The following is a 56845-nucleotide window of genomic DNA, read 5'->3' as shown; positions in this document are numbered from 1 at the left end:
CGCGCCCACAAGGCGCAGGCACTGCAGAAACCAGCGGCATGACCAGCCACCCGCGCGGCCCCATGCCCCGCCGCCCCTCCGTCAGGCGTCCCTATCCAGCACCTCACGGAGCGCGGCAACCCCACCCAGGGCCTCTAGCTCATGCCTGGTTAGAGCAGCGGACTCATAATCCGTTGGTGCCGAGTTCGACTCTCGGGGGGCCCACCAATTTGAAAAGCCAGCCTTGCGCTGGCTTTTTCTTTATCTGCTGCGGACGCCAGCATTGGCGCGGATTTGGGCCATATTACGGTGTTCCGCCTACGACCAGCACGGGCATTTTCCGGTGATTTCCACGCCCAAATCTTCTCTTTTCTCCGTTTTAACGGGGCCTAGAGCGTGGCATGAAATCTGAAAAATTTTCTTTTATCACAAGCACTTGCGTGCGTTTTCTAAAAGTAAAAATCGCAGGATTTATCAATAGCTTGCACAGCAAGTTCATACTTCAACTTCTTGAGATAAGATTTCGTTGTATCAGACGAAAAATTTCCGCCTGATATCTCGCGTCCTGCAGAGCGTCATGGGTGCCTGACAATTTCGGGTTGAGGTACTCTGCAATCTTACTCGACCGCGTATCACGCCAAGATGAGCCGGTTGCCCCCATGTAGAGCGCTTTTATATCTAAGGCGGTGAAGCCGAACGGGTTTTGTCCCATGAAGCGATGGAAATAGTAGTTCACGAAAGACCAGTCGAACGGAGCGTTGAATCCGACGAAGACAAGCGTGTCTTCGGGATGAGCAAGAGTCGCCAACCAATTCGCAAACGCTTTCATAGCGGCTTCGGGATCGAGCCCCCGCTGGCGCAGGTCTTCCATCGAAAGTCCGGTCACTTCCAGCGACTTCGGGTCGAACCTGTCGTTGATGGGTTTGATCTCGATGGTGAAGCCGTTACCCGGATCGAAAGCGGAGCAAGCCCCGATCGACAGCAGGCTGTATTCACCCGGTATCGGCCCTGCGGTTTCAACATCGACGGAAACGAATATCTCGCGAGGGCTGGTCATGAGATCAGAGGCTCCGTAGGAACGAGGGTCGGACGATTGCGGATCGCGTTCCAATGCTCGCGAAACGCCCGCCGGCGGTCATCGGCGTTTCCGCTCGCTTTCCAGTGATGACCGGCGAATGTCGCGATGTCGAACGGCAGGTTCGCCCCCTCTCGCGCGGTGACCATGGTCGGGAGTCCACGGCCCAGAGCGTAGCCCAGTTCGAGAAAGCAATTTGGCCGAGCGCCAGTGATGTCGGCAAGAACAACGCTGCTGCGATGGAGCTTGGCGAATATTTCCTGATCGATCCGCGCATGATCATATGTTTGCCGTCCATCGATAACGATCAGACGATAGCCGAGTTCATCTTCCAGCACGGGCTTTGCCACCACGTCGAAGAAATCCTGCACATTCGCGTAATCTTCATGGCCGGGGTTTAGCAGGCGCACGGCGAACGCCTTGGGGCGATCGAGAGATTCGAGCAGGTCGATTACGGCGGCGACCCGATCGGGAATGCTCTGCCGTTTTGGGAAGCCGATGCGGTTGATCCAGTCATGCGCATCCCCGTCATCGGCGATCTGGAACAGGCGGCGCGTTTGAGCACTTGCAAGGCCAAAGGCGTAAAGCCGGCGCGCACCCTTCGTCTCGGCACCAATTGGAAGGTTCAGCGGCACAATCGGTTTTCCGGCATCGTGATAGAGGTTCGCGAGATACAGAACCCCTTCGTCGCCGCCAAGCGCAATCAGCACGTCACCACAACGGGCCTGCGCCTCCATGCGCTTGCTGTTCATGTTCCAATAGGCTGCGCTCTCGATCTTGATCAACTGGGACGCACGAAGCTCGTCCCACAGGTCGACGTATTCGTCGGGTATTTGCTCCTCGGTCTTGTGGTGCTGCACAGCGACAATGAACGGTCCCGGCACATTCTGGGGTCGATGGATGAGACTGTCCTTCACCGTTTTCCAGACAAGCCAGTCGAAGCAGACAGGCAGCCCATCGACGTTTCGCTTGGGTTCGGCATCGACGGGAATGACAAAGTTGGTGCCACGTTTGACGAGCTCCTTGACCAGCAAGGCGATCAGTTCGCGCGCTGACTCAACGTCGGCTGTCGGCGCGATCGTCAGATCGTTGACGACGCTGCCGGAAATGTGGATGCGACGACCGAAGAGCGGAGACCGGATCATTACTTGTCCTCCATGATCGGAGAGGCATAAAGGGCAGATGCGATCGCCGTCAGGTCAGCGAAGCTGAGGGCGCGGTCGGGATACGCCTTGGCGAGCGCCGCAGGATAAAGCCGCGTGCGAATATCCGAGTACGTCCAGGACGGGTGTCGATCTCGCGCGCCAGTCAGTCGCGTCAACTCGGCGAGTTGGGATTGCGCAAGTCCGAGGCCAGCTAGATCCATCTGGAAAAGCTGCAGGCGCTCGGCATCGCTGGGGCGACTGAACGTCTCGATGATGGCAGCCCGCCGGCGCAAGGCCGGGTCGAGGACAGACAGCCGGTTGGTGCAGAGGATCACAACGATCCGCCCACCATACTGCCTGAGATCGTCGATACCCTGGATCAAGGTGTTCACTGCCACCTTATCTTCATGATGGCTGTGATCCTGTGCGCGGGAGGCCGCCAGGCTATCGCCTTCGTCGATAATAAGGATCGCCCTCCGTGTCTTACCAGCCGACTGCGCAACCTTACGGAATGCTTCGGCAATAAGGGTGCTCATTTCACCGACCATGCCATTACCGCGCACTCGGTTCGACAACTTGAACAGCATTGAATCCGAACTGCGCGCCTCGGCGACCAGACGATTGGCAATGCATTCGGCCATGGCCGTCTTACCGGTTCCGACGTCGCCGTGAAAAATCACAAGAGGATATTGCTCGGCAACCAGATCGCACAGTACAAGCTTTCCGCCATGATGTTTTCTGTTCCAGTCACCGAGTGCGCCGACATTCAGCAGGAGACGAAGCTGGTCGTGAACGCGGACATAGCGCTGATCGAAGCCGAGCAGCCTCTTTTCGCGCTTGGCCAGCGTATCGTTCGGAAGCGCAATTTCGCTGTCAAAAATGCTCGGTTGGCTCATGCGGTCCAATCCTTTCTCTGCATCCCGTAGGTGCTGCTGACATAGTTGCGGCTACCAGACGAGCTGAGGCCGGAGTGGCTGGTGTCCGCATGAGAAGTGGTCCAGCCGATCTTGAGCTTGCTCCGCATCGCCTCGCGGGCCGCGCTCGTGTAGGCGTTGGTATAGCTGATCACGATCCGCAGTTCGGCATCGGTCACACGCGGCCATAGCACACCGCCGGGACGGCTGGTGCTGAGCGTTCCCGCGTCGGTATCAACATCGAAGCGAACGGCTTTCAGCTCGACGCCATATTGCAGCAGGGTCACGTCCACCCACGCGAGGTAGCCCGCCTTGGCCAGCACCTCGACATCATGGGCATAATCGGCTGCCTTCTGAGACCTCCATCCGCCGGTGCTGTCGGCGATCATGGCCAAATCTGCCTTCACGCGCCGGACAACGTTTTCGATATCGGTAGTCGTATAGGTAGCCGAAGCCGTTCTCGTCTGGCTCATGTCAGTCCTCCACCTTGAAACCCGGCCCGAAGACCTCTTTCCAGACCGCATCATCATCTTCGACCGATGCGAAGTTCACCGTCTCCCAGGCTTCCTGCGCCGCCGTGACGATCTCCTGCCGCTCAGCCTCCGAAATGCGGCTGGTGACGTTATTAAAGCTGCAGACCGGATCGAGGATCACAACCGGGTCGGAGAAGGAGCCGAGCGGAAGCGTGTTCTCGGGGAAGCTGAGCTGATCCTTGAGACCTGATTGAGCAATGTAGAGCAGGAAGTTGCGGAAGCGCTGCTCGATGCTGCCTTCCTTTCCCTGTGTGGCGAGCACATGCGCCATGATCAATTCAATAGCGAAGGACTTGAGCGGCTTGATCTCTGCGTAGTTGCGCCATTTCTTGGCCATCCGGACTAGTGTGCGGAAATCGCCGTCCTGGTTCTTGCGGTCACGCACGAACTGGATTTGGCACGGTGCACAGGTCTGGATTTTTGAGCCGTCGTGAATGTCGAACTGCCAGCCATAGTCCGGACGGTTCTCGTCCTTGATCACCGGCACGATATCCACACTCAATCCTGTGCCCACAAACGTCACGGTTGCCGCCTTACGCTGGATCTCGAAATCCTCGACCGACTTGTTCGGGTAGATCTTAATGAGCAGTTCGTAGATCGTGGCGCTTAGGCTATCGAGGGTTTCTTTGCTCGCGTCCCGGCCGGAAATGTAAAACACCACATCGACGTCGACGGGATCGTAAGTCGTCTTGCGCAGGATCGTGAACTTGGAGAAGGAGCCGGCCTTCACGACCTTGGTGATCTTGATCTCGGTCTTGTCCTTGACGCTCTTGCGCAATTCCTCGATCAGCCGATCGACCTGTGCGTGATATTCCTTGCGCTTATCCTCCGGAAGGCGGAGCACATTACTATCGTAGTAGCGAAGCTCGGTATTCGTGAGAGCCATGATTGTTCCTACTTGTCTGAGGTGATCAAAACGATGGGCACAGGCCACGTCCGCACCGACGCAAAACGGTTTACAAAAGTGTCTGATGCCCGACCATTACCCCCAGATAGGTGATCCTTAACTAAATTTCAATAGGTTTCAGCTTTAAAAAATTATTGACTATTATAGTTCCAATAAATATTAGCTATTTTTGACTACATCCAACAGAGCCACTTTTCAAGTGCAACACCCAGCAAGTTGAGTACCACGATAAGCAAGCTCACGAAGCCGCAGGCGTCACGGCTGGAGCCACTGGCAGCGCTGGTTGCTGCTGTGGCGGGGGCGGTTCCTGGCCTTCGGGGTAGATCAGGGGCACGGGGGCGGAGTCGAGGGGGATTTGTTCGCCCTTGAGCACGGCTTCCTGGGCGGGGGTGAGGGGAGCCAGGGGGCGGACGTGGGTGCCGGGGTCCGGGCGGCGGGCCTGGGCACGGGTGATGAGGTCGATGCTTTCGGCGTTGCCGCCCATCCTGGCAAAGTCGAGCGCGGTGAGGCCGAGTCGGTTGCGGGTCCAGGGATCGGCGCCCTTGTCGAGCAGGAACTGCACGCCCTCGCTGCCGCCGTAGCGGGCAGCCATCATGAGGGGGGTGGTTTCGTTGGGCGACATGGCGTCGATGTAGGCATCGCGCGCGAGCAGCATCTGCATGATGTCGAGGTTGGAGCGCGTGGCGGCGTAGTGCAGGGGCGACCAGCCGGGCTTGTTGGTAGCAGCTCCCTTGAGGATGAGTTCACGGGCCAGGTCAGTCTGGTCGGTGATGATGGCCATCATGAGCGGGGTCTCGCCTGCGCGGTTGGCCGCGTTGAGCCGGGTGCCGCGCCAGCCGAGCAGCACGGGCAGGACCTTCATGGATTTTTCGTGGATGGCGATGGTGAGGGCAGTGTGGCCTTCGGAGTCGACGGCGTTGACATCGACGCCCTGCCCGAGCAGGTTCTGCACGGTGACATCGCTGTCGCGGCGGGTGGCGGTGACAAGGTCATCCACCGGGCCGGCGAGCGCGAGCGATACGCTGCCTGCAGCAAGCAGGGCACAGAGGAGTTTCTTCATGGGAGGCATCCTGGACTGAAGGAAAGGCAGGCGGAACGCAAAAAGCGCTCAGGCCCGGGGACGGAAAAGGCGGTCGAAATTGGCGGAGGTGACTTCGGCAATGTGCTCCACGCTCTCTCCGCGCACTTCGGCGAGCTGCTGCGCCACAAAGGGCACCCAGGCGGGGGTATTGACCTTGCCCCGGTAGGGCACGGGGGCCAGATAGGGGCTGTCGGTTTCGATCAGGAGCCGGTCGGCTGGGACCCAGCGGGCCACGTCGCGCAGGTGCTGGGCGTTCTTGAAAGTGACGATGCCGGAAAACGAGATGTAGAACCCGAGTTCCAGCGCAGCGCGGGCCACGGCTTCGGTTTCGGTGAAGCAATGGAACACGCCACCGGCCGCGCCGGTGCTCCCGTCCTCGCCCTCTTCCCGCAGGATGGCGAGGGTGTCGTCCGAGGCGCTGCGGGTATGGATGACGAGCGGCTTGCCGAGCTGGCGTGCGGCCCGGATATGGGTACGGAAACGGTCGCGTTGCCATTCCATGTCGGCGATGCTGCGTCCTTCGAGCCGGTAGTAGTCGAGCCCGGTTTCGCCGACGGCGAGCACTCGGGGCAGGCTGCCCAGTGCCACCAGCTCCGGCAGGGTGGCTTCGCGGGCGTCGTCGGTGTCGGGATCGGGGTGCAGGCCCACGGTGGCCCAGAAGTTGTCGTATTGCAGGGCAAGTGCGTGCACCTCGTCGAATTCCTCCAGCGTGGTGCTGACGATCAGGGCCCGATCGACCTGGGCCTGTGCCATGGCTTCGCGGATGGCGCCCATCTGGTGACGCAGGGAGGGATCATTGAGATGGCAATGGGAATCGACGTACATGGCGGACACGAACTGAAAATGAAGCAAGGGCGGGCTGCGCCACAGTGCCAGAGGGGAGTGGTGCAGGGATTTTGATTATCCTGCGCCTGACGCATACGGAACGGAGACGGGCGCGGGGACACGACGGCCTGAAGCTGCCCTGCCCTCCACTGCCCGCCCTCGCGCGGGCAGTGACTGCGAGAGTGGCGATGGCGCCGTGCGTGAGTGCCGGGTGAGGGGCGGGAGCAACTTGCGAGGCTTGGCAGACAGGCGGCTTGCTGACGGCCGGCCGTTCTGTCACATGGTCTGGGTTTCGCGCTCAGAGCCCAGATGGGCGCCGAGGATGCTTTCGATCTTGGCGCAGAGGCGCTCCGAGAGTTCGCCAGGCGGAAACTGCACCCCCACGCCCTGCACACGCTTGTGCATGGCGCGGGGCGGCGTCCACCACACCACTTTGCCATGAATAGGGTAGCGCTCGTCGCCAGCCAGGGCTTCTGGCAGGGCCAGCATGATGAACACCTCGTCACCCAGCCGGAGTTCCTTGTTGGTGGGCACAAAGACGCCACCGCCCTTGATCATCGACATGTAGGTGGCGTAGAGCAGTCCCTTTTCCTTGATGTGGAAGGGAATGACCACGGCTCTGTCGGTGGGAGACAGCGTGGAGTCTGGCGAGAGAGAGGGAGCAGATGATTCCATGAATACGGCAACAACCTTCGGAAGGAAAGACGACCCCGATGTGAGGAGTGGCCATCGTGCGGCCCGCGCATGCACCCATGCTAACAAAAACCCCTGCAGGGTGAACGCCCAGCCTCGCCTGTGCAGGACGCAGCGAGGCAGAAATGCACGCTCACGCTGCCAAGGCAAACTGGCCGCAGGGAACAAGGAGCGGAAAACCAGCGACGGTGATCTGCGAAGGGCATGCAGGGAACGATGAATGTCCCGTCCCGTGCCCTGCACTCTACCAGCCCTGCATCCCGTGCTCTTTTCCTGCTCTCCCCTGCTTTCTTTGCCTTGCCCCTGCCACGTCTTTCGGTGTGCCGAGGGGGCGCTCGCGCTCAGGCAGCGTCTGGCGACATCAGGCGATGGCTGGCTGAGACTACCGCGTGGATCGGGCGGCAGGCCGTCCCGTACCACGCAGGACCTGTGCGGCCTTGCCCACCAAGTCTTCCAGAAAGAGCCCGGGCTGATAGGGGTGCTCGGCCGAGCGCAGATCCTGTGCCAGATCCTTGCCCCACTGGGTGAGCCGGCGCCAGTCCGGCAGAGCCGTGGCGGCAGGCAGCGCGGCCGCGTCGAAAAACCGGGGCGTGCCTCCCCCACGCACACTCAGGGCGTCATGGCAGAGCTTCTGGAGCACACCGATGACCTGCGCAGGAGACAGCTGCGCAAAGGGCTGCACCTGTCCGGCGCGGGCTGCTTCGGGCAGCGCCTGCCAGGTACGAGCCGTCATGCCGGCACGGTGCCAGGCCAGTGCATCGTCGGGACGTCCGCCCGCTGCGTGCAGCAGGCCGGAGGCATCGGCTTCGGCCAGCCCCTGCAGCTGCAGCCATGCCAGCGATTCCTGCTCGGTGGGCCAGCGCATGGTGTGGGTCATGCAGCGGCTGCGGATGGTGGGCAGCAGCAGGTGCGCGGCCTCGCTGGCCAGCACGAAGCGCACGTCGCCCGGAGGCTCTTCCAGGGTCTTGAGCAGGGCGTTGGCCGTGACCGGATTCATGCGCTCGGCGGGATACACCACCACCACCTTGCCACGCCCACGGCTGCTCGTGCGCTGCGAGAACTCGATGGTGTCACGCATGGCTTCGACGCGGATTTCCTTGCTGGGCTTGCGCTTTTTGTCGTCGAGCTCCTTTTGGAGTTTCTCGTCGAGCGGCCAGCCGCGTTCGAGCATCTGGGTCTCTGGCATCAGCACGCACAGATCCGGGTGCGTGCGCACGGCGATGGCATGGCAGCTCTCGCAATGGCCACAGGCGGTCGCGTCCGGCTGGGGACTGTCGCACAGCCAAGCTTCGGCCAGGGCCTGCGCCAGAGCGTACTGCCCCAGTCCCGAAGGCCCCTGCAGCAGCCAGGCGTGTCCACGCTGCTGCAGGAGCTCTCCCAGCTGGCGCTGCAGCCAGGGAGCCTTCTGCACGCCAGGGGTCGCCAGCCCCCCGGCACTCCTGTCCGCCGGAGCCACAGAGCGTGCTGCCGTGCTCATGCCAGCCACCCCTGTGCCCGCAGGCTGGCATGCACCTGCTCCCAGACGTCGTGGGGCGCACGGGTGGCGTCGATGCGGACAAAACGGGCCGCACATTCCTGCGCCCGACGCCGGTAGGCCTGGGCCACCCGATCGAAGAAGGCAGAGGTCTCGGCCTCGAAACGGTCGGGGGCGCGCGTGCCCGCCAGACGCTGTGCCGCCATGGCGGAGGGCAGATCGAACCACAGGGTCAGATCGGGCTGTGCATCCGGCTGGCCGGGGAGCCGGACGACCTCGGCCTCCAGCCGCTGCAGAAAGGCCCAGTCGACTCCGCGCCCGCCGCCCTGATAGGCAAAGCTCGCATCGGCAAAGCGGTCGCTGATCACCACGTCTCCACGCGCCAGGGCAGGGCCGATCACCTCCAGCACATGGTTGCGGCGAGCCGCAAAGACGAGCAGTGCCTCGGCCACGGGGTCCATGTCACGGTGGAGCACCAGGGCGCGCAGCTCCTCGGCAAGCGGCGTACCGCCCGGCTCACGGGTCTGCACCACGGTGCGGCCCGCTTTACGGAAAGCCTCCACCAGAGCTTCGACATGGGTGGTCTTGCCAGCACCGTCGATGCCCTCGAAGCTGATGAACAGGCCCTTGCGGATGGGGGACAGGTTGCTCATGGGTCAGTTCTTTCCGCGGATGTACTTGTTCACGGCCTGGTTGTGCTGGTGCAGCGAATCGCTGAATTCGCTGGTGCCATCGCCGCGCGACACAAAGTACAGCGCGCTGGAATCGGCCGGGTGGGCAGCGGCTTCGAGCGAGGCCTCGCTGGGCAGGGAGATGGGGGTCGGGGGCAGACCGGCGCGGGTGTAGGTGTTGTAGGGAGTGTCGCGGGTGAGGTCTTCCTTGCGCAGGGTGCCTTCGTATGCCGTCCCCATGCCATAGATCACGCTGGGATCGGTCTGCAGCCGCATGCCCTTGCGCAGCCGGTTGACAAACACGGCCGCCACCATGGAACGGTCGGCGGAATGCCCCGTCTCCTTCTCGACGATGCTGGCGAGCTTGAGCAGGTCGTAGGGAGTCTGCAGGGGCAGGTCGGCCTTGCGGCCCTGCCAGGCGTCGTCGACCTTGCGGTCCATGGCGTGCAGGGACAGCTTGAGAATGTCCAGGTCGGAGGTGTGCTTGACGTACTTGTAGGTATCGGGGAAAAACATCCCCTCGGGGCGCACGTCGGGCCGGTCGAGCGCTTTCATCAGTTCGGCGTCGCTCATGGCGGCAGTATCGTGCCGCAGGGCATCTGCGGTGGCCAGCGCTGCACGCACCTGTCTGAAGTTCCAGCCCTCGCCCAGACGCACCTTGCGCATGGCAAATTCGCCGCGCATGAGCCGACGCAGCAGGGAACGCAGGGAATCGCCCCTGCGGACTTCATAGGGGCCGGCCTTGAATCCGGTGGTGCGCGAACCAAGCCGCAGCCACCACTTCAGCACCTCGGGGGAAACCTGCACCCCTCCGGCCACGGCCGCGCGGCTGATTTCATCAGGGCCATCGCCCGTGTGCACCTGCAGATCCACCACGGGATGCGAGAGATGCAGGGGGCGGCCGCTCCACCAGTACACGCCCCCGGCAGCCAGAGCCAGGGCAACCACAACAGCCACGACTATTTTGCGCACGCGCTATCCTTGTCAGCAGATTTGCAGCCCCTCGCCCGTGCGGCAGAATGCGGGCACGCCCGCGAGGCAAGCCTCCGGGCCGTGGCAGCATTGCGCCTCGCGGACGCGCGGCGATCGAAAAGACCCACATCATAATTCACCATGACAGACACTCCCTTCACCCCCGTGGCCAATCCTCCCGTGATCGGGCATACCCTCTGCGACGGCTTCGTCGATCTCAGCACCCCCGACTCACCCTGGGGCCTGATCGGCGTGCGCGGAGCCGATGCCACACGCTTCCTGCACAGCCAGACCACCAATGACTTCGCCCTGCTGCGTGCTGACGAGGCCCGCCTTGCCGGCTACTGCAGCCCCAAGGGGCGCCTGCTCGCCAGCTTCGTGGCCCTGCGCGTGTCCGAAGAGGGGGCCGAGGAGCCCCACTACCTGCTCATCTGCCGCAGGAATCTGGTGGCCACGGTACTCAAGCGCCTGCGCATGTACGTGCTGCGCAGCAAGGTGCAGATCGAGGACGCCACCGGCAGCATGGGGCTCCATGGCCTGCTGGGCGATGTGGCCCTGCAGGCATGGCAGGCTGCCCCGAACGCCCCGGCATGGACACCCTGGGCCCACGCCCGGCAGACCCTGGCCTCCGGCGGCACCCGGCATCTGGTGGTCGCCTATCCAGCTGCCCAGATGGATGCCGCATTGCCCCGGGTCTGGTGCCTGCAGCCGCTCGATGCACCCCGGCCCGAAGGGCAGGCTCTGCCCTTGTCCGACTGGGAATGGGCAGAAGTGCGCAGCGGTGTCGCCATGGTCGCGGCCGAGACGCAGGAAGCCTTTGTGCCCCAGATGCTCAACTACGAAAGCGTGGGGGGGGTCAACTTCAAGAAGGGCTGCTATCCCGGCCAGGAGGTGGTGGCCCGCAGCCAGTTCCGGGGAGCCATCAAGCGCCGGGCCTACGTGGCTCTGGCTGCAGCCGACGCCGATACCCCTACCCCCTTGCCGGGCACGGAAATCTGGTCCGTGCCCACCGCGGCTGACGCCCAGGAAGCCGAGGTGTGCGGCCTGGTGGCGCAATGCGCACGGGCCGAGCATGGCATGGCCCTGATTGCCGAGCTCCGCATCGAATCGGCTGACCAGGCTGCTCACGGCACCTGCGAGCTGCATGTGGGTGCCCCCGAAGGAGCCGAGCTGCTGCTGCAGCCGCTGCCCTACCCGCTGCGCGAAGACATCTGATCGGCCAGGGTGCCGGGCGAGCCATCCGAGCCCGGCGCCATGGCAGGATCTGCTGATTGACAGCGGGCCATGCCCCGGGGAGAGGTGCCGCGCGTCTTTCCTGCACGCGCACACCTGCCGCCAGCACGCATCCAATGTGCATGAGGCCAGCCCCCGAAGGCTCCGGGAGCCGATGGGGCATCGTCAAAATGGCCTGCAAGGCGCCTTCCACACAAGAAATCGGCGTTATTCCCGATGGGAATGGACGCACGCATGTGGTGCAATGGTTCACAGAACGGCCCAGAGCCTGTTCGCGATGGCGCTGCCGCTGGTGCCGTGACGCGCGACAGCAGCCCTCACACGGCCCATGGCGAACAGGCTCCGAGAAGCCGCACCCCCAGGGAGGAGAACACCCGTGCACATGCAAGCGATCTACGTCAAGACCCCCAAGGGCATCGAGGAAATGACGTCCCGGAAGTACAAGCTCTCCATCAAGGAGCGGCATGTGCTCATCATGCTCAATGGCAAGCGCACCCTGCAGGAAGCCGCTGCCACCCTCGGCCCCGAAGATTCCGGTCCGGTGCTGGGGCGGCTCACTGCCGAGGGATTCATCACGGCCCTGTCCTCCCCAGCAGCCGAACCTGCTCCGTCGGCTGGCGCAGCCCCGGCGGCACCAACCTCCACGGGCGTGTTCGGCTGGGTACGACGCGCCTCGACTCCGGCTGCAGGCTCCTCTCCTGCAGCAGCACCTGCACCAGCATCAGAGCAGGAGCGCTTTGAAATGGCCGGAAACTTCATGTGCAACACGCTCAACGCCTTCGTGGGCATGAGCTGCACGAGCCTGACCGAGCAGGTCGAACGCGCACCCACGCTGGAAGCGCTGCGCGATCTGTACAGCGCATGGCGCGAGGCGATCGCGCTCACACCAGAGGGGCGCAAGGAACTGCCTTCGCTCGAAAATCGCCTCGCGGCTCTCGTGTCCTGAGCCCGCACGCGGCAGCACCCTGCCACTGCCATCCCTGCAGCCCATGTATGCCACCACAGCCGGACGGGCTGCAGCGCCCGTCAGAAGGTGAGGGTCTTGTCGGAAGCCAGCACGGCTTCGGAGAGTTCCGTGAGGTTGCCGATGACACATCCCTCGATCAGGGGCAGGTCGACCGTGCCGCGGTTCTGGGCGCAGGAACGGCACACCTTGATGGTTCCGCCCTGCGACACGAAGGTCTTGATCATGTCTTCCAGGGTCTTGCCGCTGGCATCCTGCTGATTGGGCAGGGCTGCCACCACGGCGTCGGACATCAGGAACATGGTGACCTGGGCCTGCTCGCCTTCCTTGCCGGTGAGCATGAGCGCCAGCCGAAGCGCCGACAGGCAGCGTTCGCTGCCGTAGGGAGAGGCGTGGTTGATGATGAGTACTTTCTGCATGATGGTCCTTTGCTGTCATCGAAAGAGGCCCGGATGGGAACGGGCCATACTTTACTCTTTTGAATAATGAATCCTGCCGGAATCAGGCGAAGGAGTCCGGCAATCGAGGCAAACCTCTGCGCATGGTCAAACTCCAGGCTGACAGAAAAGGCCTGTCACGCCGTCGTCATGCATCACAGGCCCTTGCACTGCATCGCCCCTTCCGCCTCAGGAACGCAGTCCCTTGAGCTTGGCAAAGGCAGAAGCCATGGCGGTTTCGGTGGAAGGCTGGGCGGCGCGGCCATGTCCTGTTCCCCGTTCCCTGTGGGACGTGCCACGCCCAGCGGCAGCCTGCTTGCCTTGTGCTCCCTGCTCTGCCGCACGCCGTGCGGGAGCGGCATCGAGCCGCATGGTGAGGCTGATGCGCTTGCGAGGCACATCCACCTCCAGCACGCGCACCTTGACGATCTGGCCGGTCTTGACGATCTCGCGCGCATCCTCCACGAAGCGGTTGGCCAGCTGGCTCACGTGCACCAGCCCGTCCTGGTGCACGCCCAGATCGACAAATGCGCCGAAGGCGGCCACATTGCTCACCGTGCCTTCGAGCACCATGCCCTCGCGCAGATCGGAGATGTCGTCCACCCCCTCGTTGAAGCGGGCCACGGCAAAGTCGGGTCGGGGATCGCGGCCCGGCTTTTCCAGCTCTGTCAGGATGTCACGCACGGTGATGACACCGAAGCGGTCGTTGGCAAACAGTTCGGGACGCAGCGTCTTGAGCAGCTCGGCACGGCCCATGATCTCGGCCACCGGCCGCCCCGTGCGCGCCAGAATGGCCTGCACCACCGGATAGGTTTCTGGGTGAACACCGGTCATGTCGAGCGGATTGTCGCCACCGCGGATGCGCAGGAACCCTGCGCTCTGCTCGAAGGTCTTGGGGCCCAGCCCCGTGACGTCGAGGAGCTGCTTGCGGTCGGCAAAGGCCCCATGCGACTCCCGCCACTTGACGATGGCACGCGCCACGGCCGGACTCAGGCCCGACACCCGGCTGAGGAGCGGCTCGCTGGCGGTGTTGAGATCGACTCCGACCGCGTTCACGCAATCCTCCACCACCGCATCGAGCGTGCGGGCCAGATCGGACTGGTTGACGTCGTGCTGATACTGCCCCACGCCGATGCTCTTGGGATCGATCTTGACGAGTTCGGCCAGAGGATCCTGCAGCCGGCGGGCGATGCTGGCTGCTCCGCGCAGGCTCACGTCGACATCCGGCAGCTCCTTGCTGGCATATTCGCTGGCGCTGTAGACCGAAGCGCCCGCCTCGCTCACCACCACCTTCTGGATGGCCGGGCGGGGCAGCCCGCCTTCGGTGGCGGTACGCTCCAGCAGACGGATGAGGTCACCCGCCAGCCGGTCGGTTTCCCGGCTGGCCGTGCCATTGCCGATGGCGATGAGTTCCACGCCATGCCGTGCGCAGAGTCTGACGAGCGCCTGCAGACTTCCGTCCCAGTCGCGTCGCGGCTCGTGCGGATAGATGGTGGCCGTTTCCACCAGCTTGCCCGTGGCGTCCACCACGGCCACCTTCACTCCCGTGCGGATGCCAGGGTCGAGCCCCATGACGGCCTTCTGCCCTGCAGGAGCCGCAAGGAGCAGGTCGCGCAGGTTGTCGCCAAACACGCGGATGGCCACCTTTTCGGCATCTTCACGCAACCGGGCAAACAGATCGCGCTCGATCGACAGCGCCAGCTTGACGCGCCAGGTCCATGCCACGCAGCGCCGCAGCAGATCATCAGATGGCCGCCCCTGATGGCTCCAGCCCAGATGCAGGGCAATGCGCCCTTCAGCCAGGCTCGGCGCATGGCTGCGAGCTCCCGGACGAGCGGCATCCCCCGCAGACGCTTCGGGCTCCGGCACCTGCAGGCGCACATCGAGCAGATCGAGCGCCCGCCCCCGGAAGACGGCCAGTGCCCGGTGCGAGGGCACGCGCGCAATGGGCTCGTCGTACTCGAAATAATCACGGAACTTGGCCACTTCGGGATCGGCCTCGTTGCGGCCCGCCACCAGCCGGCTCTGCAGAGCGCCCTCCTCCCACAGCCACTGGCGCAGGGACTGCACCAGCGACGCATCTTCCGCCCAGCGCTCGCTCAGAATGTCGCGCACCCCGTCGAGCACAGCCTGCACGGTGGTGAAATCCTCACCCCCTTCGCCCTTTTCGGCACGCACATGGCCCTGCGCCTCCTGCTCGGGAGACAGGGTGGGATCGGCCCACAGACGGTCCGCCAGAGGCTCGATGCCGAATTCGCGGGCGATCTGCCCCTTGGTGCGCCGGCGTGGCTTGTAGGGCAGATACAGGTCTTCCAGCTCCTGCTTGGTTACCGCGTGGGCAATGGCAGCGCGCAGCACATCGGTCAGCTTGCCCTGCTCCTCAATGCTGCGCAGCACGGCCTCACGCCGCGTGTCGAGCTCGCGCAGATAGTCGAGCCGCTCGGCGAGTGCGCGCAGCTGGACATCGTCGAGGCCTCCGGTCGCTTCCTTGCGGTAACGGGCAATGAAGGGCACCGTGGCTCCACCGCCGAGCAGTTCCACGGCTGCCTGCACCTGCCGGGAAGCCACATGCAGCTCGTCGGCAATCTGTTCGATGATCTTTCGTTCTGACACAACACAGTCCTGCAAAGGGTAAGGCCGTGGCCTCGGGCCAGGGGCAGACGCCTGCACCATGCGGAGGTCCCTGCACAGCCCGAACGGCTGCCACGGCAGCAGCGGCCTAGTGTGCCACAAGCCCTCTGAGTGCCCTGGGGTGGCTGGGCGCCCTCTGCCGGCGTGCTGCGCACTCCGGCACGATGCTTACGTTTCTGTTACCACGCAGACTGCGGCTGCACTGCCGTTTTTCCATGTCCTGGGTGACACTGTCACCCTGCATATATCGACTCAAAGATCAACTCAACAAGGGCTTGCCGATGCTGTGGCGCGTGATGCGAATGATGCTGGGAGGGGTGGTTGCCCTGATCGTCCTCTTTGAGGAGTGGGGATGGCAACCGCTCGCCCAGATGCTGGCCAGGCTGGGACGCCTGCCTCTGTGGGCCCTGCTCGAACAATCCATCCGTCGCCTGCCCCCCTACGCCTCGCTGGCCGTGCTGGGTGCTCCGGTGCTGCTGCTCCTGCCGGTGAAGCTGTTGGCTCTGCACTGGCTTGCGCGCGGGCATGTCGCGCAGAGCATTGCCCTGCTCGTGCTGGCCAAGCTGGGCGGCACGGCCCTGGTGGCCCGCCTTTTCCAGCTCACACAGCCCAGCCTGATGCGTCTGCAGTGGTTCGCAACCTGGTTTCCCCGCTGGATGGCCTGGAAGGCCCTGTGGTTCGAGCGCATCCGTGCCAGCCATGCCTGGCGCATGGGACGCCTCGCTCGCAGAAAAGCCGTCCGGCTCATGGCACGGTTCCGTGCGCTCGGAGCCCGCGTCGAGCCCGACTGAAGGCGCGGTTCCATGCTTTTGTCACGCACCGGCCCTCTGCAGGAGGCGTGGGAAATCGCTGCGCCTGGAGCCTGCGCTATAGTGGCCTCCCGACCCCGTTTCCCATTCCAACAATAGCCTTCAACAAGGAGTGACCCGCATGCGCATCCGTACTGTCGTGCTCGTGATCTTTCTGCTGCTCGTCTCTGTCTTCGTGGCGCTCAACTGGACGGAGCTGTCCCGCGTCACGGTGCTGAACTTCGGCATCACCCAGGCACAGGGGCCCCTTGGACTGGTCATGCTCGGACTGCTGCTCCTCGCGTCCGGCGTGTTTCTGGCCTATGCCCTGGCCATACAGACCACTTCCTTGCTGCAGTTCCGTGAACATGCCCGCGAGATGAAGGCCCAGCGCGAACTGGCCAACAGCGCAGAAGCCAGCCGGTTCAGCGACCTGCAGGCCACCATCACCCGTCTGGATGCCGAATCGCGCGAGCGCGACACCCGGCTGCAGGAATGGTTCGAGACCCGTACCACCCGCATGCAGGAAGCACTCGACACCCGCATCGAACACAGCGGCAACACGCTCGCAGCCTATGTAGGCGAACTGGAAGAACGCCTCTCGCACCTGCCTGCCGAATCCTCCGTTGCAGTCCGCCCCGCCCCTCGTCCGGCACCCGATGCAACAGAACCCGCCGCCCCGCGCAGCGTCTGGACGCGATGACGCCGAATGCCCCGACATGATGCCGGGGCCTCAGAGTGCGGAGGCTATGCGCTGTGCGGATGCGTGGCCAGGGCAGGAGCCCCCTTTTCCGCCGCGCCTCGCATGCCCTGCACGCTGCGTCTGCCCGTAGCCAGCCTGCGCACATACTTGAACGTGCCCGTGGCATGGGCACAGGTCTTGCCTGCGGCATCCACCACGTTGGCCTCGGTAAAGGCCATGGTGGCCGTACGGTGCAGCAGGCGGCCCTGGCACACCAGTTCCCCCTTGGCGGGACGCAGAAAGCTGGTCTTCATCTCGATGGTCACCACCCCCATGCCGGGCTCCACGGAGCGGGCCGCCGCGGCCATGGCCACATCGAGCAGCGTCATGCATACGCCCCCATGCACCACGTCAAAGGCATTGAGGTGGTCTGCAGTCGGCACATGGCGCAGCACCGATTCGCCTTCACTGGCACGCTCCGTGCGAATGCCCAGCCATTCCACAAAGGGAATGACTGGAACAGTGCACCGCACCTCTGCACCACCGGTGATGCAATCCGCGGCCACGGGCTCTGCAGCAGCGGCCCTCATGCCGCGTAGTCCAGCACCACGCGACCGGCAGCCAACTCCTTGATGCGGGCCTTCACAGCCATGTGGGCGGGGTGAACCTGGTAGGCGTCGAGCGTTTCGCGCGTATCGAACACCGAGTACAGCACCACATCCGCATTGGCTTCGAGCCCTTCGGTGCGGATACCGGCCTCCAGCGTCACGATACCGGGAAGCAGGTGACGGCATCCTTCCAGCAGACGCTGGACTTCGGGCGCATCTGCAGGGTTGTGGAGCGTCCATATGACGATGTGCTTGATCATGGTGAAACCGTATGTACAGGTGAAGAGACATGCCCATGCATGTCGGGCATATGAGAGTGGCCGTCAGTATACGAGGGTGTACGGAAGTGTCATGGCCCCTGCGTCGTGGCGCGGGGTGTGGCCCTTGTTCGACAGAAGTCCGTTCGTGAAGGCCCTCGATCACGCGGGGAAGTGACATTCCCGTACACTTGTAACCATCGTGTGCCCTGCGCGGGTGTCCGGCATGTGCATATGCAAGTGCCGGGAATCAGGCGCGCGGCTCCGTTTTTCTTCCCGTTTTTGATTTCACCATGTCCATTCGCTCCCTGCACAAGATTCTCATGACGGCCGGCATGGCCGCCGCATCGCTCTGCGCCCTTCCTGCCCACGCCCTCGAATGGGGTGTGGCTGCAGGCCCCGCCAGCAACCATGGCGTCAAGAAAGTCAGCGTGATTGCCGGCTGGGACCGCCAGGCTCCGCTGTGGCAGGGCGATAAATGGCATCTGGATCTGCACCATGAGGTGGAGCTGGGCTACTGGCATGTTCCCGAAGCCTCCGACATCGTCGAATTCGGATACTCGCCTTTCCTGCGCATGGCCCGGCCCACGCAGGGCGGCGGCAGCTTCTTCGTCGAGGCGTCGGTCGGCGTGCGCGGCCTGTCTCATGTGCGCATTGCCCCCACAAAGACCATGTCCACCGCGTTCCAGTTCTCTGACCAGCTCGGCATGGGTTATCAGTGGGGTTCCCAGCAGCAGAACACGGTCGGTGTGCGTGTGCAGCATGAATCGAACGCCAGCATCAAGACGCCCAACCCCGGCATCAACTTCGGCCTGCTGTACTACCAGCGCAAGTTCCAGTAAGGCCCTGCGCAAGCACCCCGCTCCGGGGTGCCTGCCAATGTCTGTCCCTCCGCCACGCATCCTCCCTGGAGCGTGGCGTTTTTCATGCCGATTCTCGCGCCTCTTCAAGCCCTCACCACCTGCAGCAGTGCCAAGGACAGGCCTGAGGATCAGCCCATCAAAGCCTAGCGCCGGCGCGAAGCTCCGTTCTTCTTGCGGGGTCCGGTGGCTTCCGTACGGGGAGCGCTGGGCCCGCCCGCTCCCCTGCGAGGGGAAGATGCTGCGGCCCCCCCGGTCTGCCGTGGCGGCAGGCCGGTATGCTGGGTCAGCAGCGCCCCACGGGCAGGCGAAGAGGGGCGCATCTCACGGCGATCCCGTCCCGCATTGCCGGGTTCGGCCCCCGAAACACGTGCAGACGGCGTGGAATTGGCACGGCGGGGGCTGTGGTAGCTGCCATCGCCCACGGGTTGCCACGTGGGAATCAGATGGTGCTTGCCATTGCCGATCAGGTCGGCACGGCCCATGGCCTTGAGTGCCTCGCGCAGCAGGGGCCAGTTGTTTGAATCGTGGTAGCGCAGAAAGGCCTTGTGCAGCCTGCGCCGGCGTTCGCCGCGCACCACGTCGACGGCCTCTGCCCGATCGGCCAGCGGGCCATCCGGACGGTGTATGCCCTTGAGCGTGTTCAGGCGTGTGTGGTACATGGCCGTGGCTGTGGCCATGGGGCTGGGATAGAAGGTCTGCACCTGGTCGGCCCGGAAGCCATTGCGCTTGAGCCAGACGGCCAGATGCATCATGTCCTCATCGCTCGTGCCCGGATGTGCCGCAATGAAGTACGGAATCAGGAACTGCTGCTTGCCCGCCTCCTTGCTGAATTTCTCGAACAGCAGCTTGAACCGATCGTAGGTCCCGATGCCGGGCTTCATCATCTTGGACAGAGGACCGGTCTCGGTATGCTCAGGGGCGATCTTGAGATAGCCCCCCACATGGTGCTGGACGAGCTCGCGTACATATTCAGGCGAGCGCACAGCCAGGTCGTAGCGCACGCCCGAGCCTATGAGTACCTTGCGGATGCCGGGAAGCTTGCGCGCACGACGATAGATCTGGATGAGCGCCCCATGGTCGGTGCGCAGGTTCTGGCAGATGTCGGGATAGACGCAGCTCGGCTTGCGACAGGCTGCCTCGATCTCCGGGCTTCGGCAGCCCAGGCGGTACATGTTGGCCGTCGGCCCCCCCAGATCGCTCACCACCCCGGTGAAGCCTTCCACCTTGTCGCGCATGTCCTCGATCTCGCGGATGATGGAATCCTCGCTCCGGCTCTGGATGATGCGTCCTTCGTGCTCGGTGATGGAGCAGAAGGTACAGCCCCCGAAGCAGCCACGCATGATGTTGACCGAAAAGCGGATCATCTCCCAGGCCGGAATCTTGGTAGCGCCATCGTGACGCCCCTGTTCATCGGCATAGACAGGGTGCGGACTGCGGGCATAGGGCAGACCAAAGACCCAGTCCATCTCCTCGGTGGTGAGAGGAATGGGCGGGGGATTGAGCCACACGTCCCGTGCTGTGGAGTCCGTGCCATGGGCCTGCACGAGGGCACGTGCATTGCCGGGATTGGTTTCGAGGTGCAGCACGCGGTTGGCATGGGCATAGAGCACCGGGTCTGCCTTGACCTGTTCATAGCCCGGCAACCGGATGACAGTGCGCTCCCGGGGCGGACGACTCACACGCACAGACGCAGGTGCTGCTGCCTGGCGCAGGATGCGGATGGGCTGCTCGGCAGACTCTGCCCCGGGCACGTCCGATCCTGTGGCTGCGCATGCAGCATCCGTGGCCCGTTCGCTGGTGGTCTGGTAGGGATTGAGGTGCTCCTCGACCCGCCCCGGCTGGTCGACCTCGGTGGAGTCGAGCTCGTACCAGCCTTCCGGCGAGTGGCGCATCACGAAGGCAGTGCCCCGGATGTCGGTGATGCGCTCCATGGGCTCGCGCCGCGCCAGACGGTGCGCCACTTCGACGAGTGCACGCTCGGCATTGCCGTACAGCAACAGGTCACACTTGCTGTCCACGACGATGCTGCGGCGCACCTTGTCGCTCCAGTAATCGTAATGGGCAATGCGGCGCAGACTGCCTTCGATGCCACCGAGAACGATGGGTACATCCTTGTAGGCTTCCCGGCACCGCTGGCTGTAGACGATGGCGGCACGATCGGGCCTGCGGTTGGCGGCTCCGCCGGGCGTATAGGCATCGTCACTGCGGATCTTGCGGTCGGCCGTGTAGCGGTTGATCATGCTGTCCATGTTGCCCGCCGTGACACCCCAGAACAGATTGGGACGCCCCAGTGCCTTGAAGGGCTCGGCGCTCTGCCAGTCCGGCTGCGCAATGATGCCTACCCGGAATCCCTGGGCCTCCAGAACCCGGCCGATGACGGCCATGCCGAAGCTCGGGTGATCCACATAGGCATCCCCCGTCACCAGGACGATGTCGCAGCTGTCCCAGCCGAGCTCCTCCATTTCGGCGCGGCTCATGGGAAGAAAGGGAGCGGTGCCGAATCGCTTGGCCCAGAAGGGGCGGTAGCTGAACAGCGCGGGGGGCCGCTCGGCGGCGGAAAGGGGGCCATTTGACATGCCCCGTATTGTAGGCAATTGCCCCGATTTCGCCTCATCCCGTGGTGGCAAAGGGATAATCGGTGCGGCTTTTGGGACACCGCTGTGCCTCTCCCGCCCCCGTGGAATGGCCCAGGGAGCAGCAGGGACAACTCCAAGCCTCAGAGGCTGAGCAGGTGCGCCTTGGCTTCCTGGTATTCGTGTCTGAACCGTGCCACCAGATCGGCAGCAGGCAGCACACGGTCGATGGCGCCAATACCCTGACCACAGCCCCAGATGTCCTTCCAGGCCTTGGCACCCCCGGTGGCACCGAAGTTCATGTGCGAGGGATCGCTCTCCGGCAGATGCTCGGGATCCAGCCCTGCGGCACGGATCGAGGGCGCCAGGTAGTTGCCGTGCACACCGGTGAACAGGTTGGTGTACACCACGTCATCGGAGGTGCTGTCGACGATGCACTGCTTGTAGGCCTCGCTCGCACGGGCTTCCTCCGTGGCAATGAAGGCACTGCCCACATAGGCGAAATCAGCCCCCATGGCCTGCGCAGCGAGAATGGAGGCTCCCGAAGCAATCGAGCCGCTCAGAGCCAACGGCCCGTCGAACCAGGCGCGCAGCTCCTGCACCAGAGCAAACGGGCTCTTGGTGCCTGCATGTCCGCCTGCCCCTGCCGCCACGGCAATCAGCCCATCCGCGCCCTTGTCGATGGCCTTGTGCGCAAAGCGGTTGTTGATGACATCGTGCAGCACCACCCCCCCATACCCATGCGCTGCCTGGTTGATCTCGGGCACAGCTCCGAGGCTGGTGATGATGATGGGCACGCGGTATTTCACGCACAGGGCCATGTCCTCCATCAGACGGTCGTTGCTCTTGTGCACGATCTGGTTGATGGCAAACGGTGCGGCAGGATGCTCGGGGTGTGCCGCATCATGAGCCGCCAGTTCCTCGGTGATTTCCGCCAGCCAGTCATCGAGCTGTGTCGACGGCCGCGCATTGAGCGCCGGCATGGAGCCCACAATGCCTGCCTTGCACTGGGCAATGACCAGCTTGGGCGTGCTGATGATGAACATCGGCGAGGCAATCACGGGAAAAGGCACGCGCGCAAGCGCGCCAGGCAGGGTACGGGGCGTCATGGGTCTTGTCTCCTTGGAAGATGTCATGGCGCCTGGGTCTGTCAGGAAAGGGAACGTCCTTTTCCGCTCGGCATTCCAGGCCCTGGGAACATATCACGAAAAAGCACGAACGTTCACTTTTGGTATTCCCTGATGCAGCGCCCCTATGACGGCGGCCGACTCGAACCCTGCCTCATGGAATGCAGCCAGCACCTGCCCCACCTCGTCGGCCGCACAGCTCACCAGCAGCCCCCCTGAAGTCTGGGGGTCGGTCAGCATTTTCTGATGCCAGAGATCGGCACCCGCCTCCAGCTCCACGCTCTCGCCATAGCTGGCCCAGTTGCGGGTCGAGGCTCCGGTGGCAATGCCCTGCTGCACCAGCGTGCGTGCTTCGACAATGAGGGGCACCTCGTCGAAACGCACCGTGGCACCCAGGCCGGAGCCACGGCAGATTTCAAGCAGATGCCCTGCCAGCCCAAAACCGGTCACATCGGTCATGGCATGCACGCCCGGCATGGTGGCAAGCCGGCTGCCCACCTTGTTGAGCTGGGTCGTGAGACGCACCATCTCGGCATAGCCCTGCGACGAGAGCATGTCCTTCTTGAGCGCGGCAGACAGGATGCCGATGCCCAGCGGCTTGCCCAGCACAAGGCAGTCGCCAGCCTGACCGCCGCTGTTGCGCTTGAGATGTGCGGGATCGACCAGTCCGATGGCCACCAAGCCGTAAATGGGCTCCACCACATCGATGGAATGTCCCCCTGCCACGGGAATTCCGGCATCGCGGCACACCGATGCCCCCCCCTGCAGAATCTGGCCGATCGTTTCGATGGGCAGGCGATCGAGCGGCATCCCCACCAGGGCCAGCGCCAGAATGGGCGTGCCTCCCATGGCGTAGATGTCCGAAATGGCATTGGTGGCCGCTATGCGGCCAAAGTCGGTGGGATTGTCGACGATGGGCGTGAAGAAATCGGTCGTGGCCACCACAGCCTGACGCTCATTGATCTGGTAAACAGCCGCATCGTCCGAGGATTCCGTGCCCACCAGCAATTGCGGGGGCATCAGTCCCTGGGGCACAGCGGCCATGATGTTCTGGAGCACAGCCGGTGCGATCTTGCAGCCGCAACCACCCCCATGGGCAAGCGAAGTGAGACGTAGAGGTTCCATGAATGCCAACACCAACCGTTCTGAAAAGTTCCGACGGCAGAGGGTGCATGCATCTACACGCTCTGCCTGCCCTGGAGACAGGGAATGTACGAGATGATACGCCTGCCTCTTCTGCCCCTGCCTGTGCAGCAGGCTGCGTGCTCACGACAGAAAAGAGGCATGGTGGCTCCCGCAAGGCGCAAGTGCAGGGCACAGACTCCTTGTGCGCAGGCCCTCTGGGAGCTGGGGGACGTTCTAAAATGGCGGCCTGCCTCCCTCTGCCCTGCTTCTGCCCCATGAAACCCCATTGGCTTGTCTCCGTCGGTGACATCGATCAGTACGATGCCATCGTCGATGTGCGCACTCCCGCCGAATTTGCCGAAGACCATATCCCCGGCGCCATCAACTGCCCTGTGCTTTCGGACGAGGAACGGGTCCGGGTGGGTACTCTCTACAAGCAGGTGTCCCCCTTCGAGGCACGCAAGGTCGGTGGCGCCCTGGTCTCGCGCAACATTGCCCGGCACCTGGAAGAGCGGTTCGCCAGTCTGCCGCGCACCTGGCACCCCCTCATCTACTGCTGGCGCGGTGGGCAGCGCAGCGGTGCCATGCAGATCGTGCTGCGGCAAGTGGGGTGGGAAGCCGACAAGCTCGAAGGCGGGTACAAGGCTTTCCGCGCCAGAGTGCTGGAGGACATCGCCTCGCTATCGCCTTCGTTCGATTACCGGATCGTGTGCGGAGCCACCGGAAGTGGCAAGACCCGTATTCTGCAGGCCATGCAAGCCCGCGGAGGACAAGTGCTGGATCTCGAAGGCCTGGCCTCCCACAAGGGGTCTGTGCTCGGAGAACTGCCCGATCAGATCCAACCCTCCCAGAAACACTTCGAGACGCTGCTGTGGCAGCAACTGCGCGCACTCGATCCTTCGCGTCCGGTCTTTGTGGAAGCCGAAAGCCGCCGCATTGGCGTGCTTCACCTGCCCGAGCCGCTGATCGCGCGGATGCGGGAAAGTTCCTGCCTGGACATTCTGGCCAGCACCGATGCCCGGGTCTCGTTCCTGCTCCGGGACTACGACTATGCGATGCGTCATCCGCTGTGGCTGAGTTCGCAGATAGACCGTCTCACCGCACGGCTGGGCAAGAAGACCATTTCCGAATGGCAGGACCTGATCGCCCGCGAACAGTGGCCCGAACTGGTGCGTGCGCTGCTGGTGCAGCATTACGATCCGCTCTATCGCCAATCCCAGAACGAGAACTACCACGGCCCCCGGCAGTTCGCGCCCTTTGGCACCGACGATCTGACCGAGGCTGGCGTGGACCAGGTTGCTCAGCGCATCCTGCAGGCTTACACGGCATAGGAGCCATTGCCACGGCGGGCTGTCCGCTGTTTCATCTCCCTGTCATGCTCCATGCACTGCACGTCGCATAAAAAAACCCGACCACCTGCGTGGCCGGGTTTTTCGGCATTCCACGGCGCCGTGCATACCCCAAAGGACAAGCCTTTGGAGCACGAACGGCAGCGCGATCAGAATGCTTCCACTTCGAAGACGTTGGTCGCGGAATGTCCGTCGATGACGGTGTGCGCCAGACCATCGGCCTTGCTCAGGATGTGGTCGGCGTAGAAACGGGCAACCTGCACCTTGGCCTTGTAGAAGCGGGGGCCGAAGGCATCGCCTGCAGCGCTGCCATCCGCCAGCTTGGCCTCGGCCACCAGCAGGGAACGAGCCAGCTGCCAGCCGCTGACCAGGTTGCCGGCCAGCATCAGGTAGGGCACGCTGCCTGCAAAGACGGCGTTGGGATCGCTCTTGGTGGTGGCAGCCACGAAGTCCACCACGCGCAGATAGGCCTGACGGGCAGCCGTCAGGGCAGCCAGCACGGCCTTGGCATCCGCGCTCTGGCTGGCAGCCAGCTGGGACTCGGTCTGCTCGATGCGAGCGGCCACGGCCTTGGCCAGCGCACCGCCGTCACGGGCCGTCTTGCGGCCAACGAGGTCGTTGGACTGAATGGCGGTGGTGCCTTCATAGATGGTCAGGATCTTGCTGTCGCGGTAGTACTGCGCTGCACCGGTTTCCTCGATGAAGCCCATGCCGCCGTGCACCTGCACGCCCAGGCTGGTGACTTCCTGGCTCATTTCGGTGCTGAAGCCCTTGACGAGCGGAACCAGGAATTCATAGAAGGCCTGGTTTTCGGCACGCGTGGCTGCATCGGGATGATGGTGAGCCACGTCATAGGCAGCAGCTGCCACGCTCGACATGGCGCGTGCGCCTTCGACGTAGGCACGCATCGTCAGCAGCATGCGCTTGATGTCGGGGTGGTGAATGATGGTGACGGCTTCCTTGGCAGATCCGTCGACCGGACGGCTCTGCACGCGGTCACGGGCATAGGCCACAGCGTGCTGGTAGGAGCGGTCAGCCACGCTCACGCCCTGGATGCCCACGGCATAACGGGCCGCGTTCATCATGATGAACATGTATTCGAGGCCACGGTTTTCTTCGCCCACGAGGTAGCCGGTGGCACCGCCGTGATCACCGAACTGCAGCACACAGGTGGCGCTGGCCTTGATGCCCAGCTTGTGTTCGATGCTGACGCAGTGCACGTCGTTGCGGTCGCCCACGCTGCCATCGGCGTTCACCATGAACTTGGGCACGACGAACAGGCTGATGCCCTTCACCCCTTCCGGTGCACCGGCCACGCGGGCCAGCACCAGATGGATGATGTTCTCGGTCATGTCGTGCTCACCCCAGGTGATGAAGATCTTGGTACCGAACACCTTGTAGGTGCCATCGCCGTTGCGCTCGGCACGGCTGCGCACCAGGGAAAGGTCCGAACCGGCCTGCGGCTCGGTCAGGTTCATGGTCCCGGTCCACTTGCCGGAGATCAGGTTGGGCAGATAGGTCTGCTTGAGCTCGTCGGAACCTGCGGTGAGCAGGGCCTCGATGGCACCATCGGTCAGCATGGGGCACAGAGCGAAGCTCATGTTGGCCGCCTGATACATTTCGTAGCATGCAGAGCCGATGGTCTTCGGCAGGTCCTGTCCACCGAATTCGGACGGATGCTGCAGACCTTGCCAGCCGCCAGCCACGTACTGCTGGTAGGCATCCTTGAAGCCGGGAGCCGCAGTGACCACGTCACCTTCGATCGTGGAGGGGTGCTTGTCACCCTCGAAATTCAGGGGAGCCAGAACGTCCTGAGCCAGCTTGGCGCTTTCTTCCAGCACAGCCTGGGCAGTCTCGAGACCTGCGTCGGCGAATTGAGGCACCTCGGCCGCCACCTTGTCCAGGTCGGCCAGATGCGTCATGTTGAACAGCATGTCTTGAATCGGAGCGGTATAGCTCATGGATCAGTCTCCTCGGTTTGCAAGTCTAGGAATAAAGGTCGTGAACACTTGCTGCATGGTCCACGCCAGGGAAAACGCAAAAAGGCCGCCCCACCCTGCCCGTGCTCCTGAATTCAGGAGCACGAAAGCGGAGTCAGGGACGGCCTCATGCGCAGGTGCATTACAGGGCGTTGACCAGTTCCGGCACGGCGGTGAAAAGATCGGCAACCAGACCGTAGTCGGCCACGCTGAAGATCGGCGCTTCGGGATCCTTGTTGATGGCCACGATCACCTTGCTGTCCTTCATGCCGGCCAGATGCTGGATGGCACCGCTGATGCCGATGGCCATGTACAGGTCAGGAGCCACGATCTTGCCGGTCTGGCCCACCTGCAGGTCATTGGGGGCGTAGCCGGAGTCGACTGCCGCACGGCTGGCACCGATGGCGGCACCGAGCTTGTCGGCCAGGGGCGTGAGCACTTCCTGGAACTTCTCGGAGCTGCCCATGGCACGGCCACCGGACACGATGATGCGTGCGGAGGTCAGGTCGGGACGGTCGCTCTTGGTGATTTCACGACCCACGAAGGTCGACTTGCCGCTGTCCGCCACGGCTGCAATGGTCTCGACAGCCGCACTGCCGCCGGTGGCTGCTGCCGCATCGAAACCGGTTCCACGCACCGTGATGACCTTGGTGGCATCGCTGCTCTGCACCGTCGCGATGGCATTGCCGGCGTAGATGGGACGCTCGAAGGTGTCGGGGCTGTCGACCTTGGTGATGTCGCTGATCTGGGCAACGTCCAGCTTCGCTGCCACACGGGGGGCAACGTTCTTGCCACTGGCCGTGGCAGGGAACAGGATGTGGCTGTAGCCGGGAGCGACGGCAATCACCTGGGCGGCCAGATTCTCGGCGAGGCCGTTTTCGAGGGCCGTGCCATCGGCAAGCAGCACCTTGCTCACGCCGGCGATCTGGGCGGCCGCCTGTGCAGCAGCGGCAGCGTTGGCGCCTGCCACCAGCACGTGCACATCACCGCCACACTGGGCAGCAGCGGTCACGGCGTTGAGCGTGGCGGCCTTGAGGGAAGCGTTGTCGTGTTCTGCAATCACGAGTGCAGTCATGAGGGTATCTCCTTGAATTCTGAAATGGGGTGCGATGCGATGCCGGATCAGATGACCTTGGCCACGTTCTTGAGCTTGTCCACCAAAGTAGCCACATCGGGAACGATGATGCCGGCGCTGCGCTTGGCAGGCTCGACCACCTTGAGCGTCTTGAGGTGGGGAGCGACATCCACACCCAGCTCTTCGGGCTTGAGCGTATCGATGGGCTTCTTCTTGGCCTTCATGATGTTGGGCAGCGTGACATAACGGGGCTCATTGAGGCGCAGGTCGGTCGTGATCACGGCCGGCAGGGAGAGTGCTTCGGTTTCGAGGCCGCCATCGACTTCACGGGTGACCGTGGCCTTGCCGTCGGCTACTTCGACCTTGCTGGCGAAAGTGGCCTGGGGCAGATCACACAGGGCAGCCAGCATCTGGCCGGTCTGGTTGGAATCGTCGTCGATGGCCTGCTTGCCGAGAATGATCAGGTCGGGCTGCTCCTTCTCCACAACCGCCTTGAGCAGCTTGGCCACAGCCAGGGGCTGGAGCTCTTCGCTGCTTTCGACGAGCACGCCACGGTCTGCACCGATGGCCATGGCCGTACGGAGGGTTTCCTGAGCCTGGGTCGGGCCGCACGACACGGCGATGACTTCGGTGACCACACCCTTTTCCTTGAGACGGACTGCCTCTTCCACGGCAATTTCGTCGAAGGGGTTCATGCTCATCTTGACGTTGGCCAGTTCGACGCCGGTGTTGTCGGACTTGACCCGCACCTTGACGTTGTAGTCCACCACGCGCTTGACGGCGACCAAAGCTTTCATGAAGGTATCTCCTAATATTCACTCTTGGAAAAATGGCAGGCGCTGGGCACCCCACACTTGTCACCCCGAAGGGTTGGCTGTCGCAGCAAAGCGGTCTTCCCTTTGTGCGCAGCATGCGACACAACTGCAGGTATGGGAACCAGGTGCAAACCCCAGCTCCACCCATGCAGCCCTTCGGGCCATGCCCGCATGCAACGCCTGTTGCGACAAGCCATTGACGCTTACGTCAAATCCCCCTCATTGTACGTTTCTTTTAAGCGTGTTCCCTATCGGAACAGGGATACCCTGTATGCGCCCCGGCTCCCCGAAGGTATCGTTCGGTGAATGTTCGGATTTTCCATTTGGCCCTGAAGCGGAAATACCTTGGCCCGCTCAGGGGGAATTTCTCTGTACGGAATTCTCCTTTCCAGAAACTGACGAACTGATGGATTCGGAGATTATTCTCAATATGAAGCGGCCAAGGAATCACGGAGAAGCCATTGCCGGTGGATATGGGAAGAGGCAGGAAGGACCGGCAAGTGACAGGACAATGACGGCGTGGGATCCTGGACATATCCGGGAAGCCGTCTGGACCACTCAGCGCCGTCTGGCCTCCCCCCTTCCGGCGCCATCCCCAACGCCCCTCCAGAAAGCAGCAAAGACCCCGAAGGGTCTTTGCAAAGGCTGTCACGGAGTCTGACGTTCAGTTCGAATTGGCCAGCTGGTCGAGAATGGCCGGGTTTTCGAGTGTAGACGTATCTTGCGTGATGGCTTCTCCCTTGGCCAGACTGCGCAGCAGACGGCGCATGATCTTGCCGCTGCGGGTCTTGGGCAGGTTCTCGCCAAAGCGGATGTCCTTGGGCTTGGCAATGGGGCCGATTTCCTTGGCGACCCAATCGCGCAGCTCCTTGGCAATGCGCTGGGCTTCATCTCCACTGGGACGGCCCTGCTTGAGCACCACAAAGGCACAGATGGCTTCACCTGTGAGGTCGTCGGGGCGCCCCACTACAGCTGCTTCAGCCACCAGATCGCTCTTGGCCACCAGGGCGGATTCGATTTCCATGGTCCCCATGCGATGGCCCGAGACGTTGAGCACATCGTCGATGCGACCGGTGATGCGGAAATACCCCCGGTCGGCGCTGCGGACTGCGCCATCACCCGCCAGGTAGTAGCCCTTGAGCTCTTCGGGGAAATAGCTCTTCTTGAACCGCTCCGGGTCTCCCCAGATGGTACGGATCATGCTGGGCCAGGGGCGCTTGACCACCAGAATGCCACCCGAGCCGTTGGGCAGATCCTGCCCCGTCTCGTCCACGATGGCCGCCATGATGCCGGGCAACGGCAGCGTGCAGGAGCCAGGCACCAGGGGCGTAGCGCCAGGCAGCGGCGTGATCATGTGACCGCCCGTCTCGGTCTGCCAGAAGGTATCGACGATCGGGCAGCGCTCGCCACCGATATGCTTGTAGTACCACATCCAGGCTTCGGGGTTGATGGGCTCGCCCACGCTGCCCAGGATGCGCAGGGTAGACAGATCGAAGTTGCGCGGATGAACGCTGTCGTTGCTGTCCGCTGCCTTGATGAGAGAGCGGATGGCCGTGGGAGCCGTGTAGAAGATGGTGACCTTGTGGTCCTGGATCATCTTCCAGAAACGGGAAGCATCGGGATAGGTGGGTACGCCCTCAAACACGACCTGGGTCGCTCCGGCAGCCAGAGGTCCATAGGCAATGTAGGTGTGCCCCGTGATCCAGCCGATGTCGGCGGTACACCAGAAGATGTCGCTGTCCTGGATGTCGAAGGTCCACTGCATCGTGGTGTTGGCCCACAGCAGATAGCCCCCGGTGCTGTGCTGCACGCCCTTGGGCTTGCCGGTGGAGCCGGACGTGTAGAGAACGAACAGGGGATGCTCGGCCCCGACGGGCACTGCAGGACAGACATCGTCCTGACCTTCGAGCACTTCGGCAAAGGTCTTGTCGCGACCCGCCACCATGTGGCAGGCCGTGGCGGTGCGCTCGAACACCAGCACGGTTTTCACGCAGTCGGTGCCGCCTTCGTTGAGCGCCTCGTCCACGATGGCCTTGAGAGGCAGCTCCTTGCCGCCACGCATCTGGTAGTTGGCCGTGATGACTGCCACGGCACCTGCGTCGACGATGCGCTCGTGGAGCGCCTTGGCGGAAAAGCCTCCAAACACCACGCTGTGCGTAGCCCCCAGACGGGCGCAAGCCTGCATGGCCACGACGCCTTCGATGGTCATGGGCATGTAGATGATGACGCGGTCGCCTTTCTTGACACCCTGGCTCTTGAGTGCATTGGCAAAGCGGCTCACCCGGCCCAGCAGCTCTCGATAGGTCACACGAGTGACACTGCCATCGTCGGCTTCGAAGATGATGGCGGTCTTGTGCTCGACCGGGGTGCCCATGTGCTTGTCGAGACAGTTGGCGGAAGCATTGAGTTCGCCGTCATCGAACCACTTGAAGAACGGAGCCTCGGACTCGTCGAGTACCTTGGTGAAGGGCTTGTCCCACACCACGTACTTCTGTGCAAGGCGTGCCCAGAATCCCTCGAAATCGTCTTCGGCTTCCTTGCACAGGGCTTCATAGGCGGGCATGCCGCTGATGCGGGCATGTGCCATGGTGGCCTCGGAGGGGGGGAACACGCGGTTCTCGACCAGGACGGATTCGATGGCGCCGGTTTGTGCTGTCATGTTTGTCTCCTCGAACGGATTCTCTTGATGGATATGAGCCGGTGCGCAATGGCACATGACGGGTGCATTGCTCGCGAGCCAATGTGCATGGAGGCACTTACAGTCCTCTTACTGAAAAGGGAGCCAGACATCAGCCGGGGCTGCATCCGGACGCCTGCATGGAACATAAGTCCGCGTCAGGCCTGCATTTCCTGCACAGTATGCAAAAGACTGGCCGCTGAAATGGCAGGGAAAACACCATGCTGGGGGAAACCCTGCATCGGAGGGGCATCCGGACGATGCCCTGCACCGAATGGGGCTGTTGACGGTGCAATCCGGCACCGCGAGATGCCGGCATACAATGGCGCCACCCTGGATTTCCATTTGTGCTAAGAAGGAAGGAATCGACATGACTCGCATGGTTCACTGCGTCAAGCTGGGCAAGGAAGCCGAAGGACTGGATCGCCCCCCCTACCCCGGTGCGCTCGGCCAGCGCCTCTTCGACAATGTCAGCAAGCAAGCCTGGGCTGAATGGCTGCAGCATCAGACCATGCTGGTCAACGAGAATCGCCTCAATCTGGCGGATGCACGCGCGCGTCAGTATCTGGCCCGCCAGATGGAAAACCATTTCTTCGGTGCCGGTGCCGAACAGGCGTCCGGATATGTGCCGCCTGCTGCGGAAGCGCCCAAGGCCTGAGGCTTTTTTGCTCCGGGTGGCAGCACATGAGCAACCAGAGCACGCAGGCACAGTCTTTGCGGCCTGATCTCTGACCGTCTCCCATCCCGCCCCCCCTTGCCCCCATGTCCGACCCTGTATTCGATTCCAGAGTGCTGCTGCTGGGAACAGGGCACGACTTGGTTCCTTTCTGGCGCCATTGGGTCCAGTGGTGGACGCATGGCCAGTCCGCTCCCCACTCGGTATCGCATTGCGTCTGGCAATGCGAACAGCCCCCGTCCTGGGGGGACGTGCTGAACCAGTGGAGTGCATGGCGTGCGCGCGCTCCATTCCTCCCCATGCCTGCCGCAGCCGAAGGCGCCATGCTCGATGCCCTGCAAAGACAGTGGTGGGGATTGCTCCCCGGATGGCACCGCATGGTGCTGCACGAAGAGCGGCTGATTCTGCATGTGGTCGTAGCCCCCATGGGGCAGGCACTGCTGGATGCCACTGGCACCTTCGATGCCATCCGCATGCACTGGCCCGACCCTGCAGCTGCTGACCCCGCTCTGCAGGATATGCGCACGGTAGTATCGGCCCTCACGGCCCGTGCCCGGCATCACACCCGGCTCACCATGCAGCTCTCCCCGCCCCCTGCGTCGGATGCCCTGCTGCACCACCTGGCAAGCAAGGGATGGCAGGACTGCGAGCGGGCACCGGTACCGCGTCTACCATCGACCACGCACGACACGCTGGAATGCACCCTGACCTGGGCTCCCCGCTGGCAGAGCCCTGCGCCATCTGCCCCTCAGCCCCAGAAGCCACGCCGTGCGCTCATCATCGGAGCAGGGCTGAGCGGTGCGGCCTGTGCCTACAGCCTGGCACGCCGTGGCTGGAAAGTCGTGGTACTTGATCGCAGTGGGCCTGCCGCTGGGGCCTCGGGGCTTCCGGTCGGGCTTGTCGTTCCCCATACCTCTGCCGACGATACCCGCATCAGCCAGATCAGCCGGGCAGGCATCCGCTGCACCCTGGCACGTGCGGCTGACCATCTGTCGCCCGGCACGGACTGGGCTCCCACGGGGGTGGTGGAGCATTGTGTGGAGGGACGTGTCAAACTGCCCCGTACCTGGACCGAAGCATCTTCCTCGGACCTCCGTGCGGCTGCGACTCCCTGGGCATGCCCCGCTCCTGAGGACATACGCGCCCGAGCCCTGCTGCCTGATGCGCCAGCGGTGATGTGGCATGCCTGTGCGGCCTGGATCAAACCTCCTGCTCTGGTGCAGGCCCTGCTTTCGCATCCCGGCATCGAGATACGCACAGACTCCGAGGTTGCGGCACTGTCCCAGACGACGGACGCACCAGATGAATCGCACTGGCAGGCATATACGACGGACGGACGATGCCTAGGTTCGGGCAATATCGTCGTGCTGGCTGCCGCACACGCCACGCAGAACCTGCTTGCGCAGCTGGCAGACCTCGCGCCCAAAGATGCTCCCATGCCTGCCAGAGGAAACAAAAGACCGGCTGACACACACGCTGCGCCCTTTGGCCTGCACCTGCATCCCCTTCGGGGGCAGATCGCCTGGGGATGGGAAGCCGATGTGCCTGACGCCCCCACTGAGCTGCCCTCACTGCCCATCAATGGCAAGGGCAGCATGGCCGCCCATATTCCCTGGCAGATCGGTCATCATCAGGGCATGATCTGGACCACAGGATCGACCTTTGTCCGCGAAGACGACGATGCTTCGGTACGTGCAAGCGAAATGCCGGCCATACTCGACAAGCTCCGCATCCTGCATCCACGGTCTGCAGCAGCACTGGAGACGACATTCGCATCGGGGCTGGCGCATGGATGGGCAGGCGTACGCGCAACCTTTCCCGATCGCCTGCCAGCGGTAGGCGCGCTGCTGCCAGAGGAAGGCCACCGAAGCCCATCCCAGCGAGCCTCTCGTGGAACCGCGGGCCAAGAAGATACTGCGCCAGCCTCTTGCGCTCTGCACGGTGTGTATCTGTGCTGCGGCATGGGCGCGCGCGGGCTGACGCTCGCCATGCTCAGCGGCGAACTGCTGGCAGCCCAGCTGGATCACGAGCCTCTGCCCGTCGAGAAAAAGCTGGCCGCCATGCTGGCAGCCTCCCGCTGGCAATAAGACCAGCACCATCCATACCCATCGAGCCCCTGTACCGGAGCTCGATGGGCAGATTCGTCGCGCTCAGCGTCCGGTGGAACCGTAGCCCCCCTCTCCCCGCAAGGTCGCCTGCCCGAAATCTTCCACCACCCTGAACTGTGCCTGCATGACGGGAACTATCACCAGCTGGGCAATGCGCTCCATGGGCTCGATGGTGTAGGCAACGGCCGAACGGTTCCAGGCACTGACCATCAGTTCGCCCTGGTAATCGCTGTCGATCAAGCCGACCAGATTTCCAAGCACGATGCCGTGTCGATGCCCCAGGCCGGAACGCGGCAGGATCAGCGCCGCATAGCCAGGATCGGCCAGATGCAGAGCCAGACCCGCCGGAATAAGCTCGCAGCCTCCCGGCTGCAGTACCAGAGGTGCCTGCACACAGGCCCTGAGATCCAGTCCGGCACTGCCAGGGGTGGCGTAGGCTGGCATCTGAGTTTCCAGGCGGGAATCAAGAATCCGGACGTCGATATGCATGATGGCGAAAAACAAAAAAGAAAACAGAAAACGAAATGGCAACCCGCACCGTCCGATCAGGACAGGCAAGCAGGTTTGCATCGCATATGCCCATGCCGCCCACCCACCCTGCCACGATGGAGACGGCAGGCACGCTGGAGCTGATTCAAACCTCCGTCGCAGAAGCACCCGTCTCCCGGAGGGGTCTCTGTACGTGCTGCAGCGCAGCCAACCTGCACCCCTACGATGGTACGGGACAGGGCAGAGCGTACGGGAGTGCGCTTTCTTCAGTACCCGGACTTGGCTCCGGCACGCCGTCTGGCGAACAGACCGGCATTGCGTGCGCCCTGCCGCTGGAACCGCTCGCGTCGCGCCACCTTGGGGTCCACCAGCAGTGGCCGGTAGAGTTCCACCCGGTCATCCTGCCGCAAGACACGGCCAGCCTCTGCCCTGCGCCCCCAGATGCCGGACATCAGAATGGGCAGTACGGCATTCGCTGAACTGCTGGCCTCTGAGGACGCCGCAGTCATGGAAAGACGCAGCCACTCCTGCACTTCGGATGCGGTGGACAGGGTGCTCGCACGCACGGCATCGGCAAGCGTGCTGCCTGCGGGGAGCTTCAGCATCTGCCGCAGCATCTGCCGAGGGGCAGGTGCATAGACCAGCTCCACGTCTATCCCGGGAGCTGCGGAGGAATGATGGGAAAGAGAAGTGTCAGCCATAGACTTTCTTGGCCTGCTGGAGAAAGGCATCCACAAAGCTGCCGGCGATCTTGTCGAAGACCGGACCCACCAGCGCAGCCAGGGTTCTGCTTGAAAAACCGTATTGCAGCTCGAAATGGATACGACAGGCACGCTGTTGCCCATCTCCTACCGGCTCGAACCGCCACTGTCCGTGCAGATCCGAAAACGGTCCGCGCACCAGATCCAGATCGATCTGGCGGTCGGGGATTTCATGGTTGCGTGTCACGAACGTCTGCTTGAAACCTGCCAGCGATATCCCGACCTCGGCCACCATGCCATCCGGCGTCTTTTCAAGGACCTTGCCCGACCCGCACCAGGGCAGGAACGCAGGGTAGGACTCCACGTCGGAGACCAGCCGGAACATTTCGGCCGGGCTATACCAGATCAGGACGGATTTGCGGACGGTTTTCATACAATGCGGATTTGAGAATGCTGCAGGAACGAAGGAATCAGGGCATGCGCCCCTTCCTGCACCGGGTTTTGGGGCAGCAGCATGCTGCGGAAAACCCTCACACATGGCTCCCATTATGACAAGCAAAAAATCGCCCTCGAGCAATCGCATTGCCGAGAACAAGAAAGCCGCCTTCAATTACGCCTTCGAGGAACGCTACGAGGCCGGCATGGTACTGCAGGGCTGGGAGGTCAAGGCCGTGCGCGAAGGCAAGGTGCAGCTCACCGAAGGATACGTGGTGATCCGCAATGGCGAGCTGTTCGTGATCGGCTGCCAGATCAGCCCGCTCAAGACCGCATCGACCCACATCAGCCCCGACAGCGTCCGGACCAAGAAGCTGCTCATGCACAAGGAAGAAATCCGGCGACTGATCGGCAAGGTGGAACAGAAGGGCTATACCCTGGTTCCAATCAACCTGCACTGGAAAGAAGGCCGCGTCAAATGCGAGATTGCCCTCGCCAAGGGCAAAGCCGAACACGACAAGCGCAACACCATCAAGGAACGCGAGGGCAAACGGGAAGTGGAGCGCATCATGAAAAGCCGTCACCGCTGATCGCCCCCTTCCGGGGAGTGTCTTGTCTCCGCTCCGCGGTCAGGATGGGGTCAGCGCAGATGTGCCAGGGGATGCATGTCGCGAGGCCATGGAGCGACAAAGAAACCAGCCACCATCTCGGGGGTGACCTCCTCCACTGCGGGAGGATTCCAGCGTGGAGCATTGTCCTTGTCCACCACAAGCGCCCTCACCCCTTCCACCACTTCGCTGGACGTGGCTGTACGCCCCAGATGGGCCGGAAAGAAACAGTGCCGAACCAGAGTGCGTTCCATGCGGAGATCGTCAGCGAGCGACAGATGGCGCGCCCGGCGTACCTGATCCAGCACCACATGCAGCATGAGAGGTGAACGCTTGCGCAACGCCTGAGCCGTGCCGAGGGCCCATGCATCGTCCGCCGCCGCTTCCAGCGCGTGCAGGATGTCCGAGACGCCCTCCCCTCCAAAATACCCATCGGCAAGGCAACGGGCCTGCGCAAAGCCGTTGCTTTCCGGCGGAGCCGATTCGACCTGCAGGCGCAGCCAGTCCCGCACCGCCTGTCCGTCGACGAAATCCTGTTCCCCCAGTGCCTGCCACACGTCCGCCTGCCGGGCGCTGGAAAGAAAGTGATCGCCCCAGCCGATGGCGAGCCCGTCGCCTCCCTTCACATGCTCTCCAGTCAATGCCAGCCATTCGCCCGCATGCCCCGGACAGCGGCTCAGGAAATAGCCGCCGCCCACATCCGGGAAAAGTCCGATGAGGGTCTCCGGCATGGCCATGCGCGTGCGTTCGGTAAGGATGCGATCAGTGGCTCCCTGGGTGATGCCCATTCCTCCGCCCATGACGATGCCGTCCATGAAGGCGATGTAGGGCTTGCCATAGGTGTGCACGAGATGGTTGAGGGTGTACTCCTCGGTGAAGAAATCCTCGATGCCCGGATTGCCGCGTGCTGCCTCATCATGGAAAAAGCGGATGTCACCGCCTGCGCAGAAGGCACCGAACGGCCCTTCCTTGTTGCTGCCCCGAATGGCCACAGCCTGCACGGACGGATCGCCCTGCCATGCCACCAGAATCTCGTACAGGCTGCGCACCATCGCGAGAGAAAGCGCGTTGAGTGCCCGAGGACGGTTGAGCGTCAGGAAGCCCACGCCTCCGCGCACTTCAGCCAGAACGTCCGGTGTGGTCCAGGACCAGGATGGGGTATCAGCCATGAATCGTGTCTCCTGTAGGGTGATTGTTTCTGCCGCGGGAACCAGGGCTAGCTAGCTAAAGCAACGCACGCCTGCCCCCTCAGGCTTGTCCCTTGACAGCCGAAGAGGTGCTCGCCGCATGTCATGCAGTATGCCAAAGCTCTGGAGCTGGGAGGCAGACATGGAAAAGGCCGGCCCCTTTCCCTGCGGAAAAGAGGTCCGGCCTCATCATGACTGGCACTGTCTCGTGCCTCCCAGGCCCCCCGGAGTCTCATGCCCTTTGCGGAGCATGAACCGCAGAGTCGACCCTGGAGGAAGGCGCCTGCTTATTGCCCTTCGCGGCTGGCACGCTTGCGGTCATGCTCCTTGAGGAAGCGCTTGCGCAGGCGGATGCTCTTGGGAGTGATCTCGACGAGCTCGTCGTCCTCGATGAATTCCACGCCATATTCGAGCGAGAGATCAATCGGGGGCGTGATCTTGATGGCATCTTCCTTGCCGCTCACGCGGAAGTTGGTGAGCTGCTTGGTACGGGTGGCATTGACCACGAGGTCATTGTCACGGTTGTGCACGCCCACGATCATGCCTTCGTAGACCGGATCGCCTGCCTTCACGAACATGCGGCCACGGTCATCGAGCTTGCCCAGGGCGTAGGTGAAGATTTCGCCATCGTCCATGCTGATGAGCACGCCGTTCTTGCGGCCGCCGATATCCCCCTTGTGGGGCTCGTAGCCGTCGAAGATGTTGGAGATGAGGCCACTGCCGCGGGTCAGGTTGAGGAACTCGTTGGCAAAACCGATGAGGCCCCGAGCAGGAATGCGGTATTCGAGACGCACACGCCCACGACCGTCCGGCTCCATGTTGACGAGCTCGCCCTTGCGCTCACCGAGTGCCTGCATGACGCCGCCCTGGTGGCCTTCCTCGATGTCGCAGGTGACCATTTCGATCGGCTCGCATTTCTCGCCATCGATCTCGCGGAACACCACGCGGGGCTTGGACACTGCCAGCTCGTAGCCTTCGCGGCGCATGTTCTCCAGCAGGATGGTGAGGTGCAGCTCGCCACGGCCAGACACTTCGAAAATGCCGTCTTCATCGGTTTCCTTGACGCGCAGGGCCACATTGGATTGCAGCTCCTTCTGCAGCCGGTCCCATATCTGGCGGCTCGTGACGAACTTGCCCTCACGGCCTGCCAGCGGAGAGGTATTGACGCAGAAGTTCATGGTCAGCGTGGGCTCGTCGACCGTGAGCATGGGCAGGGGCTGCGGATCGGCCGGATCGGTCACCGTCACGCCGATGCCAAGCTCCTCGATGCCGTTGATGAGCACGATATCGCCGGGGCCTGCCTCCTTGACCTGCACGCGGTCGAGACCCTCGAAGGTCAGCACCTGGTTGATGCGCCCCTTGAGCTGATGGCCGTCCGGACCTTCCATGACGAGCACATCCATGCCGGGACGCACGCGGCCCGCATTCACGCGGCCCACGCCAATACGGCCCACGAAGGTGGAATAGTCAAGCGCCGAGATCTGCAGCTGCAGCGGAGCATCGGGATTGCCTTCGTGCGGCTGCACGTACTTGAGAATGGTGTCGAAGAGCGCCGACATGTCGGGGCCCCACTGGGCACCCGGCTCGCCTTCTTCGAGGGAAGACCAGCCGTTGATCCCGGATGCGTACACCACGGGGAAATCCAGCTGTTCGTCAGTGGCGCCCAGCTTGTCGAACAGATCGAAGGCGGCATTGATGACCTTGTCCGGATTGGCGCCCGGCTTGTCCACCTTGTTGACGACCACGATGGGCTTGAGGCCCAGGGCCAGCGCCTTCTTGGTGACGAAACGGGTCTGCGGCATGGGGCCTTCCTGCGCATCGATGAGCAGCAGCACGCCATCGACCATGGACAGCGCACGCTCCACCTCGCCACCAAAGTCCGCGTGCCCGGGAGTGTCGACGATGTTGATGTGCGTGCCCTGCCAGCTCACGGCGCAGTTCTTGGCCAGAATGGTGATGCCGCGCTCACGCTCGATGGCGTTGTTGTCCATCACGGTGTCCACCACCTTTTCGTGCTCGGCAAAGGTGCCAGACTGGCGCAGCAGCTGGTCGACCATGGTGGTCTTGCCGTGGTCGACGTGGGCGATGATGGCGATATTGCGAATTTGGGTGCTCATGGGATCAAACGGTCTGAATAAAAGGGTTTCTGAAAGAGAGGAAAGGGAATCTCCGGCAGGCATGCTGGCCTGCCCGTCGGCATGTCATGACACGGCATGCCGGTCACAGGGGAACTGTCGTCACGAAGGCACCTCCGTCGGCACCGTGATCTCTGCCTGCTGCTGCAGCCACTGGGCAATTTCCAGGGGACTGAGCACACGCGTGGGAATGAGCTGCCCCGCCTGGATGTGTGCCGTGCCCAGCAACACCCGGTCGGGCCCGCCCCTGGGCGTTTCTGGCTCAGCGGTGCCCTCTGCAGCAGGCACCGGTCCATAAACCGCAACCTGGGGCGCATCGGACCAGCCGCCTCTTCTGCGCAGGCCGGTAAGGAAACGGGCTGCATCATCGGTGTCCAGCATGACAGGCACATGTCCGGTCAGGAGCACATCGGGAGGCAGCAGCGCGCCAAGACGCCCTGCGGCATCCATGGCTTCGAGCGCCTCCAGCGTGATGCAACGCTGCAGATCATAGGCCCCCGTCTGAACGCGGCGCAGGCCTATCAGATGCGCACCGCAACCCAGTGCCTCACCGATATCCTCGGCCAGCGTGCGGATGTAGGTGCCCTTGCTCACGGAAGCGCGCAGCCGCAGCACCGTTCCCGGAGGACAGGCGGCCTGCACCTCTGCCGGCACCTCCAGCCGGTCGAGTGCAGACACCGTGATGGTACGCGGCGCACGTTCGACGACCTGCCCGGCACGCGCATATTCGTACAGGGCCTTGCCATCCTTCTTGAGGGCCGAATGCATGGGCGGTATCTGCTGCTGGACGCCCACAAAGCGCTGCAGCACTGCCTCGATGGTCTCGCTGGACAGCTGTACCGGGCGTTCACGCAGCACCTCGCCTTCGGCATCTCCCGTGGTGGTGGTCTGTCCGAGCCGCAGCAGGGCCTCATAGGCCTTGTCGGCATCCAGATGCATCTGACTGAACTTGGTCGCCGCCCCAAAGCACAGAGGCAGCACACCGGTAGCCAGAGGATCGAGCGTGCCCGTATGGCCAGCCTTTTCGGCGCGCAGCAGCCACTTGACCTTCTGCAGAGCCTGATTGCTGGAAAGACCCAGCGGTTTGTCGAGCAGCAACACCCCATGCACCGGGCGCCGCTGCACCCGTGTGCGAGGCGCATTCATGGCTCAGTCGTCCTTGGCACGGGAAGAGACTGCCTTGGCGATCAGGGCATTCATGTCGGCCGCACGTTCCTGCGTGCGGTCATACACGAAGTGCAGCGTGGGCACGGTATGGATGTGCAGGCGCTTGAAAAGCCCGTTGCGCAGATGCCCAGCCGCGTGGTTGAGCGCCTCCTGCGTCTGCACAGGATCTCCGGTGAGTACGCTGAAGTACACCTTGGCATGGGCGTAGTCGGGCGTGACCTCCACGCCCTGCAGCGTGATCATGCCCACGCGGGGATCCTTGAGCTCGCGCGCGATCAGCTCCGACAGATCCCGCTGGATCTGGTCGGAAACCTTGTAACTGCGCTGGGTGGGAGATTTCTTTTGAGGCATGGAACTCCGGAATGCAGAGGGACGAAGGAATCGGCAGGAACGCCCTGGAGCATCCCTGCCGACATGCCGCGTCACAGCGTGCGTGCGACTTCCTTGATCTCGAAGAACTCCAGCACATCGCCTTCGGCAATGTCGTTGTAGCCCTTGATGTTGAGACCGCACTCGAAGCCTTCCTTGACTTCCTTGACATCGTCCTTGAAGCGCTTGAGGGAGTCGAGCTCGCCAGTGAAGATGACCACATTGTCGCGCAGCAGGCGCAGCTTGGAGGTGCGGTGCACCACCCCGCTCGTGACCATACAGCCGGCAATGGAACCGATCTTGCTGACACGGAACACCTGGCGGATCTCGGCCGTACCGACAACCTCTTCCTTCTTGTCCGGCGTGAGCATGCCGCTCATGGCCGCCTTCACATCATCCACGGCATCGTAAATGATGTTGTAGTAGCGGATGTCGATGCCATTGGCCTCGGCCGTCTTGCGGGCCAGCGAATCGGCACGCACGTTGAAGCCGATGACCACGGCATTGGATGCGATGGCGAGGTTGATGTCGCTTTCGCTGATGCCGCCGACCGCCGCATAGACGACCTGCACCTTCACCTCGTCGGTCGAAAGCTTGAGCAGCGAGGAAGCAAGCGCTTCCTGCGAGCCCTGCACATCGGCCTTGATGATGATGGGCAGATGTTTGACCTCGCCAGCCTCCATGTTGGCGAACATGTTTTCGAGCTTGGCTGCCTGCTGCTTGGCCAGCTTGGTGTCGCGGTACTTGCCGGAGCGGTAGGTTGCGATCTCACGGGCCCGACGTTCGTCAGCCATCACGAGGAACTCGTCACCGGCCAGCGGCACATCGCTCAGCCCCTGGATCTCCACAGGGATGGAGGGACCTGCCGACTTGGCCGGACGACCGTTCTCGTCGGTCATGGCCCGGATGCGACCCCAGGTCTGTCCTGCCAGCACCACATCGCCCGTCTTGAGCGTGCCGGACTGCACCAGCACGGTGGCCACAGGGCCACGGCCCTTGTCGAGCTGGGCCTCGATCACAAGCCCCTTGGCCAGTGCATCGACCGGCGCCTTGAGCTCCAGCACTTCCGCCTGCAGCAGGACGTTTTCGAGCAGGTCATCGATGCCCTGTCCGGTCTTGGCAGACACCTCGACGAACGGAGAATCGCCGCCGTATTCCTCGGGCACGACTTCTTCGGAGACCAGCTCGCCCTTGACCCGTTCGGGGTTGGCATCAGGCTTGTCGATCTTGTTGATGGCCACCACGATGGGAACACCTGCCGCCTTGGCGTGCTTGATGGCTTCCTTGGTCTGCGGCATGACGCCGTCGTCGGCAGCCACCACCAGAATCACGATATCGGTAGCCTGGGCACCACGGGCACGCATGGCAGTGAAGGCCTCGTGGCCTGGGGTATCCAGGAAGGTCACGATGCCACGCTGCGTCTTGACGTGGTAGGCACCGATGTGCTGGGTAATGCCCCCTGCTTCCCCTGCCGCCACCTTGGCGCGACGAATGTAGTCGAGCAGAGAGGTCTTGCCATGGTCGACGTGGCCCATGACGGTGACAACCGGAGCGCGCGGCAGAAGTTCTGCCTGCTGTGCCTCGACTTCCTCTTCGGTGAAGGCTTCAGGATCATCCAGAGCCGCCTGCACGGCCGTGTGCCCCAGTTCTTCCACCACGATCATGGCGGTATCCTGGTCGAGCGGCTGGTTGATGGTGACCATCTGTCCAAGCTTCATCAGAATCTTGATGACCTCGGACGCCTTGATCGACATCTTGTGCGCCAGTTCGGCCACGGTGATGGTCTCTGGCACATGAATTTCGAGCTGCTTGAACTCGGCCTGTGCCTGCTGATGATGGTCGTCACCGCCGCGGTGATGGCGATCGTTGCGCTTGTTGCCACGCGGACCAGAGCGCCAGCCATTGCCACCGCTGCGATTGCCTGCCGAGGTGTCGCCGCGCGTCTTGATCTCGCCGCGCTTGCGGCTATCGTTGTTGCTGTCACCTGCCCAGCTCGACGAAAGCTTGCTGGACTTGACTTCCTTGGCACCGGCCGGCTTGGCATCTGCCCCACCGGTCTTGACTGCGGGCTTGGCATCTGCCTTGGCCGCAGGCTTGTGCAGCGTTCCCTTGGCCTTGGCTTCCTCGGGCTTCTTGGCCGTCAGCACCTTGGCGGGAGCATTCATCATGGCGCGGATGGCCTCGGCCTCGGCCAGGGCCTTGCGACGCTTCTCTTCGAGCTCGCGTGCCTTGCGGGCCTCTTCTTCCAGACGCGCCTTGCGGTCTGCTTCGAGCTTGGCCTGGGCCGCCGTGCGCGCAGCTTCCTGAGCCTGCTTGGCTTCTTCGGCCGCGCGCTCGCGCTCATGGTCGGCTTCGCGGGCAGCAGCAGCCTTCTCGATGCTTTCTGCGCGGGCATGCTGAATGGCTGCCACTTCGGCCTCTGCGCGGGCACGTGCCTGAGCACGGGCTTCCTCGGGAGACAGCGCAGCCGCCTTGGCTTCCGCTTCCAGGCGGGCAGCCTCTTCGGCTGCAGCACGCTCGGCTTCTGCCCTGCGTGCGGCCTCTGCTTCTTCTGCCTCTCGGCGACGGCGCTGTTCGGCCAGCTCTTCTTCCTGCCGGCGGATCAGCTCAGCCTGACGGCGTGCCTCTTCCTCGCGGCGCTGCAGCTCGGCTGTATCGATGGCCGGCGCTGCGGGAGCAGCGTGATCGGCGGCTGCGTCAGCCTTCTGCTCGAGCTCGTCGCGCTTGATGAGCGTGCGCTTCTTGCGCACTTCCACCTGAATGGTGCGTGCCTTGCCCGTGGCATCGGCCTGCTTGATCTCGCTGGTGGATTTCTTGGTCAGCACGATCTTCTTGCGATCGCCGCCCGCTCCGCCATGGCTGGCGCGCAGGAAATCGCGCAGCCGAAGCTTGTCCGCCTCGCTCACGGGATCGGAAGGGGTGGACTTGTGCACGCCAGCCCCGCGCAGCTGTTCGAGCAGCGCTTCGGGGGTCTTGTTGAGTTCGGCTGCAAAATCAGCCACGGTACTGTGTGTCGATGCCATATTGATGCTCACCCCTTTCTTATGCCTGGTCCTGGTTGAACCAGTGCTCGCGGGCCTTCATGATGAGCGCCGTGGCCTCATCGTCGGTCTGTCCCGTGATCTCCACAAGCTCGTCAGTTGCCAGATCGGCCAGATCGTCGCGCGTATGCACGCCGTGCTTGACCAGCTTGGACAGCAGTTCCTGCGTCATGCCTTCGAGATCGCGCAGATCGCTGGCCGCATCGTCCACGCTTTCTTCGCGGGCGATTTCCATGGTCAGCAGCGCATCCTTGGCACGTGCACGCAATTCGTTGACGGTGTCCTCGTCGAACGCCTCGATTTCCAGCATCTCCTGCAGCGGCACATAGGCCACTTCTTCGAGACTGGTGAATCCTTCCTCGATCAGGATGTCGGCAATTTCCTGATCCACGTCGAGCTTGCTCATGAAGAGCGCGCGCAAGGTCTCGGTTTCATCGGCCTGCTTCTGTGCCGATTCTGCCGCGTCCATGATGTTGATCTTCCAGCCGGTGAGATCGGAAGCCAGGCGGACATTCTGCCCGCCACGCCCGATGGCCACGGCCAGGTTTTCTTCGTCCACCACCACGTCCATGGCGTGCTTTTCCTCGTCCACGACGATCGACTGCACATTGGCGGGCGCCAGGGCCCCGATGACGAACTGCGCCGGGTCTTCGCTCCAGAGCACGATGTCGACACGTTCGCCTGCCAGCTCGTTGGTGACGGCCGTCACCCGGCTGCCACGCACGCCGACACAGGTTCCGATGGGATCGATGCGCGGATCATGCGCCACCACTGCAATCTTGGCACGGCTGCCCGGGTCACGGGCACAGCTCTTGATCTCGAGCAGGCCCTGCTCGATTTCAGGCACTTCCTGACGGAAGAGTTCCACCATGAATTCCGGCGCCGAACGCGACAGCAGAATGGGAGCCCCCCGCAGCGTCGGATCGACCTGCATGATCATGGCCCGCACGCGGTCGCCAGTGCGGAAGTTTTCCTTGGGGATCATTTCGCCGCGCTTGAGTCGACCTTCGATGCGGCCGCTCTCGACGATCAGATCGCCCTTGTCGGCACGCTTGACCGTCCCGGTGAAAATCTTTTCGCCACGTTCGAGGAACTCGCGCAACAGCATGTCGCGCTCTGCATCCCGGATGCGCTGCAGCACCACCTGCTTGGCGGTCATGGCCCCGATGCGCCCAATGGGCACCGACTCGATCTGCTCTTCGATATAGTCGCCCACGGCAATGTCGGGGATGCGATCCTGCGCATCCATGAGCAGCTCCTCGGCTGCAGGATTCTGCAGGCCGGCCTCGTTCGGCACCACCAGCCAGCGGCGGAAGGTCTCGTACTCGCCTGTTTCACGATCGATGGCCACACGAATGTCCACATCGTCCTGATAAAGCTTCTTGGTGGCCTGGGCCAGAGCCAGCTCGATGGCGCCGAACACCACATCGTGATCGACGTTCTTTTCGCGGGCAATGGCTTCCACCAGCATCAGCAATTCGCGGTTCATCGTGATTTACTCCGTAAGTCTTGTATGTTGTGGTCGGGTTGGGTGACGCTCATGCCTCGCCGCTTTCGGGTGCCGGCTGCGCGGGCCGGCGGCGCCCCTTGAAATTCACGACCGGCGCCAGCCGGACCTCGCGCACTTCGTCTAAGGTAAAACCAAGCGCCTGCAGCGGCGGCGGAGCCTTCTTCTTGCTCACGCGCTGCCCCGGCTTGACCGGAGGCGCATCGCTCCAAACGATCTGCCACCCGGAATCGGACTTTTCCAGCGTGCCTCGGAACTTCTTGCGATTGGCCGCGATATTGCCGGAATTGACGCCGATGGGCTCCTTGAGCGTCACATCGACCTCTTCACCCTGAAAGCGCTCGAAATCCTGCTCGTGACGCAGCAAACGATCAATGCCGGGAGAAGACACTTCGAGACGCGTGTAATCGGCACCCTCGACCTCCAGCGCATACTGGAGCTGACGCGACACCTTTTCGCAGTCTTCGATGGTGACGAAGGCCTCCCCACCCTCTTGCGGCCAGGGCAGATCGATCGTGATGCGCAGCAAACCGCCGGCCGAACGTTCGATTTCGACCAGATCAAGCCCCATGGCCTGTACGGTTTGTTCCACCAAATTCTGTAACGACACGCGCAACCCTTGTGATGCATAATCCACAAGTCATTGATTTACAACGATTTGTGGGCCAGATAAAATACTTCCATTGGCGTGCAAGCAAAAAAAAAGGGCGGTGAAAACCGGCCCATTCTGCGTGCACGCTCTGGTCGTGATGCCAAGATTATAGCCAGATAGCCCCTCGGATTCAAGTTGTGCAAACGATTTGCACACTCGGAATCACGGGCTGCAGGTTCACGGCCTTGCAGGCAGCTCTGCGCCGCAGCAGGTACAGAGGGCATTCAATCATGCGACAATGTCGCCTTTGCAAAATCCGGGCAACCGGAAAGACCCGCCGCGACCAGGAGCCACGGTGTCGCGGGGTCGCGATTCCTGCCTGCCATGCAGGCAGACTCCATGCAAGGAGGCAATGCGCAGCGGCGCCCTTCTGAAAGAGGAACGGTGAATGGTGCCTGGGCCTTCTCACTGCACTGTCTGCCGCCATGTCTGGCCAGCGCTGTGACACGTGCGGTGTGAGGTGCCAACAGGAAGCAGCACAGGGCCCGATGCGCCGCGTTCAGGAAAAGCTCTCGCAGCCGTGCAGGACTTGCATGCAGGGATCGACATGCATTCTCAACCAGGAATTTCGAATTGCACAAGGATGGATCCATGGGTTTTCTGACTGGCAAGAAACTGCTCATCACCGGCGTCATCTCCAACCGCTCTATTGCCTACGGCATTGCCAAGGCCTGCCACCAGCAGGGCGCAGAGCTGGCATTCAGCTATGTGGGCGAGCGGTTCAGGGACCGCATCAGCGAGTTTGCGGCCGATTTCGGCTCCAATCTGGTCTTCGACTGCGATGTGGGAGACGATGCCCAGATCGAAAGGCTGTTTGCCGATCTGTCGCAGACCTGGCCCACTTTCGATGGATTCGTGCACAGCATCGGCTTTGCTCCGCGCGAAGCCATTGCCGGCAATTTCCTCGATGGCCTCAGCCGCGAGAATTTCCGTGTGGCCATGGACATCAGCGCCTACAGCTTTCCGGCCATGGCCAAGGCAGCCATGCCCTACCTCAATGACCACTCGGCCCTGTTGACCCTGACCTATCTGGGCGCCGTACGGACCATTCCGAACTACAACACCATGGGCCTGGCCAAGGCCGCCCTGGAGTCTTCTGTGCGCTATCTGGCCGAGGCGGTGGGACGGACCGAAGATGGCCGCAGCATCCGCGCCAACGGCGTGAGCGCAGGCCCGATCAAGACCCTGGCTGCCAGCGGCATCAAGGACTTCGGCAAGCTGCTGGCCTACATGGCCGCCAATGCCCCGCTGCGCCGCAATGTCACCATCGAGGAAGTAGGCAACGTCGCTGCCTTCCTGCTCTCTGACCTGGCATCTGGCGTGACCGGAGAGGTGAGCTATGTGGACTGTGGCTTCAGCCAGACGGCAGGCCTGGGGTCCGACTACGCCTGAAGCCATGCTCGAGCTGGGAGCGGATGGCTCTGGCCCGTTCTGCTCCACAGCCCATTCAGACAGGGGCGACTCCAAGGGAGTCGCCCTTTTTCTGCTCTCTACAGACTGGACTGAGGCCTGGATGCCCTTCAGGGCGACGCCAGCAGCAGCTCCTGCCCAAAACTGCTGCTGCCGTGCCGGCACGTCTAGAGTCAGAACGGATTGATGTAGGGAGAATCGTGCTGGGTGGCAATCATGTCGTCGATCGTGAGATTCATGGGGCCATCGGACACCGGTGTGCCGTTGCTGCGTCCGTCGCAGGCGGCTGCCACACAGTCGGCGTAGTAGCGCGTCTCGCCATGCTCGTCGATCTGCTCGACCAGCCCATGAATGTCGGTTTCAAAGCCCGGACACTGGCGTGAGAATTCGCGTGCGAACTTGAGGTAATCGACGATCTTGCGGTTGAAGACCTCGCCAGGAATGAGCAGCGGAATGCCGGGAGGATAGGGAGTCACCAGCCCCACGGTCACCCGTCCTTCGAGGTGGTCGATCTCGACACGTTCGGTCTTGCGTCGCGCGATGTGGGCATAGGCGTCGGACGGCGTCATGGCAGGCGCCAGCTCCGACAGGTACATGTCGGTGGTGAGGCGAGCGATGTCGTACTTGGCGTACATTTCGTGAACGTACTGACAGAGGTCACGCAGGCCCATGCGCTCGTAGCGGCGATGCTGCTGACAGAACTCGGGCAGGATGCGCCACATGGGATGGTTCTTGTCGTAGTCGTCCTTGAACTGCTGCAGCGCCGTGACCAGGGTGTTCCAGCGGCCCTTGGTGATGCCGATGGTGAACATGATGAAGAAGCTGTACAGACCGGTCTTCTCCACCACCACGCCATGTTCGGCCAGATACTTGGTCACGATGCTGGCGGGAATGCCGGACCGGTCGAAGCTGCCATCCATGCGCAGCCCGGGCGTCACGATGGTGGACTTGATGGGATCGAGCATGTTGAAACCATCGGCCAGCGGACCGAAGCCATGCCACTGTTCGCCCACCCCGGGCAGATCGCCGTCCTGGCCCGGATGCAGGATCCACTCGCTGGCGCGGCCGATGCCTTCTTCCACGAGATGTTCGGGGCCCCAGACCTGAAACCACCAGTCGTCCCGGCCGAAGTCTTCGTCGACCTTGCGCATGGCGCGGCGGAAATCCAGCGCCTCGGCAATGCTTTCCTCCACGAGCGCCGTGCCTCCCGGAGGCTCCATCATGGCTGCAGCCACGTCGCAGCTGGCAATGATGCTGTACTGCGGGCTGGTGCTCGTGTGCATCAGATAGGCTTCGTTGAAGAGGTAAGTGTCGAGCTTGCGCTCCTGGCAGTCCTGCACCAGAACCTGGCTGGCCTGGCTGATGCCTGCCAGGAGCTTGTGAATCGACTGGGTCGAATAGACCATCGTCTTCTGCGGACGTTCGCGCTTGCGCCCCATGGCATGGTAGGTGCCATAGAAGGGATGAAAGGCCGCATGCGGAAGCCACGCCTCATCGAAGTGAAGATTCTCCACATAGCCGTCGACCATCTGCTTGACGGCTTCCGTGTCGTAGAGGACCCCGTCGTAGGTGGACTGGGTCAGCGTCAGGATGCGCGGCTTGACCTTGTCCGGATCGACGCCCTTGAGCAGCGGATTGGCAGCGATCTTGGCCCGGATGGCCTCGGGCGTGAACTCCTCCCTGGGGATCGGGCCGATGATGCCGTAATGGTTGCGCGTGGGCTTGAGAAACACCGGAATCGCGCCCGTCATGATGATGGCGTGCAGATTGCTCTTGTGGCAGTTGCGGTCCACCACCACCACATCACCGGCCGCTACCGTGTGGTGCCACACCATCTTGTTGCTGGTGCTGGTGCCATTGGTCACGAAGAAGCAGTGATCGGCATTGAAGATGCGCGCGGCATTGCGCTCGCTTTCACCGATGGCACCGTTGTGGTCGAGCAGCTGTCCGAGCTCTTCCACGGCGTTGCAGACGTCGGCACGCAGCATGTTCTCGCCATAGAACTGGTGATACATCTGCCCCACCGGCGACTTGAGAAAGGCCACCCCCCCCGAATGCCCCGGACAGTGCCATGAATAGGAACCATCCTCTGCATAGTCGAGCAGCGCCTTGAAGAAGGGAGGCTGAATACCTTCGAGATACGCCTTGGCCTCGCGGATGATGTGGCGTGCCACGAATTCCGGCGTGTCCTCGAACATGTGAATGAAGCCATGCAGCTCGCGCAGCACATCGTTGGGCAGATGACGGCTGGTCTTGGTTTCGCCATAGACGTAGATCGGCACTTCCTCATTCTTGCGACGCACCTCCTCGATGAAGTTGCGCAGATTGAGCACGGCCGGGTCCAGGTCGGGGCCGGGGGTGAATTCCTCATCGTCGATCGACAGGATGAAGGCACTCGCCCGGCTCTGCTGCTGGGCAAACTGGGACAGGTCACCATAGCTGGTGACACCCACCACTTCGAATCCCTCGTTCTCGATGGCTTCGGCCAAGGCACGGATGCCGAGGCCGGACGTATTGTCCGAACGGTAATCCTCATCGATGATCACAATGGGAAAACGAAATTTCACTGCAAGACTCCTGAAGAACCGGCGGAAACCGGCAGTATGGAAGAGGCAAAAAAGAAAGGGAAATCATGCCCCCTCCTCCCGCCTCTCCAGGGGACGCCATAGTCGGTGGCGGTGTCCCAAAAAGAATGTGCAATGATACGAGTCTTGCATGACGATTGCGCTGCACATCCGGTGACAGCATGCCTGTCCGCGTGGCCTGTGGGCGGCATCCCACATGCCTCATGGCATATGGATGCTTTCCGTCATCCACAGCCTCCACCCCATACGGATGCACGGGTATTTTTTGCCGGACGCACCCCCTACCGCAAGGAGTTTTTCATGAGCCACACCCTGTTCTGGGGCATCGCCATGCTGCTGCTCATCGCCGCCGAACTGATGACAGGCACCTTCTATCTGCTCATGATCTCGCTGGGTGCCCTGGTGGCGGCCCTGGCTGCCCAGCTCGGTGCCAGCGTGACCGCGCAGTGTCTGCTCGCCGCCTGCGTGAGCACCGTGGCCGTGCTGGCCTGGCATCTCCTGCGCACCCTGCGGCAACGGCGCACGGCCAGCAGCTCACCTGAAACAGCCACAGGCAACGCCACCTTCAATGGCCTCGACATCGGAGAACCCGTCCAGGTGCAGGTCTGGCGCGCCGATGGCACGGCCCGGGTTCACTACCGCGGGGCTCCATGGACGGCCATTGCCGCCGACCCTGCGGCTCCGCGCCAAGCCGGTTCGCACACTGTCGTGGACATTCGGGGCAACCAGCTGGTGCTGCGTCCTGTCACGCCTCACATCCCCTGACCTCCCAGCCCTCCTGTCCGCAGCCAGCACTCCCGTGCCCCGTGGACCACAGTCGTTTAGACTGTTTCCCGCAGCCTTTCCCGTCGGAATCCTGCTCCCCCTTTCCTCACCCTCTTGCACTTCCATGGCATACGCACTCATCCTTCTGGTTCTCGCCGTCATCTTCGTGGCCCAGACACTCAAGGTCGTCCCGCAGCAAAACGCCTGGGTGGTGGAGCGGCTCGGCAAATACCACGCCACTCTCAACCCTGGCCTGAACTTCCTCATTCCCTTCATCGATCGTGTGGCCTACAAGCACAGCCTCAAGGAAATCCCTCTCGATGTCCCCAGCCAGGTCTGCATCACGCGCGACAACACCCAGCTGCAGGTTGATGGCATCCTGTATTTTCAGGTCACGGATGCCATGCGCGCCAGCTACGGCTCGAGCAACTACATCGTGGCTGTCACGCAGCTCGCACAGACCTCGCTGCGCAGCGTCATCGGCAAACTCGAACTCGACAAGACCTTCGAGGAACGGGACATGATCAATGCCCAGGTCGTCAATGCCATCGATGAAGCCGCACTCAACTGGGGCGTCAAGGTTCTGCGCTATGAGATCAAGGATCTGACCCCACCTGCCGAAATCCTGCACGCCATGCAGGCCCAGATCACCGCAGAACGCGAAAAGCGTGCCCGCATCGCCGCATCGGAAGGCAAGCGCCAGGAGCAGATCAATCTGGCCGAAGGCGAGCGCGAAGCCTACATTGCGCGCTCCGAAGGGGAAAAACAGGCCGTCATCAACAAGGCCCAGGGCGAGGCAGCCTCGATCACCGCGGTGGCAGAAGCCACGGCACAGGCCATCTCGCGTGTGGCCGAAGCCATCCGTCTGCCCGGCGGCCAAGCGGCCGTGCAGCTCAAGGTGGCAGAAAAGGCCGTGGACGCCTACAGCCGTGTCGCTGCCGATGCACAGACCACGCTCGTCGTTCCCGCCAGCATGCAGGAGGTCTCCACCCTCATCAGCTCGGCCATGACCCTGGTGAAGGCCCATGCAGACACGCCCACACCGCCCCGGGCATGAGCTGCATGCCACAGCAACAAAAGTGAGGGGCGTTTCAAAAAGACGAGATTTCTGAGCTACAATGCAACGCTTCTGGAGAGGTGGATGAGCGGTTTAAGTCGCACGCCTGGAAAGCGTGTGTAGGTTAATAGCCTACCGCGGGTTCGAATCCCGCCCTCTCCGCCAGAATGAAAACCCAGGTGATTTCGGTCACCTGGGTTTTTTTATGTATTTTCGGACTTCGACGACGCGATGCATGTTCACGCTCGATTGCAAAGGAAGAAAATCTATGCGGATAACTATGTCGCAAAGATTGTGACGGTACGAATGACGGTTGCATGACAGGGTTGTCCATGATGCGATGAGGCGGCCACATCTCCCACAATGAGCGATGGAATTCGCCCTGGATGTGCATGTGCCACCGTTTTTGCCTGGAGGTGTGTCCATGCCCGTGTGCTGCTGCTAAAATTTGTGCAGTGCAGCATCCCTGCGGCGGGCCTGCTTCAAGCACGGCTTCCTATCCTTTTTCGAGGTGCATCACCATGCTCTACCACTTGTATGAAGCCCAGCGGGCCCTGATGGCTCCGTTTTCCGAGATGACGCTTGCCGCATCGCACATGTATACCAACCCGATGCTGCCCTTGGTGAGCCTGTCGCCCTATGCCACGCGCATGGCTGCGGGTTACAAGCTGCTGCACCGTCTCGTCAAGGAATATCCCAAGCCGGAATTCGACATTGTCACTGCCAAGGTTCATGGCGTGGATGTGTCGATCCATGAGCGGGTCGACATCGACAAGCCCTTCTGCCGGCTGGTGCGCTTCAAGCGCTACGCGGATGACTCCAAGACGCTGGAGGCCATGCTGCATTCGCCGCCGGTGCTGGTGGTGGCCCCTCTCTCCGGACACTATTCCACCCTGCTGCGCGATACGGTCAAGACTCTGCTCAATGACCACAAGGTGTATGTCACAGACTGGAAGAATGCACGTGACGTTCCCCTGTCGGCAGGCCGCTTCAACCTCGACGACTACGTCAACTACGTGCAGGAGTTCATTCGCCATGTGCACGAGATGAACGGCGAGTGCCATGTGATCAGCGTCTGCCAGCCGACGGTTCCCGTGATGGCGGCCGTCTCGCTGATGGCCTCACGCGGCGAACGCACTCCAGCCAGCATGACCATGATGGGAGGCCCCATCGATGCAAGCCAGTCCCCCACGGCAGTGAACGACCTGGCTGTGAACCGCAGCCACGAATGGTTCGAGAACAACGTGATCTACCGGGTTCCGCCCGGATACGCTGGCGAAGGGCGACGTGTCTATCCCGGGTTCCTGCAATATGCCGGGTTCGTGTCCATGAACCCCAATCGCCATGCCACGAGCTACTACGACTACTTCAAGAATCTGGTGCGTGGCGACGACGAAAGCACCGATGCCCACCTGCGGTTCTATGACGAGTACAACGCAGTGCTCGACATGGATGCCGACTACTACCTCGACACCATCCGCACGGTGTTCCAGGAGTTCAAGCTCGTCAACGGCACCTGGGATGTCGAAAGCCCCGAAGGCAAGATCGAGCGCGTGCGTCCTCAGGACATCACCAAGACGGCCGTGCTTGCCGTGGAAGGCGAGCTCGACGATATCGCTGGCATCGGTCAGACGCAGGCGTCGCTTTCCATGTGTTCGAACGTCCCCGAAGAGGACAAGCAATACTTCGAGCTCAAGGGCGCTGGCCATTACGGCATCTTCAGTGGCCGCAAGTGGCGAGAGATTGTCTATCCGGTGGTGCGCGACTTCATTGCACGCCATCATGTGGATCAGGTTTCTCCGCAACGTCACCAGGCTTCGCAGGAGCTGATGGCGCATCTCAAGCAGGCTGAAGCGCTTCAGGGCACCCGGGTTGGATTGCAGGTCAGCGACGACATGCCGATGCCCATCGCCGAGCAAGGCGAAAAGGCAAGCCCTTCTGCTCCCGTTGCAGCTCCCCGCAAGCCGGCCGTGCCTCGTCGACGCACAACCGCTGCTGCCAGCGCCATGAAGGAAGAGGTGCCTGCGGTGGTTCCGAAGGAAGTGGCCAAATCTGCCACGCCTTCCACCGAACAGGCCGTGACGGAACCGGTAGCGCGGCCTGCAGTGCAGGTGCCTGAATCGGTTGCCACTCCAGCTCCGATTGCAGAAGCAAGTCAGCCAGCACCTTCCCCAGCCCCTGCTGCGGAGACCTCCGCTCCCTCTGTGGCCCCCACCGCAGGTGCAACGTCTTCGGCCGCGGCCGCCATGGCCACTCCGACCACCACGGTGGCTGCTCCGGCCGAGCCTGAGCACGCCAGCACCGAACCGGCACCGGTCACGACCTGGCGCTATCCTCACGGGGAAGAGGCTGAATCCAGCACGCCTTCCGCTTCCTCTGTCGCTGCGCCAGCTGCTCCCAAGCGCACTCCTGCACGCAAACGCAAATAAGACGTTTCGCTGACCCGCCAGGTCAACCGGTGCGGCATGGAGGCTCTCTCAGCTCCATGCCTGCATGGTTTCTTGGAGATCGGTATCTGGGCTACCCTGCTGGGGTGGCCTTTGTTTTTGGAGCTCTCATGCTCATGCCTCGCGGATGGCCGTTTCGGCATCCCTGCAAGAGGCAGACCACGCAACGTGGGTGTCCTAGAATCTGGCCCACAGGTTTTCTTTTGTCCCGTTCATTCCCCTCTCCGGCAGAACACCGCTTGCGCGATGCCGCCCGGTTTGCTCATTGCTTCGTCATGTCGCTCAGTTCCACTGCCCAGAAAATTCACGCCATCCTGCCGCAAACCCAGTGTCAGCGCTGCGGCTTCGAGGACTGCGAGGGATATGCCCATGCGCTGGCGGCAGGAGAGGCTGGCCTTGATCGGTGTGCTCCGGGAGGCGTCGAGGGCATGCACCGCATCGCTCTTGCCCTGGGCCAACCACTGCAATCTGGCTCCATCTCTCAGGGTATTGATCCTGCCTATGGTGCAGAGGGGCCCATGACCGTAGCCGTGATCGACGAGCAGTGGTGCATCGGCTGCACCCTGTGCATCAAGGCCTGTCCTACGGATGCCATCGTAGGGACCCACAAGCGCATGCACACGGTGATCGAACCCTTCTGTACGGGATGTGATCTGTGCGCCCTGGCCTGCCCTGTCGACTGCATTGCCATGGAACCCCTGAATGCTCACCGTACAGGATGGGATGCCTGGTCCCAGCCTCTGGCAGATCAGGCTTTGACGCGCTATCGCGCCCATCAGCAAAGAATCCGCCGCGCCGAAAAGGAGCACGCAGCAGAGCTGGAAGCCAAGGCAGAGCACAAGCTGGCGCATCTCGAATCCCAGAGTCTGCACACGGATCCGGCTGTTCTCGACGGGAAACGGGCAATCATTGCTGCCGCCTTGGCCAAGGCACGTGCCAGAAGAGAGGCAGAAATGCCCCCCTCTCCTTCCGGGCACGAATAGGCACACCTGCAGAGAAATGTTCTTCTCTGCAGACACGCCACCGCATCTGGCATCCCCATCTGACATCCTCCGCACCCTGTCCCGCGACCAATGCGGGGCGAGGCCATCAAAAATGTGGGGATGTCCAGGCCTGCATCAGGCTGCGGACTGCTCCAGGGCTGCAAAGGCCTGGATGACTTCCCTGGGCGCCTGGACCAGCTCGATGAGCACACCTTCACCGCCGATGGGCAGCTCTTCGTTGCCCTTGGGGTGAATGAAAGTGATGTCGAAGCCTGCAGCGCCCTTGCGGATGCCTCCGGGGGCGAAGCGCACGCCTTGTGCGGTGAGCCAGGCAACCGCGACCGGCAGGTCATCGATCCAGAGTCCCACATGATTGAGCGGCGTGGTATGGACAGCCGGCTTCTTTTCGGGATCCATCGGCTGCATCAGATCCACTTCGACCTTCATCGCCCCCTTGCCCATGGCGCAGATGTCCTCGTCGACATTCTCGCGCTCGCTCTGGAATGTGCCGGTTTTTTCAAGGCCGAACATGTCGACCCAGAGCGTCTGGAGGCGCTGTTTGCTCGGCCCGCCGATGGCAATCTGCTGGATGCCCAGCACCTTGAAGGGACGGGGGCTGCCTTTCTGGTAGTCAGTCATGAGTGAACTCCTGTAGAAAAAATGATGAAACGGAGGGTCTGCCCTTTCTCTGAACGAGAGAGAAATTTCTCTCTGCACAAGGAAAGGGACAGGGACACGTTCTGGGATCAGGCCACTGCCCGTTGCATGGGAAGCTGCCGCACCCCCCGATAGACGGGATTGCCGTCGCGCAGAGGGGGGCCATCGGGAAGCAGATCGGGACATTGACGCGCCAGGGCGCTGAACATGGCCTGCGCTTCGAGCTGGGTGAGTCCAGCCCCGATGCACACATGCGGCCCGCTGCCGAACGAAAGCGCCCCAGGCTGGATGCGCTGCACGTCGAGCCGGTCCGGTGCCTCGTGGCGCGCGGGGTCGCGGTTGGCCGAGCCGATGAGCAGAATGATCAGATCCCCACGACGGATTTGCTGGCCATGCCATTCGAAGGATGTCGCT

49 protein-coding genes and 2 tRNA genes (1 of these 51 cut by a window edge) are annotated in these 56845 nt (G+C 62.6%); 16 read left to right on the top strand and 35 right to left on the bottom strand.

Annotation, left to right across the window (positions count from 1 at the left end; translation table 11 throughout):
- The first annotated feature begins 128 nt into the window (after nt 1-128).
- Nucleotides 129-207: transfer RNA gene (locus tag ACP2WS_RS01040), tRNA-Ile, on the top strand.
- 274 nt (nt 208-481) lie between these two features.
- Here the strand turns inward: ACP2WS_RS01040 and ACP2WS_RS01035 are convergent.
- From ACP2WS_RS01035 to mltG, 11 genes are all read right to left on the bottom strand, one after another.
- Nucleotides 482-1036, bottom strand: coding sequence for a 3'-5' exonuclease (locus ACP2WS_RS01035; RefSeq protein WP_426459078.1), 555 nt, complete (start codon nt 1034-1036; stop codon nt 482-484).
- A complete protein-coding gene (locus ACP2WS_RS01030; protein WP_426459077.1) occupies nt 1033-2199 on the bottom strand; it encodes a hypothetical protein in 1167 nt (388 codons plus the stop codon). The genes ACP2WS_RS01035 and ACP2WS_RS01030 overlap by 4 nt, the downstream gene beginning before the upstream one ends.
- Nucleotides 2199-3095 carry an AAA family ATPase gene (locus ACP2WS_RS01025; protein WP_426459076.1) on the bottom strand — a complete coding sequence of 299 codons (897 nt, stop codon included), beginning with the start codon at nt 3093-3095 and terminating at the stop codon, nt 2199-2201. Before ACP2WS_RS01025 ends, ACP2WS_RS01030 begins: the two co-directional genes overlap by 1 nt.
- On the bottom strand, nt 3092-3586 hold the full coding sequence (locus tag ACP2WS_RS01020; RefSeq protein WP_426459075.1) for an HORMA-1 domain-containing protein: 495 nt from the start codon (nt 3584-3586) through the stop codon (nt 3092-3094). The genes ACP2WS_RS01025 and ACP2WS_RS01020 overlap by 4 nt, the downstream gene beginning before the upstream one ends.
- A gap of 1 nt (nt 3587) precedes the next feature.
- Nucleotides 3588-4532, bottom strand: coding sequence for a CBASS oligonucleotide cyclase (locus ACP2WS_RS01015; RefSeq protein WP_426459073.1), 945 nt, complete (start codon nt 4530-4532; stop codon nt 3588-3590).
- 259 nt (nt 4533-4791) lie between these two features.
- Nucleotides 4792-5613 carry an ankyrin repeat domain-containing protein gene (locus tag ACP2WS_RS01010; RefSeq protein WP_426459071.1) on the bottom strand — a complete coding sequence of 274 codons (822 nt, stop codon included), beginning with the start codon at nt 5611-5613 and terminating at the stop codon, nt 4792-4794.
- Nucleotides 5614-5661: 48 nt separating this feature from the next.
- Complete coding sequence (locus ACP2WS_RS01005) at nt 5662-6459, bottom strand: TatD family hydrolase (RefSeq protein ID WP_426459070.1); 798 nt, start codon at nt 6457-6459, stop codon at nt 5662-5664.
- Between the two features lie 276 nt (nt 6460-6735).
- Nucleotides 6736-7134, bottom strand: coding sequence for a PilZ domain-containing protein (locus ACP2WS_RS01000; protein WP_374493863.1), 399 nt, complete (start codon nt 7132-7134; stop codon nt 6736-6738).
- Nucleotides 7135-7534: 400 nt separating this feature from the next.
- Nucleotides 7535-8629 carry a DNA polymerase III subunit delta' gene (holB, locus tag ACP2WS_RS00995; protein WP_426459069.1) on the bottom strand — a complete coding sequence of 365 codons (1095 nt, stop codon included), beginning with the start codon at nt 8627-8629 and terminating at the stop codon, nt 7535-7537.
- Nucleotides 8626-9279, bottom strand: a complete 654-nt coding sequence (gene tmk / locus ACP2WS_RS00990) for a dTMP kinase (protein ID WP_426459068.1) — start codon at nt 9277-9279, stop codon at nt 8626-8628. The genes holB and tmk overlap by 4 nt, the downstream gene beginning before the upstream one ends.
- 3 nt (nt 9280-9282) lie before the next feature.
- The gene (mltG, locus tag ACP2WS_RS00985; RefSeq protein ID WP_426459067.1) at nt 9283-10269 is read right to left on the bottom strand and encodes an endolytic transglycosylase MltG; all 987 of its coding nucleotides are present in this window, start codon (nt 10267-10269) and stop codon (nt 9283-9285) included.
- A 141-nt stretch (nt 10270-10410) separates the two neighbouring features.
- Between mltG and ygfZ the strand changes: the two genes are divergently transcribed.
- Nucleotides 10411-11484 carry a CAF17-like 4Fe-4S cluster assembly/insertion protein YgfZ gene (gene ygfZ / locus ACP2WS_RS00980; RefSeq protein ID WP_426459066.1) on the top strand — a complete coding sequence of 358 codons (1074 nt, stop codon included), beginning with the start codon at nt 10411-10413 and terminating at the stop codon, nt 11482-11484.
- 394 nt (nt 11485-11878) lie between these two features.
- Entirely contained in the window at nt 11879-12448 is a 570-nt protein-coding gene (locus ACP2WS_RS00975; RefSeq protein ID WP_426459065.1) for a hypothetical protein, read from the top strand.
- An 80-nt stretch (nt 12449-12528) separates the two neighbouring features.
- Here ACP2WS_RS00975 and ACP2WS_RS00970 read toward each other — a convergent pair whose 3' ends face one another.
- A complete protein-coding gene (locus tag ACP2WS_RS00970; RefSeq protein ID WP_374493874.1) occupies nt 12529-12885 on the bottom strand; it encodes a DsrE/DsrF/TusD sulfur relay family protein in 357 nt (118 codons plus the stop codon).
- Between the two features lie 207 nt (nt 12886-13092).
- The gene (locus ACP2WS_RS00965; protein WP_426459064.1) at nt 13093-15576 is read right to left on the bottom strand and encodes a Tex family protein; all 2484 of its coding nucleotides are present in this window, start codon (nt 15574-15576) and stop codon (nt 13093-13095) included.
- 254 nt (nt 15577-15830) lie between these two features.
- Here ACP2WS_RS00965 and ACP2WS_RS00960 point away from each other — a divergent pair, with 254 nt between their 5' ends.
- Both ACP2WS_RS00960 and ACP2WS_RS00955 read left to right on the top strand, forming a co-directional pair.
- Entirely contained in the window at nt 15831-16325 is a 495-nt protein-coding gene (locus tag ACP2WS_RS00960) for a hypothetical protein (RefSeq protein ID WP_426459563.1), read from the top strand.
- A gap of 139 nt (nt 16326-16464) precedes the next feature.
- On the top strand, nt 16465-17025 hold the full coding sequence (locus tag ACP2WS_RS00955; protein WP_426459063.1) for a hypothetical protein: 561 nt from the start codon (nt 16465-16467) through the stop codon (nt 17023-17025).
- Between the two features lie 44 nt (nt 17026-17069).
- On the opposite strand, the gene ACP2WS_RS00950 is transcribed toward ACP2WS_RS00955, so the two are convergent.
- Both ACP2WS_RS00950 and ACP2WS_RS00945 read right to left on the bottom strand, forming a co-directional pair.
- Nucleotides 17070-17594, bottom strand: coding sequence for a PaaI family thioesterase (locus tag ACP2WS_RS00950; protein WP_426459062.1), 525 nt, complete (start codon nt 17592-17594; stop codon nt 17070-17072).
- Nucleotides 17591-17872 (bottom strand): Dabb family protein, encoded by a 282-nt coding sequence (locus ACP2WS_RS00945; RefSeq protein WP_374493883.1) that lies wholly within the window; start codon nt 17870-17872, stop codon nt 17591-17593. Before ACP2WS_RS00945 ends, ACP2WS_RS00950 begins: the two co-directional genes overlap by 4 nt.
- Nucleotides 17873-18162: 290 nt before the next feature.
- Between ACP2WS_RS00945 and ACP2WS_RS00940 the strand changes: the two genes are divergently transcribed.
- Nucleotides 18163-18711: an acyloxyacyl hydrolase gene (locus tag ACP2WS_RS00940; RefSeq protein WP_426459061.1), complete on the top strand. Its 549-nt coding sequence runs from the start codon at nt 18163-18165 to the stop codon at nt 18709-18711.
- Between the two features lie 164 nt (nt 18712-18875).
- On the opposite strand, the gene ACP2WS_RS00935 is transcribed toward ACP2WS_RS00940, so the two are convergent.
- From ACP2WS_RS00935 to selD, 3 genes are all read right to left on the bottom strand, one after another.
- On the bottom strand, nt 18876-21308 hold the full coding sequence (locus tag ACP2WS_RS00935; RefSeq protein ID WP_426459060.1) for a YgiQ family radical SAM protein: 2433 nt from the start codon (nt 21306-21308) through the stop codon (nt 18876-18878).
- Nucleotides 21309-21448: 140 nt separating this feature from the next.
- Nucleotides 21449-22414 carry an NAD(P)H-dependent flavin oxidoreductase gene (locus ACP2WS_RS00930; protein ID WP_374493889.1) on the bottom strand — a complete coding sequence of 322 codons (966 nt, stop codon included), beginning with the start codon at nt 22412-22414 and terminating at the stop codon, nt 21449-21451.
- 93 nt (nt 22415-22507) lie between these two features.
- Nucleotides 22508-23557, bottom strand: coding sequence for a selenide, water dikinase SelD (gene selD / locus ACP2WS_RS00925; RefSeq protein ID WP_426459058.1), 1050 nt, complete (start codon nt 23555-23557; stop codon nt 22508-22510).
- A gap of 275 nt (nt 23558-23832) precedes the next feature.
- Here selD and mnmH point away from each other — a divergent pair, with 275 nt between their 5' ends.
- Nucleotides 23833-24888, top strand: coding sequence for a tRNA 2-selenouridine(34) synthase MnmH (gene mnmH / locus ACP2WS_RS00920; protein WP_426459056.1), 1056 nt, complete (start codon nt 23833-23835; stop codon nt 24886-24888).
- Between the two features lie 167 nt (nt 24889-25055).
- On the opposite strand, the gene ACP2WS_RS00915 is transcribed toward mnmH, so the two are convergent.
- The 4 genes from ACP2WS_RS00915 to acs form a co-directional block, all read right to left on the bottom strand.
- Nucleotides 25056-26867: an acyl-CoA dehydrogenase C-terminal domain-containing protein gene (locus ACP2WS_RS00915; protein WP_374493895.1), complete on the bottom strand. Its 1812-nt coding sequence runs from the start codon at nt 26865-26867 to the stop codon at nt 25056-25058.
- A gap of 160 nt (nt 26868-27027) precedes the next feature.
- Nucleotides 27028-27960, bottom strand: a complete 933-nt coding sequence (locus ACP2WS_RS00910; protein ID WP_426459054.1) for an electron transfer flavoprotein subunit alpha/FixB family protein — start codon at nt 27958-27960, stop codon at nt 27028-27030.
- A gap of 47 nt (nt 27961-28007) precedes the next feature.
- Nucleotides 28008-28757, bottom strand: coding sequence for an electron transfer flavoprotein subunit beta/FixA family protein (locus ACP2WS_RS00905; RefSeq protein WP_426459052.1), 750 nt, complete (start codon nt 28755-28757; stop codon nt 28008-28010).
- Between the two features lie 682 nt (nt 28758-29439).
- Nucleotides 29440-31434, bottom strand: coding sequence for an acetate--CoA ligase (gene acs / locus ACP2WS_RS00900; RefSeq protein ID WP_374493901.1), 1995 nt, complete (start codon nt 31432-31434; stop codon nt 29440-29442).
- A 388-nt stretch (nt 31435-31822) separates the two neighbouring features.
- Between acs and ACP2WS_RS00895 the strand changes: the two genes are divergently transcribed.
- Entirely contained in the window at nt 31823-32110 is a 288-nt protein-coding gene (locus ACP2WS_RS00895; RefSeq protein ID WP_374493903.1) for an oxidative damage protection protein, read from the top strand.
- A 104-nt stretch (nt 32111-32214) separates the two neighbouring features.
- On the top strand, nt 32215-34215 hold the full coding sequence (locus tag ACP2WS_RS00890; RefSeq protein WP_426459050.1) for an FAD-dependent oxidoreductase: 2001 nt from the start codon (nt 32215-32217) through the stop codon (nt 34213-34215).
- 63 nt (nt 34216-34278) lie between these two features.
- On the opposite strand, the gene dut is transcribed toward ACP2WS_RS00890, so the two are convergent.
- The 3 genes from dut to ACP2WS_RS00875 all read right to left on the bottom strand — a co-directional run bounded on the left by dut (nt 34279) and on the right by ACP2WS_RS00875 (nt 35859).
- Nucleotides 34279-34725 (bottom strand): dUTP diphosphatase, encoded by a 447-nt coding sequence (dut, locus tag ACP2WS_RS00885; protein WP_426459048.1) that lies wholly within the window; start codon nt 34723-34725, stop codon nt 34279-34281.
- A 266-nt stretch (nt 34726-34991) separates the two neighbouring features.
- The gene (locus ACP2WS_RS00880) at nt 34992-35426 is read right to left on the bottom strand and encodes an RnfH family protein (RefSeq protein WP_426459047.1); all 435 of its coding nucleotides are present in this window, start codon (nt 35424-35426) and stop codon (nt 34992-34994) included.
- Complete coding sequence (locus ACP2WS_RS00875; RefSeq protein ID WP_374492763.1) at nt 35419-35859, bottom strand: type II toxin-antitoxin system RatA family toxin; 441 nt, start codon at nt 35857-35859, stop codon at nt 35419-35421. Before ACP2WS_RS00875 ends, ACP2WS_RS00880 begins: the two co-directional genes overlap by 8 nt.
- A 115-nt stretch (nt 35860-35974) precedes the next feature.
- Here ACP2WS_RS00875 and smpB point away from each other — a divergent pair, with 115 nt between their 5' ends.
- On the top strand, nt 35975-36451 hold the full coding sequence (gene smpB, locus ACP2WS_RS00870; RefSeq protein WP_426459046.1) for an SsrA-binding protein SmpB: 477 nt from the start codon (nt 35975-35977) through the stop codon (nt 36449-36451).
- Between the two features lie 50 nt (nt 36452-36501).
- Here the strand turns inward: smpB and ACP2WS_RS00865 are convergent, their stop codons facing one another.
- The 7 genes from ACP2WS_RS00865 to rimP form a co-directional block, all read right to left on the bottom strand.
- Nucleotides 36502-37638, bottom strand: a complete 1137-nt coding sequence (locus ACP2WS_RS00865; protein WP_426459045.1) for an enoyl-CoA hydratase/isomerase family protein — start codon at nt 37636-37638, stop codon at nt 36502-36504.
- A 305-nt stretch (nt 37639-37943) separates the two neighbouring features.
- On the bottom strand, nt 37944-39773 hold the full coding sequence (gene typA / locus ACP2WS_RS00860; protein ID WP_426459044.1) for a translational GTPase TypA: 1830 nt from the start codon (nt 39771-39773) through the stop codon (nt 37944-37946).
- A gap of 120 nt (nt 39774-39893) precedes the next feature.
- Nucleotides 39894-40937: a tRNA pseudouridine(55) synthase TruB gene (truB, locus tag ACP2WS_RS00855; RefSeq protein WP_426459043.1), complete on the bottom strand. Its 1044-nt coding sequence runs from the start codon at nt 40935-40937 to the stop codon at nt 39894-39896.
- Between the two features lie 3 nt (nt 40938-40940).
- Complete coding sequence (gene rbfA, locus ACP2WS_RS00850) at nt 40941-41309, bottom strand: 30S ribosome-binding factor RbfA (RefSeq protein WP_374492756.1); 369 nt, start codon at nt 41307-41309, stop codon at nt 40941-40943.
- A 71-nt stretch (nt 41310-41380) separates the two neighbouring features.
- Complete coding sequence (infB, locus tag ACP2WS_RS00845) at nt 41381-44350, bottom strand: translation initiation factor IF-2 (protein ID WP_426459042.1); 2970 nt, start codon at nt 44348-44350, stop codon at nt 41381-41383.
- A gap of 19 nt (nt 44351-44369) precedes the next feature.
- Nucleotides 44370-45857, bottom strand: coding sequence for a transcription termination factor NusA (gene nusA, locus ACP2WS_RS00840; protein WP_374492753.1), 1488 nt, complete (start codon nt 45855-45857; stop codon nt 44370-44372).
- Nucleotides 45858-45906: 49 nt separating this feature from the next.
- A complete protein-coding gene (rimP, locus tag ACP2WS_RS00835; protein WP_426459041.1) occupies nt 45907-46485 on the bottom strand; it encodes a ribosome maturation factor RimP in 579 nt (192 codons plus the stop codon).
- Between the two features lie 633 nt (nt 46486-47118).
- Here rimP and fabI point away from each other — a divergent pair.
- Nucleotides 47119-47919 carry an enoyl-ACP reductase FabI gene (gene fabI / locus ACP2WS_RS00830; RefSeq protein ID WP_374492750.1) on the top strand — a complete coding sequence of 267 codons (801 nt, stop codon included), beginning with the start codon at nt 47119-47121 and terminating at the stop codon, nt 47917-47919.
- 191 nt (nt 47920-48110) lie between these two features.
- On the opposite strand, the gene ACP2WS_RS00825 is transcribed toward fabI, so the two are convergent.
- On the bottom strand, nt 48111-50504 hold the full coding sequence (locus ACP2WS_RS00825) for an Orn/Lys/Arg family decarboxylase (protein ID WP_426459040.1): 2394 nt from the start codon (nt 50502-50504) through the stop codon (nt 48111-48113).
- A gap of 318 nt (nt 50505-50822) precedes the next feature.
- On the opposite strand from ACP2WS_RS00825, the gene ACP2WS_RS00820 reads away from it, so the two are divergent.
- From ACP2WS_RS00820 to ACP2WS_RS00800, 5 genes are all read left to right on the top strand, one after another.
- Entirely contained in the window at nt 50823-51287 is a 465-nt protein-coding gene (locus ACP2WS_RS00820; RefSeq protein ID WP_426459038.1) for an NfeD family protein, read from the top strand.
- A 124-nt stretch (nt 51288-51411) separates the two neighbouring features.
- Nucleotides 51412-52344 carry an SPFH domain-containing protein gene (locus ACP2WS_RS00815; RefSeq protein WP_374492746.1) on the top strand — a complete coding sequence of 311 codons (933 nt, stop codon included), beginning with the start codon at nt 51412-51414 and terminating at the stop codon, nt 52342-52344.
- A 74-nt stretch (nt 52345-52418) separates the two neighbouring features.
- Nucleotides 52419-52509, top strand: a tRNA-Ser gene (locus ACP2WS_RS00810).
- 356 nt (nt 52510-52865) lie between these two features.
- Nucleotides 52866-54773, top strand: a complete 1908-nt coding sequence (locus ACP2WS_RS00805; RefSeq protein ID WP_426459037.1) for a polyhydroxyalkanoate depolymerase — start codon at nt 52866-52868, stop codon at nt 54771-54773.
- A 293-nt stretch (nt 54774-55066) separates the two neighbouring features.
- Complete coding sequence (locus tag ACP2WS_RS00800) at nt 55067-55774, top strand: RnfABCDGE type electron transport complex subunit B (RefSeq protein ID WP_426459035.1); 708 nt, start codon at nt 55067-55069, stop codon at nt 55772-55774.
- Nucleotides 55775-55909: 135 nt separating this feature from the next.
- Here ACP2WS_RS00800 and ACP2WS_RS00795 read toward each other — a convergent pair whose 3' ends face one another.
- Nucleotides 55910-56413 carry a VOC family protein gene (locus ACP2WS_RS00795; protein ID WP_426459033.1) on the bottom strand — a complete coding sequence of 168 codons (504 nt, stop codon included), beginning with the start codon at nt 56411-56413 and terminating at the stop codon, nt 55910-55912.
- Nucleotides 56414-56520: 107 nt separating this feature from the next.
- A protein-coding gene (locus ACP2WS_RS00790; RefSeq protein WP_426459032.1) for a cytochrome P450 crosses the window boundary here: on the bottom strand, nt 56521-56845 show its 3' end. Its footprint extends 905 nt past the window's final position; only the last 325 of its 1230 coding nucleotides appear in the window; the start codon falls outside the window, past its right edge; its stop codon occupies nt 56521-56523.

The sequence above is a fragment of the Brachymonas moutaii (nom. illeg.) genome, assembly GCF_049977365.1.
Lineage (GTDB): Bacteria > Pseudomonadota > Gammaproteobacteria > Burkholderiales > Burkholderiaceae_C > Brachymonas.
The sequence above is the reverse complement of the archived record's forward strand: the minus strand, read 5'-3'. Positions and strand labels throughout refer to the sequence as shown.

Excerpts from the sequence above, each read along its gene's own strand:
- mnmH (WP_426459056.1), top strand. The coding sequence starts at position 23,833 with ATGAAACCCCATTGGCTTGTCTCCGTCGGTGACATCGATCAGTACGAT.
- ACP2WS_RS01025 (WP_426459076.1), bottom strand. The coding sequence starts at position 3,095 with ATGAGCCAACCGAGCATTTTTGACAGCGAAATTGCGCTTCCGAACGAT.
- ACP2WS_RS00880 (WP_426459047.1), bottom strand. The coding sequence starts at position 35,426 with ATGGCTGACACTTCTCTTTCCCATCATTCCTCCGCAGCTCCCGGGATA.
- ACP2WS_RS00800 (WP_426459035.1), top strand. The coding sequence starts at position 55,067 with ATGTCGCTCAGTTCCACTGCCCAGAAAATTCACGCCATCCTGCCGCAA.
- infB (WP_426459042.1), bottom strand. The coding sequence starts at position 44,350 with ATGGCATCGACACACAGTACCGTGGCTGATTTTGCAGCCGAACTCAAC.
- ACP2WS_RS00905 (WP_426459052.1), bottom strand. The coding sequence starts at position 28,757 with ATGAAAGCTTTGGTCGCCGTCAAGCGCGTGGTGGACTACAACGTCAAG.
- holB (WP_426459069.1), bottom strand. The coding sequence starts at position 8,629 with ATGAGCACGGCAGCACGCTCTGTGGCTCCGGCGGACAGGAGTGCCGGG.
- ACP2WS_RS00965 (WP_426459064.1), bottom strand. The coding sequence starts at position 15,576 with ATGGTGCAGGCGTCTGCCCCTGGCCCGAGGCCACGGCCTTACCCTTTG.
- ACP2WS_RS00890 (WP_426459050.1), top strand. The coding sequence starts at position 32,215 with ATGTCCGACCCTGTATTCGATTCCAGAGTGCTGCTGCTGGGAACAGGG.
- fabI (WP_374492750.1), top strand. The coding sequence starts at position 47,119 with ATGGGTTTTCTGACTGGCAAGAAACTGCTCATCACCGGCGTCATCTCC.
- nusA (WP_374492753.1), bottom strand. The coding sequence starts at position 45,857 with ATGAACCGCGAATTGCTGATGCTGGTGGAAGCCATTGCCCGCGAAAAG.
- ACP2WS_RS00820 (WP_426459038.1), top strand. The coding sequence starts at position 50,823 with ATGAGCCACACCCTGTTCTGGGGCATCGCCATGCTGCTGCTCATCGCC.
- ACP2WS_RS00815 (WP_374492746.1), top strand. The coding sequence starts at position 51,412 with ATGGCATACGCACTCATCCTTCTGGTTCTCGCCGTCATCTTCGTGGCC.
- ACP2WS_RS00795 (WP_426459033.1), bottom strand. The coding sequence starts at position 56,413 with ATGACTGACTACCAGAAAGGCAGCCCCCGTCCCTTCAAGGTGCTGGGC.
- ACP2WS_RS01000 (WP_374493863.1), bottom strand. The coding sequence starts at position 7,134 with ATGGAATCATCTGCTCCCTCTCTCTCGCCAGACTCCACGCTGTCTCCC.
- ACP2WS_RS00960 (WP_426459563.1), top strand. The coding sequence starts at position 15,831 with ATGCGAATGATGCTGGGAGGGGTGGTTGCCCTGATCGTCCTCTTTGAG.
- ACP2WS_RS01035 (WP_426459078.1), bottom strand. The coding sequence starts at position 1,036 with ATGACCAGCCCTCGCGAGATATTCGTTTCCGTCGATGTTGAAACCGCA.
- ACP2WS_RS00915 (WP_374493895.1), bottom strand. The coding sequence starts at position 26,867 with ATGAGCTATACCGCTCCGATTCAAGACATGCTGTTCAACATGACGCAT.
- ACP2WS_RS00970 (WP_374493874.1), bottom strand. The coding sequence starts at position 12,885 with ATGCAGAAAGTACTCATCATCAACCACGCCTCTCCCTACGGCAGCGAA.
- ACP2WS_RS00945 (WP_374493883.1), bottom strand. The coding sequence starts at position 17,872 with ATGATCAAGCACATCGTCATATGGACGCTCCACAACCCTGCAGATGCG.
- acs (WP_374493901.1), bottom strand. The coding sequence starts at position 31,434 with ATGACAGCACAAACCGGCGCCATCGAATCCGTCCTGGTCGAGAACCGC.
- ACP2WS_RS01030 (WP_426459077.1), bottom strand. The coding sequence starts at position 2,199 with ATGATCCGGTCTCCGCTCTTCGGTCGTCGCATCCACATTTCCGGCAGC.
- smpB (WP_426459046.1), top strand. The coding sequence starts at position 35,975 with ATGACAAGCAAAAAATCGCCCTCGAGCAATCGCATTGCCGAGAACAAG.
- ACP2WS_RS00875 (WP_374492763.1), bottom strand. The coding sequence starts at position 35,859 with ATGAAAACCGTCCGCAAATCCGTCCTGATCTGGTATAGCCCGGCCGAA.
- ACP2WS_RS00940 (WP_426459061.1), top strand. The coding sequence starts at position 18,163 with ATGTCCATTCGCTCCCTGCACAAGATTCTCATGACGGCCGGCATGGCC.
- ACP2WS_RS01005 (WP_426459070.1), bottom strand. The coding sequence starts at position 6,459 with ATGTACGTCGATTCCCATTGCCATCTCAATGATCCCTCCCTGCGTCAC.
- ACP2WS_RS00930 (WP_374493889.1), bottom strand. The coding sequence starts at position 22,414 with ATGACGCCCCGTACCCTGCCTGGCGCGCTTGCGCGCGTGCCTTTTCCC.
- typA (WP_426459044.1), bottom strand. The coding sequence starts at position 39,773 with ATGAGCACCCAAATTCGCAATATCGCCATCATCGCCCACGTCGACCAC.
- ACP2WS_RS00955 (WP_426459063.1), top strand. The coding sequence starts at position 16,465 with ATGCGCATCCGTACTGTCGTGCTCGTGATCTTTCTGCTGCTCGTCTCT.
- ACP2WS_RS00950 (WP_426459062.1), bottom strand. The coding sequence starts at position 17,594 with ATGAGGGCCGCTGCTGCAGAGCCCGTGGCCGCGGATTGCATCACCGGT.
- ACP2WS_RS00935 (WP_426459060.1), bottom strand. The coding sequence starts at position 21,308 with ATGTCAAATGGCCCCCTTTCCGCCGCCGAGCGGCCCCCCGCGCTGTTC.
- ACP2WS_RS01015 (WP_426459073.1), bottom strand. The coding sequence starts at position 4,532 with ATGGCTCTCACGAATACCGAGCTTCGCTACTACGATAGTAATGTGCTC.
- ACP2WS_RS01020 (WP_426459075.1), bottom strand. The coding sequence starts at position 3,586 with ATGAGCCAGACGAGAACGGCTTCGGCTACCTATACGACTACCGATATC.
- ACP2WS_RS00895 (WP_374493903.1), top strand. The coding sequence starts at position 31,823 with ATGACTCGCATGGTTCACTGCGTCAAGCTGGGCAAGGAAGCCGAAGGA.
- selD (WP_426459058.1), bottom strand. The coding sequence starts at position 23,557 with ATGGAACCTCTACGTCTCACTTCGCTTGCCCATGGGGGTGGTTGCGGC.
- dut (WP_426459048.1), bottom strand. The coding sequence starts at position 34,725 with ATGCATATCGACGTCCGGATTCTTGATTCCCGCCTGGAAACTCAGATG.
- tmk (WP_426459068.1), bottom strand. The coding sequence starts at position 9,279 with ATGAGCAACCTGTCCCCCATCCGCAAGGGCCTGTTCATCAGCTTCGAG.
- ACP2WS_RS00805 (WP_426459037.1), top strand. The coding sequence starts at position 52,866 with ATGCTCTACCACTTGTATGAAGCCCAGCGGGCCCTGATGGCTCCGTTT.
- rbfA (WP_374492756.1), bottom strand. The coding sequence starts at position 41,309 with ATGCCTCAAAAGAAATCTCCCACCCAGCGCAGTTACAAGGTTTCCGAC.
- truB (WP_426459043.1), bottom strand. The coding sequence starts at position 40,937 with ATGAATGCGCCTCGCACACGGGTGCAGCGGCGCCCGGTGCATGGGGTG.
- ygfZ (WP_426459066.1), top strand. The coding sequence starts at position 10,411 with ATGACAGACACTCCCTTCACCCCCGTGGCCAATCCTCCCGTGATCGGG.
- ACP2WS_RS01010 (WP_426459071.1), bottom strand. The coding sequence starts at position 5,613 with ATGAAGAAACTCCTCTGTGCCCTGCTTGCTGCAGGCAGCGTATCGCTC.
- ACP2WS_RS00865 (WP_426459045.1), bottom strand. The coding sequence starts at position 37,638 with ATGGCTGATACCCCATCCTGGTCCTGGACCACACCGGACGTTCTGGCT.
- ACP2WS_RS00910 (WP_426459054.1), bottom strand. The coding sequence starts at position 27,960 with ATGACTGCACTCGTGATTGCAGAACACGACAACGCTTCCCTCAAGGCC.